The organism is Streptomyces harbinensis, from assembly GCF_900116145.1.
GTDB classification, from domain to species: Bacteria; Actinomycetota; Actinomycetes; order Streptomycetales; family Streptomycetaceae; genus Streptomyces; species Streptomyces carpaticus.
In genome coordinates this window covers 1-48,341 of sequence record NZ_FPAB01000015.1, presented here as the reverse complement: position 1 = coordinate 48,341, position 48,341 = coordinate 1, and the positions used below count along the sequence as shown (strand labels likewise).

The following is a 48,341-nucleotide window of genomic DNA, read 5'->3' as shown; positions in this document are numbered from 1 at the left end:
GGTGCCCCGGCCGATCGGCAGGCCCAGGACCACACCGGAAGTGGTCCTGGCCGACAAGGCGTATTCGTCCCGCGCGATCCGCAGCCACCTGCGGCAGCGTGGGATCCGGACGGTGATTCCCCAGCCAGCCGACCAGGCCGCGAACCGCAAACGGCGCGGCAGGCTGGGCGGCCGCCCGCCGGCCCTCGACCGCGAGGCATACAAGCAGCGGAACACGGTCGAACGCTGCATCAACAAGCTCAAGCAATGGCGCGGCCTGGCCACCCGCTACGACAAGACCGCAACCAGCTACCTCGCCGGACTCCACCTCGCCGCCATCTTCATCTGGTCGGCGAGATGATCCGGAAGAAACGCCCTAGCCGACGGGCGCGGGCCCGGGCGCGGAGGCGGCTCCCTGCGCGGGTGCGGAAGCGGCCCCGGGCGCCGGGGCCGGCTCGGCCCAGGCGAGGGCGCGGGCGTGCTCCTCGGCCGACAGGGCGCTGCCGGCCGCGATGACGCGCGGGCGCAGTTCGGGGGCGGTGGTGCGGGCGCGGAAGAGGAAGGACACCGTCACCTCGTGGTCGGGGCGGTGCAGCACCTGCACCGGGTCCCCGGCCCGTACGCTGCCGGGCCGCAGCACCCGGAAGTACGCGCCCGGGGCGGCGTCCTGGGTGAAGCGCTTGACCCAGCCGCGCTCGCCGAGCCAGTCGGCGAAGGTGCGGCACGGGATGCGGGGCGCGGTCGCCTCCAGTACGAGGTCGTCGCCGATCCGCCAGCGCTCCCCGATGAGGGTGCCGCTGACGTCGATGCCGCTGGTGGTCAGGTTCTCGCCGAAGACGCCGGGGGACAGTGCGCGGCCCAGCACGCTCTCCCAGCGGTCCAGGTCCTCGCGGGCGAAGACGTACACCGCCTGGTCGTCGCCGCCGTGGTGCCGCAGGTCGCACACGTCGTCGCCGGCCAGGCCGCTGCCGCCGGCGCCGCGCGGGCCCGGGGCGGCCACCGCGACCGGGCCGGCCACCGGGCGCTTGTCGATGCCGGTGAGGCCGCCGGCCGTGTCGGTGTAGGGAACGACGCGGGCCCGGCCGGTGTTGACGGACAGCAGCTTCATGGCTGCCAGCCTACGGCCCGGCCGGGCCATGCGCGCCGGTCGTGCGTCAGTCCTCCGTCATCAGGCCGTTGCGCAGCCTGCGCAGGGTCCTGGCGAGCAGCCGGGAGACGTGCATCTGGGAGATGCCCAGTTCCTCGCCGATCTCGGACTGCGTCATGTTGGCGACGAACCGCAGCGAGAGGATCTTGCGGTCGCGGGGCGACAGTTCGGCGATCAGCGGCTTCAGGGACTCGACGTACTCGATGCCCTCCAGGCCGTTGTCCTCGTAGCCGATCCGGTCGGCCAGCGCGCCCTCGGCGTCGTCCTCCTCGGGCTGGGCGTCCAGCGAGCTGGCGGTGTAGGCGTTGGAGGCCGCCATGCCCTCCACGACCTCGTCCTCGCTGATCTTCAGCCGCTCGGCGAGTTCGGCGACGGTCGGGGAGCGGTCCAGCTGCTGCGCCAGCTCGTCGCCGGCCTTCGCCAGGTCGAGCCGCAGTTCCTGGAGCCGTCGCGGCACCCGTACCGACCAGGAGGTGTCGCGGAAGAAACGCTTGATCTCACCGATGATGGTGGGCATCGCGAACGTGGGGAATTCCACGCCGCGGTCCGCCTCGAATCGGTCGATCGCCTTGATAAGTCCAATGGTGCCGACTTGGACGATGTCCTCCATCGGCTCGCTGCGGGAGCGGAATCGCGAGGCGGCGAACTTCACCAGCGCGAGATTCAGCTCGACCAGGGTGTTGCGGACGTACGCGTACTCGTGTGTTCCTTCTTCGAGGACCTTCAGCCTGGCGAAGAGGTCCTTGGAGAGCGCCCGCGCGTCCATCGGGGCGATCTCGTCGAAACGCTGGGGTTCGGGAATCTCCGGAAGCAGCTGGTGCGGGTTCTCCGGGACAGGCGGGGGGACCTCGGAGCGTGAAGCCACCGTGTGCTGCTCGGGAGCGGTCTGCGGTTCTTCGGTCCGGTCTGCTGTCCGGGGGGCGGGTGACATGTGGTGTCCTCCGTAGTTTTTCGGCATATGGCTGCCGAGGCCGTGACGTGCACTGCGAGGTGCGGCGCCTCCAAAGCCGGCGTGGACTGCTGTTGCTTATCTAGCCCTACCCGTCTTCCCGCGGACATAGCAAGTCCGCTATGTCTGAATTGATGGCTATGTCGCTCCTGTTCGGGTGTTGAGCCGCGTCGCAACGGGCTAAGGTTCGGAGTCACCCAGGAAGCCCATTCCAATTGAAGGGGGCTGCATGGACCGCGCGATGCCGGACAGCGGAAACCGGCGCCAGTTGACGGTCGATGTGCGGCGTATCGGCGCCGGGGCGGTCGTCTCGCCCGCCGGTGAACTCGACCATCATTCCGCCGGAATGTTGCGTGAGTCACTCGACGGCTGCGTCGCGGACGGATGTTCCCGAATCGTTATCGACTGTTCGGCTCTCGAGTTCTGCGACTCCACCGGGCTCAATGTGCTCCTCACCACCCGCATCGACGCCGAGGCCGCGGGCGGCGGCGTGCATCTGGCCGCGATGCGCCCCGTGGTGGCCCGCGTTTTCGAGATCACCGGCGCCGGCGCGGTGTTCACCGTCCACAGCAGCCTGGACGACGCTCTCGCCGCTCTCCCCGGCAGCTGAAGCGCGCCGCGATCCCGCCGTTCCCGCAGGTAGGACCCGCTGTACGGGAGGGCTTCCGGCAGGTCACACTATTCCCCGGATCGGGCGGGTGTTCTCCCCGCCCTTCCGGGCAGGAGACCCGCTACGCCGGACGATCGTGATGCATCCGGCGGCCGGCCGGGGAACCGGCCGGCAGGTCAGGGCGACATGTCACAACGACAAGTCATGGCGATGTGTCCGTGCGGCTCAGGTGAGGCGGCACGCGGTGATGCGGCGAGGGAGGCGTGCAGTGAGTACGACCCATCCGTATCCGGCGGACGAGCACGGCGGGAACGGCGCGGGATCCGGGACGGAGCGCTCCGCGCAGATCGAACCGCTGACGCAGATCCGCCGGCTGCGGCTCGTCGGCACCTCCGGCGTGGTCCCGCGGGCCAGGGAGTTCGCCCGGGTGGCGCTGCACGACTGGGGCTGGCTGCCCGCCGCCACCCCCGAGGCGCAGGCCGCCGCCGAGGACGCCCTGCTGGTCGTCTCCGAACTGGTCACCAACGCGTGTCTGCACGCCGGCGGCCCCGACGAGCTGCGGCTGGGCTGCGGCCCCAAGATCCTGCGCGTCGAGGTCAGCGACGGCGGCAGCGGACTGCCCGCCCCCGATCTCGCCCGGCGCGCCGGGCGGCCCGGCGGGCACGGCATGTTCATCGTGCAGCGGCTCAGCCTGGACTGGGGCGTGGTCCGCGACCCCGCCCCCGCCCCCGGCCACGGCGGCCCGGCGGGCAAGACGGTGTGGGCGGAGCTGGCGGCCCCCACCGCCCCCTGAGTGCTCACCGGCACCGACCTGGACCGTCCCACGGGGCGCGGCGCCCCGGGCGGTCTACCATCGGCCCCATGACCCGAGTACTGCTCGCCGAGGACGACGCCTCCATCTCCGAACCGCTGGCCCGCGCCCTGCGCCGCGAGGGGTACGAGGTGGAGGTGCGCGAGGACGGGCCGGGCGCGCTGCGGGCCGGGCTGCGCGGTGACGTCGATCTCGTCGTGCTCGACCTCGGGCTGCCGGGCATGGACGGCCTGGAGGTCTGCCGCCGGCTGCGCACCGAGGGCTTCGGCCTGCCCGTCCTGGTGCTGACCGCCCGCGCGGACGAGGTGGACACCGTCGTCGGCCTGGACGCCGGTGCCGACGACTACGTGACCAAGCCGTTCCGGCTCGCCGAGCTGCTGGCCCGGGTGCGGGCGCTGCTGCGGCGCGGCGCGGCCGAGAACGTACCGGCCCCGGCCGTGCACGGCATCCGCATCGACGTGGAGTCGCACCGTGCCTGGATGGGCGAGGAGGAGCTGCATCTGACCGCGAAGGAGTTCGATCTGCTGCGGGTCCTGGTCCGGGACGCCGGCCGGGTGGTCACCCGGGAGCAGCTGATGCGCGAGGTGTGGGACACCACCTGGTGGTCCTCGACCAAGACCCTCGACATGCACATTTCCTGGCTGCGCAAGAAGCTGGGCGACGACGCCGCCAACCCGCGTTACATCGCCACCGTCCGGGGCGTCGGCTTCCGTTTCGAGAAGAGCTGATCCCCGCCCCGTGCGCCGCCGTCTGATCAATTCCACCCTCGCCGTCGTCCTGGTCGTCATCGCGGTCTTCGGTGTCTCGCTGTTCTTCGTGGAGGCCCGTTCCATCGAGTCCACCGCCCGGGATCGGCTCCAGTCGGAGGCGGCCCGGCTGGTGGCGGTCGTGGAGAGCCGGATCGCGGCGGGTGAGCAGGTCACCGCCGCGAAGATGGCCTCCTTCGTGCCCGAGGACCGGCATGTGCGCATCGAGCAGCCCGGCAGATCGCCCATCGCGCTGGGCCTGCCGGCCGAGGACGACGCGCTGACCGCCGAGGAGAGCGGGGTCAACGGGGAGACCGTCACCGTGCAGCAGCCGCGCGGCATCGTGGACGACGAGATCACCCGCATTCTGATGATCATCCTGGTGGTGTCGTTGCTGGCGGTGGCCGCCGCCGCGCTGCTCGCCGTGCGGCAGGCCGCCCGGGTCTCCGCCCCGCTGACCGATCTCGCCGAGACGGCCGAACGCCTCGGCTCGGGCGATCCGCGCCCCCGCCACCGCCGCTACGGGGTGGCCGAGCTGGACCGGGTGGCGGACGTGCTGGACGGCAGCGCCGAGCGGATCGCCCGGATGCTCACCGCCGAGCGCCGGCTGGCCGCCGACGCCTCCCACCAGCTGCGCACCCCGCTGACCGCGCTGTCGATGCGGCTGGAGGAGATCATCGCCACCGCCGACGACCGCGACACCGTGCAGGAGGAGGCGGCGATCGCGCTCACCCAGGTGGAACGGCTCACGGACGTCGTGCAGCGGCTGCTGACGAACTCCCGGGACGTCCGCTCCAGCTCGGCGGTCGGCTTCGACATCGACGAGGTGGTGCTCCAGCAGATCGAGGAGTGGAAGCCCGCCTACCGGGGCTCGGGGCGGGCCCTGGTGCACTCGGGGAAGGCCGGGCTGCGCGCGGTGGGCACCCCCGGGGCGGTGGCCCAGGTGCTGGCCACCCTGATCGAGAACTCGCTGATGCACGGTGCGGGCACGGTGGCGCTGCGCACCCGTACCACCGGCAATCAGGTGGTGATCGAGGTGACGGACGAGGGCCGGGGGGTGCCGGTGGAGCTGGGCTCCCGGGTCTTCGAGCGGACCGTCTCCGGCCGGAACTCGACCGGGCTCGGGCTCGCGGTGGCCCGTGATCTCGCGGAGGCGGACGGCGGGCGGCTGGAGCTGCTCCAGCAGCGGCCCCCGGTGTTCGCGCTGTTCCTGAGCCGGGAAGCCGTTCAGAGCGCGTCGGCGGGGGAGTGAGCGGGGCGGGCGCGCTCCGGCTCGTGCTCCTTGAAGACCCAGGTGCGGTAGGACCAGAAGCGGAACGCCGAGGCGATGCCGAGCCCGATCACGTTCTTGGCGAGGTTGTCCGCGAGGGCGGAGGTGAAGCCCAGGCCGTAGTGGGAGACGGCCAGCGCGGCGTTCTCCAGCACCAGGCCGGCGCAGGAGAACAGCGCGAACAGCGCCGCCTCGCGCCGCTGCCGGCCCTTGTCGCGGTCACGGTAGGTCCAGTGCCGGTTGCCGAAGTAGTTGGCCGTGATGGCGGTGCCGGTGGCGAGCACCCCGGAGAGCAGCGGTTCGACGCCGAGCAGCTGGGCACAGAGATTGAAGACCGCGACGTTGACCAGGAACCCGAAGGCGCCGACCGTGCCGAACTTCGCCGCCTCGCGGGCGAGCGGGGGCGGCAGCGGGAGCCTGGGGCGCATCGGAGCCTTTCAAAGTCGTACAGAACATCACATAAGCCTGCGATCATGCTAACCAGCTACCCGGGTCGGGCGCCCGGTGAAGCGGCGAACGGACCGTGCCCGGGCCGACGCGCACCCGGCGCCCCGCGGTTCCGGTACCGCCCCCGCCGGGCTCCCGGCACCCGGCCGATACCCTGGGGACCGTGACATTCCCGGTAGTCGGCATGGTGGGCGGCGGGCAGCTCGCCCGGATGACCCACGAGGCGGGCATCCCGCTCGGCATCAATTTCAAGATCCTCAGCGACACCCCGCAGGATTCGGCGGCCAAGGTCGTACGGGAGGTCGTGGTCGGCGACTACCGCGATCTGGACACCCTGCGGGCCTTCGCCCAGGGCTGTGACGTGATCACCTTCGATCACGAACACGTCCCGACCGAACATCTGCGCGCCCTGGAGGCGGACGGCATCCCGGTCCGCCCCGGCCCCGCGGCCCTGGTGCACGCCCAGGACAAGGGCGTCATGCGCGCCCGGCTCAGCGCCCTCGGCATCCCCTGCCCCCGGCACCGGATCGTCACCGATCCGGCCGACGTGGCGCGCTTCGCCCACGAGGAGGGCGGCGGCTTCCCGGTCGTGCTCAAGACGGTGCGCGGCGGCTACGACGGCAAGGGCGTGTGGGTCATCGACTCCGCCGAGGACCCGGCCGCCGCCGAGCCGTTCCGCGCCGGGGTGCCGGTGCTCGCCGAGGAGAAGGTCGACTACACCCGCGAGCTGGCCGCCAACGTGGTGCGCTCCCCGCACGGCCAGGCCGTCGCCTACCCCGTCGTCGAATCCATCCAGGTGCGCGGCGTGTGCGACACCGTCATCGCGCCCGCCCCCGGCCTGCCGGACGAGCTGGGCGCCGCCGCCCAGCAGCTCGCGCTGCGGATCGCCGCCGAGCTGGACGTCACCGGCCACCTGGCGGTCGAACTGTTCGAGACGACGGACGGCCGCGTCCTCGTCAACGAGCTGGCGATGCGCCCGCACAACTCCGGGCACTGGACCCAGGACGGCGCCGTCACCTCCCAGTTCGCCAACCATCTGCGGGCCGTCCTCGACCTGCCGCTCGGCGACCCCCGGCCGCGCGCCCCGTGGACCGTGATGGTCAACGTCCTCGGCGGCGACTACCCCGACATGTACCCGGCGTACCTGCACTGCATGGCCCGCGACCCGGGGCTGAAGATCCACATGTACGGCAAGGACGTGAAGCCCGGCCGCAAGGTCGGCCACGTCACCACCTTCGGCGACGACCTGGCCGAGGTGCGCGAACGCGCCCGGCACGCCGCCGACTACCTGCGGGGAACGATCGACGAATGAGTACGCGCAACGTGCCGCCGGTCATCGGCCTGGTCATGGGCTCCGACTCCGACTGGCCGGTGATGCAGGCCGCGGCCCAGGCGCTCGACGAGTTCGAGGTGCCCTACGAGGCGGATGTGGTCTCCGCGCACCGCATGCCGCGCGAGATGGTCGCCTACGGCGAGGGCGCCGCCGGGCGCGGGCTGAAGGCGATCATCGCGGGCGCGGGCGGCGCCGCCCACCTGCCCGGCATGCTGGCCTCCCTGACCCCGCTGCCGGTCATCGGCGTGCCGGTGCCGCTCAAGCACCTGGACGGCATGGACTCGCTGCTGTCCATCGTGCAGATGCCCGCCGGGGTGCCGGTCGCCACCGTCTCGGTGGGCGGCGCCCGCAACGCCGGACTGCTCGCGGTCCGTCTCCTCGCGGCCCACGACGAGCGGCTGCGCGCCCGGATGCAGGACTTCCAGCGCGTCCTCAACGCCCAGGCCGGCGAGAAGGGCCGCAAGCTGCGGGCCACAGTCGCCAAGGAGGCCGGCAAGTGAGCGACCTCCTCGCCCGGGCCCGCGCCCTGCTCGCCGAACACCCCGTGGTGGACGGCCACAACGACCTGCCGTGGGCGCTGCGGGTGCAGGTGGGCTACGACCTCGACCGCCGCGACATCGCCACCGACCAGAGCGCCCACCTGAACACCGACCTGCCCCGGCTGCGGGCCGGCGGCGTCGGCGCGCAGTTCTGGTCGGTCTACACCCGCTCCGACTTCGCCGGCGACGAAGCGGTCAGCTCCACGCTGGAACAGATCGACGCGGTACGGCAGCTGCTCGACCGTTACCCCGCCGACCTCGCCCCCGCCACCACGGCGGACGACATGGAGCGGGCCAGGGCCGAGGGGCGGATCGCCTCGCTGATGGGCGCCGAGGGCGGGCACTCCATCAACAACTCGCTGGCCACGCTGCGCGCCCTGTACGCACTCGGCGTGCGCTACATGACGCTCACCCACAACGACACCATCGACTGGGCGGACTCGGCGACGGACGAGCCCCGGCACCAGGGCCTGAGCGCGTTCGGCGAGGAGGTGGTCCGGGAGATGAACCGGATCGGCATGCTCGTCGATCTGTCGCACGTCTCGCCCGACACCATGCGGGACGCGCTGCGCGTCAGCGAGGCGCCGGTGATTTTCTCGCACTCCTCGGCGCGCGCCGTGTGCGACCACCCGCGCAACATCCCCGACGACGTGCTGGCCGCGCTGCCGGCCAACGGCGGGGTGGCGATGGCGACCTTCGTGCCCAACTTCGTGCTGCCGGAGGCCGTGGAGTGGGCCCGCCGCGCCGACGCGAACATGAACGCCCATGGACTGCACCGGCTGGACACCACCGAGGCCGGGCTGCGGGTCCAGCACGCCTTCGCCGAGGCGCATCCCCGCCCGCTGGCCACCTGTGCGACCGTCGCCGACCATCTGGACCACATGCGCGAGGTCGCCGGCGTGGACCACATCGGCCTCGGCGGCGACTTCGACGGGACGACGTTCTTCCCCGAGGGCCTGGACTCGGTGGCCGGCTACCCCCACCTGATCGCCGAACTGCTGGGCCGTGGCTGGTCGGACGCCGATGTGGCCAAGCTGACCTGGCACAACGCGGTCCGGGTACTGCGTGAGGCGGAGGCGGTGGCGGCGAAGCTGTCCGCCACCCGTGGCCCGTCGATCGCGACGATCGCCACGCTGGACGGCTGAGGAGCACCGGGCACCGGGCACCGGTCATCCCGGCCGGGGCGAATAGGGCATTGCGAACAATGGGTGCTAAAGCTCCTCTTGGGCGGAGACCCGTGACCGACCTCACTTTCCGGCCGGTCCGGGCCCCCGCCGTACTCCGCCGGCCCCGTTCCGATGTCCGTTAAGTAGGAAAAGCCCAGCTGAAGTTGGTGGCCGTACGGTCCGGTGCGCCCCCCGGCGCGCCGGACCGTTTCCCTTCCGTGATCACGACGGCGCCGCCCGGCGCTGGTTGTCCTGTCCGAATTAACGGGATTACGGTGCTTCCGCGTCGCACCCGCGACGATCCGAGACCGGACGCCGAATCCTGTCACCGGTCACGGAAACGCAGTCCTTCCCCATGACAGGAGCGGGGGACCCACTTCCCGCCGGACCGCTCACCCGCGGACCGGCTCGGGGTGAAGCCGCCGCCGTACGGCTCGTCCGCACGGCAGTGGCCGGGCTACTTCTCCGGCCCGAACCCGACAGCTCACCTCGCAGGCGATGAGAGGAGCCCCCGTATGTCCGGACGCGGTCGTCACCGCGCCTCGCGCGCCCCCCGCTTCACCCGTATCACCCGTACCTCCGTCCTGCTGGCCGCCTCCGGCGCCGCGATCGCCGTGCCGCTGGCCACCGCCGGCGCCGCGCACGCCGCCGACGAGCCGGCGGTCACCGCCACGTACACCGTCAAGGCCGGTGACAGCCTGAGCAAGATCGCCCGCGAACTGAACCTCGACGGCGGCTGGAAGGCCCTGTACGAGGAGAACAAGGCGGCCGTCGGCGCCGACGCCGGTCTGATCAAGCCCGGTCTGAAGCTCCAGCTGTCCTCCTACGCCGGCACCAAGACGGCCGCCGCCGAAGCCGCGGACGACGCCGAGGCCGCCGAGGCCACCCCGGCCCCCGCCACCGGCAGCTGGGTCTCCCCGATCGCGGACGGCTCGCTCGCCACCGGCTACATGGTGGCCGGCTCCATGTGGGCCAGTGGCTACCACACCGGCATCGACTTCCCGGCCGCCACCGGCACCCCGGTGCTGGCCGTGGGCGACGGCGAGGTCGTCTCGGCCGGTGACGGCGGCAGCTACGGCAACCAGGTGATCGTCAAGCACGCCGACGGCCACTACAGCCAGTACGCCCACCTGTCCTCGCTCTCCGTGTCCGCCGGCCAGTCGGTGTCCGCCGGCGACCAGCTCGGCGGCGTCGGCAGCACCGGCAACAGCACGGGCCCGCACCTGCACTTCGAGATCAGGACCGGCCCGGACTACGGTTCGGACATCGACCCGCTGGCCTTCCTGCGGTCCCAGGGCGTCACTCTCTGACCCCGGTGATCCACCGGGCCCGCTGAGTCACCGGACCCCCGTGCGCCCCGCCGTTCCCCCCGGACGGCGGGGCGCACGCCGCTGGGCGGCGCTCCTCAGCGGCTGAGCCGCTGGTACCGGCGCACCGCCAGCGGCGCGAACACCGCCACCAGGACGAGTGGCCAGGCGATCGCCAGCGCCACCGCGTTCTCCGCCGGCCAGCTGGTGCTCCCGCCCGCCAGTCCCGGGTTGCCGAACAGCTCCCGCATCGCCGCCACCGTCGCCGACAGCGGGTTCCACTCCGAGATGGTGCCGAGCCACCCGGGCATCAGCTCCGGGGCCACGAACACATTCGAGACCGCCGTCAGCGGGAAGGCCAGCGGGAAGATGATGGTGCCGACGGTGTCCGGGTTGGGCACCAGCAGCCCCACGTAGATCCCGATCCAGGTCATCGCCATCCGCAGCGCCAGCAGCAGCGCCACCGCCAGCAGGGCGTAGCCGGCGCCCCGGTGCCAGGTCCAGCCCACCAGCAGTCCGCAGACCAGCAGGACGGTCATCTCCAGCAGCGCGCGGAACAGATCCGCCACGCTGCGCCCGGTCAGCAGCGCCGAGCGGGCGATCGGCAGCGAACGGAACCGGTCCACCACCCCGCGCTGCGCGTCGTGCGCCACCGAGGTCGCGGTGGCCCCCATCCCGTACAGCATGGTCATCGCGAACACGCCGGGCAGCAGGAACTCGCGGTAGTTGCCGCCGTCCGGCACCTGCATGCCGCTGCCGAAGACGTAGCCGAAGACCAGCACGAAGGTGATCGGCAGCATGAAGTAGATGCCGATCTCCTCGGGCGAGCGCACCACGTGCGCCATGTTGCGGCCGGTCATCACCCAGCTGTCGGCCGCCGCCAGTCGCAGCTTCCTCATGCCGCCACCTCCGTCTTCCCCGTCCGGTCCGCCGTGAGCCGCAGGAACGCCTCGTCGAGCGTGGGCCGCCGGGTGCCGATGTCCTCCACGGTCAGCCCGGCGGCGTGCAGCGCCCGGACGACCTCGGTCAGCGCCGCCACCCGGTCGGTGACCGGCGCGCCCACCCGCCGGGTGTCCGGGTCGGTGACGGCGGCGGTACCGGTGATCCGTTCCAGCAGTCCGGCCACCGCCACCAGGTCGGCGGCGCGCCGGGTGACGATCTCGATCCGGTCGCCGCCGATGCGCGCCTTGAGTTCGTCGGCGGTGCCCTCGGCGATGACCCGGCCGGCGTCGACGACGGATATCCGGTCGGCCAGCTGGTCGGCCTCCTCCAGATACTGCGTGGTGAGCAGCACGGTGGTGCCCGCGGCGAGCAGGTCGCGTACCGCGTCCCACACCTCGTTGCGGCTGCGCGGGTCGAGTCCGGTGGTGGGCTCGTCCAGGAACAGCACCCGGGGGGTGCGGATGATGCTGGCCGCCAGGTCGAGGCGGCGGCGCATCCCGCCCGAGTACTGTCCGGCCGACTTGCCGGCCGCCTCGGTGAGGCCGAACCGCTCCAGCAGTGCGTCGGCGCGCCGCCCGGCCGCCCGCTTGGACATCCGGTGCAGCCGCCCGAACAGCACCAGGTTCTGCCGCCCGCTCAGGGTCTCGTCCACGGCGGCGTACTGGCCGGTGAGCCCGATGGCGCCGCGCACCCGGTGCGGCTCGCGCGCCACGTCGTAGCCGCAGACGGTGGCGCGTCCGGCGTCGTACCGCAGCAGGGTGGCCAGCGACCGCACGGCGGTGGTCTTGCCGGCGCCGTTCGGGCCGAGCACCCCGTGCAGGGTGCCGGCCGCGACGGTGAGGTCGAATCCGTCGAGGGCGTAGGTGTCGCCGTACCGCTTGCGCAGCCCCTCCGCCACGATCGCGTGTTCCGCCATGGGTGGTGCCTTCCTGTCCCCGAAAGTGTGTATGTCATACACTACTGTCTACACGATACACAGTTCTAGGATGGCGTCAAACGACGAGCGGTGACCGAAGGGAGTGAGGGAGCGGCATGGCGCGGCGCGACCTGGAGCGGACGGCCGATCTGCTGTGGCGGCGGCAGCGGCCCGGCAGCAGGGGGCCGCGCGGCTCACTGACGGTCGATCAGATCGTCGGTACGGCGGTGGAGCTGGCCGACGCCGAAGGCATGGCCGGTGTGACGATGGGCAAGGTCGCCAAACGGCTCGGGGTGACCACCATGTCGCTCTACCGGTACATCCCCGGCAAGGACGATCTCGTCGATCTGATGATGGACATGGCGACGGGGCAGCCCGACACCACGGAGTGGCCCGCCCCCTGGCGCCCCCGGATCCGCGCCTTCTCCCGCGCCCAGTACGAGACCCTGATCGGCCGCCCCTGGCTGCTGGAGATCCCCATCGGCACCCCGCCGATGGGCCCCAACAACATCACCTGGCTGGAAGCGGGCCTGGCCGCGATGGAGGGCACTCCGCTCACCCCGGAGGACCGGATGGGCGTGGTCAGCGTCGTCTCCGGCTACGCCCTCACCGAGGCCCGGCAGACCCAGGTGATCCGCCGCGCCGAGCCCGCCACCGGCGTCAGCTACGGCGATTGGGGCTCCGTCTACCACAAGGTGCTGGCCCGGGTGGTCGCCGAGGGCGAGTATCCGGCGCTCAGCCGCATCGTGGCCGAGGGGGTGTTCGAGGACGACCGGAGCACGCCGGAGGAGGAGTTCGCCTACGGCCTCGACTTCCTCCTCGACGGCGTCGAGGCCCTGATGGAGAAGCGCCGGGCACAGCCGTGAGCGGCTCCGCGCCCGGCGCGGAGCCGCTCACCCGGGGCCGGCCGGCCCGTTACGGCAGATTGCGCGCCATCACCACGCGCTGGATCTGGTTGGTGCCCTCGTAGATCTGGGTGATCTTGGCGTCCCGCATCATCCGCTCCACCGGGTAGTCCCGGGTGTAGCCGTAGCCGCCGAGCAACTGCACCGCGTCCGTGGTGATCTCCATCGCCGCGTCCGACGCGTAGCACTTGGCCGCCGCCCCGAAGAACGTCAGGTCCGCGTCACCGCGCTCGGAACGCGCCGCCGCCGCGTACGTCAGCTGGCGGGCCGCCTCCAGCTTCATCGCCATGTCGGCCAGCATGAACTGGACGCCCTGGAAGTCACCCACCGGACGCCCGAACTGCTTGCGCTCGGCGACATACCCCTTGGCGTAGTCCAGCGCCCCCTGCGCGATGCCCAGCGCCTGCGCCGCGATCGTGATCCGGGTGTGGTCCAGGGTGCGCATCGCGGTCGCGAAGCCGGTGCCCTCCTCGCCGATCAGCCGGTCGCCGGGGATGCGGACGTTGTCCAGGTACACCTCGCGGGTCGGCGACCCCTTGATGCCCAGCTTCTTCTCCGGGGCGCCGAACGACACGCCCTCGTCGCCCTTCTCCACCACGAACGCCGAGATCCCGCCCCGGGTGCGCTTGTCCGGATCGGTGACCGCCATCACCGTGTAGTACTCCGAGACCCCGGCGTTGGTGATCCAGCGCTTCACCCCGTTGAGGACCCAGCCGTCCCCGTCCCGGACCGCCCGGGTCTTCATGCCGCCCGCGTCCGAGCCCGCGTCCGGCTCCGACAGCGCGTAGGAGAACATCGCCTCGCCCCGCGCCAGCGGCGCCAGGTAGCGGGCCTTCAGCTCTTCCGAGCCGGAGAGCAGCACCGGCATCGAGCCCAGCTTGTTCACCGCCGGGATGAGCGAGGAAGAGGCGCACACCCGCGCCACCTCCTCGATGACGATCACCGTCGCCAGCGCGTCCGCCCCGCCGCCGCCGTAGCTCTCGGGGACGTGCACGGCGTGCAGGTCGCTGGCCACCAGGGCGTCCAGCGCCTCCTGCGGGAACCGGCCCTGCTCGTCCACCTCCGCCGCGTGCGGCGCGATCTTCGCCTCGGCGAGGGCGCGGACGGACTCCCGGAGCAGCTCGTGCTCCTCGGCCGGCCGGTAGAGATCGAAGTCCGCTGCTCCTGCCACCGCTCTCACTCCTGTGTGACGCGCCAGATGCTAATGACTGTTAAGTAACTTCAGCCTAGATCCTGGAGACCTCCCCCCGCCAGACGGGGACTATGCTCGCTTCATGCCCTCGCTCAAGATCACCGTCATCGGCACCGGCTATCTCGGCGCGACGCATGCCGCCGCCATGGCCGAACTGGGCTTCGAGGTGCTGGGCCTCGACATCGCCGAGGAGAAGATCGACCTGCTCAGAGCGGGTCGCGCCCCGATGTACGAGCCCGGTCTCGAAGATCTGCTGCGCCGTCACGTGGCCGGTATCGAGGGCTCCACCGGGCGGCTGCGCTTCACCACCTCCTACCCGGAGGCCGCCGAGTTCGGCGACGTCCACTTCATCTGCGTCACCACCCCGCAGAAGGCGGGCGAGTACGCCTGCGACATGAGCTACGTGGACGCCGCCGTCGCCTCGCTCGCCCCCCATCTGTCCCGGCCCGCGCTGGTCGTCGGCAAATCCACCGTCCCGGTCGGCTCCGCCGCCCGGCTCGGCCAGGTCATCGCCGGACTCGCCCCGGCAGGCCCCGACGTCGAACTCGCCTGGAACCCGGAGTTCCTGCGCGAGGGCTTCGCCGTGCAGGACACCCTCCGCCCCGACCGGATCGTCGCCGGCGTCACCAGCGAGCGCGCCGAGAGCCTGCTGCGCGAGGTGTACGCGACCCCCATCGCCGAGGGCTCGCCGTTCCTGGCCACCGACCTGCCGACGGCCGAACTCGTCAAGACCGCCGCCAACGCCTTCCTCTCCACCAAGATCTCCTTCATCAACGCGATGGCCGAGATCTGCGAGGCCGCCGACGGCGACGTGGTGCGGCTGGCCGAGGCACTGGGCTACGACGACCGGATCGGCCACAAGTTCCTGCGGGCCGGCATCGGCTTCGGCGGCGGCTGCCTGCCCAAGGACATCCGCGCCTTCATGGCCCGCGCGGGCGAACTCGGCGTGGACCAGGCGCTCACCTTCCTGCGCGAGGTCGACTCCATCAACATGCGGCGCCGCGCCCACATGATCGAGCTGACCCGGGAAGCGCTCGGCGGCTCCGTGCTCGGCCGCCGGATCGCCATCCTCGGCGCCACCTTCAAGCCCGACTCCGACGACGTGCGCGACTCCCCGGCGCTCAATGTCGCCGGCCAGCTGCACCTCCAGGGCGCCCAGGTCACCGTCTACGACCCCAAGGGCACCGAGAACGCCCGCGCCGTCTTCCCCACCCTGCGCTACGCCGACACGGCGCTGGCGGCGGCGGTCGGCGCGGACGCCGTCCTGCATCTGACGGAGTGGCGGGAGTTCGGCGAGCTGGACCCGGCCGCGCTGGGCGAGGTGGTCACCGAGCGCCGCATCCTGGACGGCCGCAACACCCTGGACCCGGCGGTGTGGCGCAAGGCCGGCTGGACGTACCGCGCGATGGGCCGCCCCACCGCGTAACCCGCGCACCCGTACGGACGACACCGCCCCGCCGCGGGGAACGCGGCGGGGCGGGTGTGCGTGCGCGGCGGCGCGACCGGGACGGGGCGAGGCGGGACGTCAGTCCCGCACCCCGACCGTCACCTTCTCGTCGTTGATGATCTGGCTCATCAGCAACTCGGTCTGCTCCATGTCCCACAGCACCGCCGACCCCTTGTCGGTGGCGTAGCCGGGGTTGGCGACCGGGATGTTCATCTGGTGCGCGCCGCGCATCGCCAGGAACATCTGCCCCAGCCCCCACAGGCTCAGATCCTGGTCCACGATCAGCGCGTCCGTGGTGGCGCTCAGCGTCGGGTACAGCCGGAACGGGTTGAGCACCGTGGCCGGCGAGCCCGCCTGGCTGGAGATGGCGCCCAGGAACTTCTGCTGGTTCTTGGTGCGGCCCAGATCGCCCTCGGCCTCCTGGTACCGCTGCCGGTTGAACGCCAGCGACTCCGAGCCGTTCAGCGTGTGGCAGCCCTCGGCGAAGTCGGCGCCGCTCTTCTCGTCCTTGATCGCCTGGTCGAAGCACATCTCGACACCGCCCAGGGCGTCCACCACATTGGCGAACCCGCCGAAACCGATCTCCACGTAGTGGTCGATGCGCACGCCGGTGTTGTACTCCACCGTGCGCACGAGCAGCTCCGGGCCCTCGATGGCGAACGCGGCGTTCAGCTTCTGCTGCTGCGCCGGGATGCGGTTGCCGGAGACCGAGCCGGTGAACTCCGGGATCGTCACCCACGAGTCACGGGGCAGCGAGACCATCGTGGAGCCGTTGTCGCCGACGTGCAGGAGGATCATGGTGTCGGTGCGCTTGCCCTCGGCCGAGCCGGTCGACAGGTCCTGCTTCTGCTCGTCGGACAGCCCCTCGCGGCTGTCCGAGCCCACGATCAGATAGTTGGTGCCCTTGCCGCTCTCCGGCCGGTCCTCCACGGAGGCCAGGTCCACCTCGCGGTTGAGGTTGCTGTTCGCCCAGAAGTACGTGCCGGTCGCGATCACCACCAGCGCCAGTACCAGTGCGAGGACCGAATAGCCTATCCGCCGCCCCCAGCGCTTGGGCGGGCGCGGACCGTCGTCCCCGTCGTACGGCCCCCGGCCGGGCGGCGGCGGCCCGGGGCGGTGCGGCGGCGGGGCCTGGCCGGAGCCCCGGTAGATCTGCCCCTCGTTGTACCCGTCCCGGTACGCGTCGTGTCCGCCGCCTCTCGGCTGCGGCGGCCCCTGGGGTGCCCCGGACGCCGGCCGGCGCACATGCGGCATCACCCGCGCGCCCTCGGGGCTCGCGCTGCCGCTGCCCCGCCCGTACCGGTCACCGCGCGGCTGATCGTCGTCCGTCCATCCCTGGGGCCAGTCGCTCATAACACAGCAGTGTCCCCCGGGGCCGTGATCGTTGGGGAGTGGTGCCGGTCACTTGTGGCAGAGCTGATGCACAAGGATTCCCCGTCTTACGCTGGTCTTATGACAGATCCCGTCATTTCCCGCCCGGAGAACGATCTTCCCGGCAAGCCCACCGCCGCGTCGCGCACCACCCTGTCGCACATCATGACGCAGAACGACACCAACCTCATGGGAACGGTGCACGGCGGCGTCATCATGAAGCTCGTCGACGACGCCGCGGGCGCCGTCGCCGGCCGGCACTCGGGCGGTCCCGCCGTCACCGCCTCGATGGACGAGATGGTCTTTCTGGAGCCCGTCAAGGTCGGCGACTTGGTGCATGTCCATGCCCAGTGCAACTGGACCGGGCGCTCCTCCATGGAGATCGGCGTCAAGGTGATGGCCGAGCGCTGGAACGAATCCACCCCCGCCACCCGCGTCGGCACCGCCTACCTCGTCTTCGCCGCCGTCGACGACAACGGCAAGCCCCGCCCCGTACCCCCGGTCCTGCCGCAGAACGACGAGGACCGCCGCCGGCACCAGGAGGCGCGCATCCGCCGCAGCCACCGGCTGGCCAGGCGCCGCGCCATCAAGGAGTCACGCGGCCTCGGCTGACCCGTGTGACCTTTCCCACGGTCCTCCCTGGGGCCTTCCGCCGGCCCCGCCGCCTCACAGCCTGGCGATCCGCGCATGCCGCTGGCGCGGAGCACGCCGGGCCGGGGCGATCCCCGACAGCAGGATCAGCCGCGCCGCCCGGTACCGCTGCCCCGCGTACGGCTCCAGCAGCTCCAGCATCCGCGCGTCGTCCGAGCCCCGGACCCCGGTGAGCGCGTAGCCGATCAGGCCCGGCAGATGCAGATCCCCGACCGTCACCGCGTCCGCGGCGCCGTTGCTGCGCTGGAGCGTCTCGGCCGCCGTCCACGGCCCGATGCCGTCCACCGCGCACAGCCGCGCGATCGCCGCCGGCAGCTCCATCGCCGCCGCCTCCTCCATCCGCCGCGCCACCCGCGCCGCGCGCACGATCGCCGCCGACCGCTTGCCGTCCACCCCCGCCCGGTGCCACTCCCACGACGGGACGCGCACCAGCGCGCGCGCCCCCGGCGGTACGTACAGCTCCGGCGCCCCCGGGGCCGGCTCGCCGAACCGGCGCACCAGCAGCCGCCACGAACGGTGCGCGTCCTCCGTGGTCACCCGCTGCTCCAGCACGCACGGCACCAGCGTCTCCAGGACCTGCCCGGTGCGCACCAGCCGCAGCCCCCGGTGCCGGCGCCACGCCTCGGCCACCACCCGGTGCCGGGGTACGAACGCCGACGGATCGTCCGCGCCGCCCAGCAGCTCCGGCAGCCGTTCCAGTACCCACCCGGCGCCCGGCCCCCAGCACACGGCGCGCACCGTACCGTCCGCGCCCTGCCGCAGCCGCAGCGTGGCCGGCCCGTCCGGAGTGCGCGTCGCCCGCCACAGCGAGCCGTCCGCGTCCGCGCGGAACGCCGGATCGTACGGCCCGCGCCGCAGCACTCCCAGGCTGCGGCGCAGGTCGTACGGCTGGTCCCCGGGCGGGGTCCAGTGCTCTTCGAGGGGGCGCTCCGTCATGGCCCGGCCAGGCTAGCCGGTGACCGGGCCCATGCCGCTCAGCGCCCCTGGAGCTTCGCCGCGGTGGAGCGCACGGTGGGCAGCTGGGCGTACAGCTTCTCGCCCGGGCACTCGGTGGCGAAGCCGTCCCGGTGGCCGGAGACGTTGTCCATCTTCACCGTGACGCCCTTCGCGTACAGCCCGCCGCCCATCGAGGTCCGGTTGCGCGAGCCCTTGGGGTTGAGGTTGTACAGGCCGAGCTTCCACGCGGTCAGCTGGGCGACCGCGTCCACCGCCTGGGCGGGCGGCGCGGTGTCGCCGTAGCTGCCGAGCAGGGCCACGCCCATGCTGTTGTGGTTGAAACCGGCGGTGTGCGCGCCCTGCACCGGCTTGTCCACGCCGCCGGCCCGGCCCTCGTAGATGGTGCCGCACTTGTCGACGAAGAAGTTGTAGCCGACGTCCCGCCAGCCCTGGGACACCACGTGGTAGCGGTAGATGCCCCGGATGAGGGCGGGCGCCTCGGAGCAGGCGTAGTTGTTGCCGCCCGCCGTGTGGTGCACGAACACCGTCTTCACCATGTCGGTGTAGGCGAACGCGCTCTCGCGCAGGCTCTCGTCGGCGCCCCAGCCGGCCCGGGTGGTGATGGGCGGGCGCGGCCCCGGGTAGGACGAGGAGGCGGCGGCGGACTGCGAGCCGATGTCCGCGGCCTGCGCGTCGCCGCCGGTGGCCGGGGCGGCGGACCCGGTGGACCCGGCGCGCGCCACCTCGATCCCGACCCCGGTGTCCGGGTCGATCAGCTCCAGGCTCAGCCCCTCGGGCAGCCCGTCCGCCGGCACCTCGCCGCTCTCCGGCCACACCCGCACCTGGACGCCGTCCGAGGCCCCCACCCACAGCGGGGCGGTGCCACCGCGCACCTCGCCGCCGTCCGCCTCCGCCGAACCGGCGTCGGGGGCGTGGTCGGTGTGGGTGTCCAGCGGCTGCCACCCCGACCAGGTACCGGACTCCGCGTCCCGGGTCCGCACCTCGACTCCGCCGTGCAACTCCGCGTCCGGATCGGTCCAGACGACGCCGAGGAGCGAGAACGGGTCGGTCTCCCGGGCCGGCAGCCCCACCTCCCCGCCCCCGGAGGAGCGGACGGAGGTGGCGAGCGGTGCGAGCGCCAGCGACTGAACACCGGTCACCTCCGCCGGTGCGGTGGCCGTTCGGGGGACGGGCGCGGCGACGGCCCCGCCGGTGCCCAGCGGCACGACGAGCGGGACGGCGAGGGCGGCGGCGCAGGTGACTCCGACGGTGGAAGCAATGAATGCACGCATGACAATGATCGTGGACATAGTGGTTCAAATCTGTCCATTTGTAAGCTGACGCTCCGTAAGCAAGAAGCCGCGCCGCCCGGTGCCCCGGGGCGCTGTGCCCACAACCCGCCCGGCGTACTGTGGCGGTGATGAACTCTTCCGAACACACCCCCGCCGACCTGCTGCGTTCCGCCCTGGCCGGCGACCCCGGCCGCCCCCTGGTGACGTACTACGACGACACCACCGGTGAGCGCGTGGAACTCTCCGCGACGACCCTCGCCAATTGGGTGGCGAAGACCGGCAACCTCCTCCAGGACGAACTCGGCGCCGAACGCGGCAGCCGGCTCGCCCTGCTGCTCCCCGCCCACTGGCAGACCGCCGTGTGGGTGCTGGCCTGCGCCGCCACCGGCGTCGTCACCGACATCGGCGGCGACCCGGCCGAGGCCGAGATCGTGGTCACCGGCCCCGGCACGCTGGAGGAGGCGCGCGCCTGCCTCGGCGAGCGCATCGCCCTCGGCCTGCGCCCGCTCGGCGCCCGGTTCCCGCAGGGGCCGCCGGCCGGCTTCACCGACTACGCGGTGGCGGTGCCGGGACAGGGCGACGCCTTCACCGCCTACGACCCGCCGGAGCCGGCCGACCCGGCGCTGACGATCGGCGGCCGGACGTTCAGCGGCGCGGCCCTGCTGGAGCGGGCCCGCGCGGACGCCGCCGGGCTCGGTCTTTCCGCCGGCGACCGGCTGCTGTCCCTGCGCGGCTGGGACACCTGGGACGGCCTGTCCGCCGGCCTCTTCGCGCCGCTGGCCGCCGGGGCGTCGGTGGTGCTGTGCCCGAACGCGGCACAGGGGCCCGGCCGGCTGGACGAGGCGGCGCTCGCCGCCCGCCGGACGAGCGAGGGCGTCACCCACTTCGCCGACTGACGGTGGCCGCCCGGTCGGCGGCACCGCAGGATCGGCTGCATGAGGCTGCCCCGACAGGCCACCCGCCCCCGGCCGTACGAGGAAGACACCCCCGCCGTCCGTCCGCAGCCGTCCACCGCCCGCTGGGCGCGGCGGCTCGCGGTGACGGTGGCGGCCGTCGTCCTGGCGGTCGCCGGCACCGGGTACGCGGTGCACCACGGCTTGATCTACGCGTCCTCGCCGCCGACGAAGGCACCGAAAAACGGAACTATCTGAACAAGAGATCCCACCGTCCCGGGTGGAATACGTCACCGCGGTGCGGGGGCCCGGAACCGTGCGACTAGTGTGTGCCGTCTGACTTCGCAGTCGGCTCACGGAGGGCGCACGGTTACGTGGACGCGCAGGGACGTGGAGGCGCGGGCGACATCGATCCCGCGGACCAGTGGGTGTTGAACCCGGAGACCGGTAACTACGAACTGAGACTGCCCGGTGACAGCACCGACGGGCCCGCCGGACCGCGCACCGGCGCGCGCTCCCCGGCGCCCGACGGCACAACTACCCCACGCCGCACTCCGCCACACCAGCGTCGCGCCCCGTCCTCGCCTCGGGAGAACACCAGCCGGGGCACCGGCGGCGGCACCGGCGCCGGGGAGCGGACGGCCGGGCGGGCGGCGGAGCGCACGGGAGAGCGGACCGTACCGGCCCAGCGCGGCTCGCGCCGGGCCGCCGCGTCCGACACCGCCGCGACGGCCGCCGCGTCCGGCGGCAGCCGGGCGGACCGGCGCAAGGCCCAGGCCAAGAAGAAAAGCAAGGGCAAGAAAGCCCTGATGTGGATAGGCGGGGGCCTGGCGCTGCTGCTCGTCGTGGGCTGCGCCACCGCCCTGTACGCCTACAACCGCCTCAACAACAACATCGACAAGGTCGATGTGGTGGGCCGGGACAACCCGTTCCAGAAGGGCGAGCCGGTCAATGTGCTGTTCATCGGCACCGACAAGCGCACCGGCGCCGGGAACGAGGACTACGGCAACAGCGGCGACGAGGGCCGCGCCGACACCGTCATACTCCTGCACTTCTCCAAGGACCGCACCCACGCCACCGGGCTGAGCATCCCCCGGGACCTCATCACCGACATCCCGGAGTGCGAGGTCAAGCAGGACGGGCGGACGGTCACCATCCCCGGCACCGCGCAGACCCGCTTCAACTACAGCCTCGGCGTGGACGGCCGCGACCCGGGCTGTGTGTGGCGCACGGTCGAGGAGATCACCGGCGTCGAGATCAACCACTTCATGATGGCCGACTTCAACGCCGTCAAGGACCTGTCCACGGCGGTCGGCGGCGTCGAGGTCTGCCTCGCCAAGGACATCAGCGACGACAAGTCGCACTTCCACATGGAGGCCGGCACCCACCGCCTCCAGGGCGAGGACGCGCTGGCGTTCGTCCGCACCCGGTACGGCGTCGGGCAGAGCAGCGACCTGAGCCGGATCAAGCTCCAGCAGCAGTTCCTCGGCTCGCTCGCCCGCGAGATGGTCGGCACCCTCAGCGAGCCCACCAAGCTGTGGGGCCTGGCCGACACCGCCACCAAGGCGCTGACCGTGGACACCGGTATCGGCACCATCCAGAAGCTCAACGACATCGCCCAGGAACTGGGCAAGGTCCCGGTCAAGGACATCAGCTTCGTCACCCTCCCGGTCGTGGACAACCCGGACGAGCCCGAGGACGCCAAGGCCACCGTCGTCCTCGACGACGCCAAGGCCCAGCCGCTGTTCCGGATGCTCCAGGAGGACCTGTCGCTCACCGACTCCGGTGACGACAAGAAGGACGAGGGCCAGGACGAGGAGAAGGTCGAGCCGGCTCCGGCCGGTGAGGTCCGGGTGGACGTCTACAACGGCGGCCAGGTCATCGGCGCCGCGCAGGACACCGTCAACTGGCTCCAGAACACCCACGGCGTGCTGCTGTCGACCAACGCCTCCAACGCCGACGCGCAGGAGACCACCACCCTGGAGTACGGCCCCGACCAGGCCGGCCAGGCCGCGACCCTCGCCGACCTGATGGGCCTGCCGAAGAAGGCGCTCAAGGAGGGCTCGGCGGACGCGGGGGACACCCCGATGGTGCTGACCCTCGGCGACGACTTCCGGGGCGTGGGCATCCCGATCGAGGTCAAGGCCGAGAAGCCGGCCGACGTGGACACCATCACCGCCGACGACGAGAGCATCTGTGCCTCCTGAACCCGAACCCGAGTCCGCGGCCGGTCCCGACGCCGCCGCGGACGCAGCACGGCCGGCCGACGAGGAACCGGGCGAGATACCCGCTCCCGCCGCCGGCCCCGACCCGGGGACGGACGGCGACGCCGACGGCGGGGATGCGGGTACGGACGCCGCCGCTGTCGCCGACCCGGCCCCCGACACCACCGCCACTGCGACCACCACCACCGCCGCCACGGAACCGGAGGCCGCGCCCCCCGCCCCCCGCCCGCGCCGCCGCCGCTGGGTGCGGGTGCTGCGCTGGACGGCGGGCGGCCTGGCCGTCGCCCTCCTGGGCACGGCGGGCGCCGGCTACCTCTACATCCGGCACCTCAACAGCAACCTCACCAAGGAGGAGCTGAACCTGGGCAGCAAGCCGCCGCTGCCCCGCTCCACCCCGGACGCGGAGGGCCGTACCCCGCTCAACATCCTGCTGCTCGGCTCGGACAGCCGCGGCTCCGAGGCCAACGCCGCACTGGGCGGCGCCCGCGACAACGCCGACCGCCCGGGCCTGGCCGACACCCAGATGCTCATCCACGTCTCGGCCGACCGCGAGCACATCTCGGCGCTGAGCATCCCGCGTGACACCCGCGTCACCATCCCCGAGTGCACCGACCCCAAGGACGGCACCGTCTACCCGGAGACCGAGCGCACCATCAACACCTCCATCCAGCACGGCGGTCCCGGCTGCACCGTGGCCACCTGGGAGGAGCTGACGGGCATTCCGATCGACCACTTCATGATGGTGGAGTTCGCCGGGGCGGTCTCCCTGGCCGACGCGGTGGGCGGCGTCCCGGTGTGCGTGACGGACAACGTGTACGACAAGGACTCCAAGCTGCGGCTGGAGGCCGGCGTCACCGAGGTCAAGGGCGAGCAGGCGCTCCAGTGGCTGCGCACCCGGCACGGCTTCGAGGACGGCAGCGACATCGGCCGGACCAAGGCGCAGCAGATGTACTTCACGGCGATGGCGGCCCAGTTGCAGGAGGGCACCAAGCTGACGGACCCGGTGCAGCTGATGGATCTGGCCGAGGCCGCCACCGACGCGCTCACCGTGGACCCGGGGCTCGGCAGCGTGAACCGGCTGTACGACCTGGGGGAGGACGTACGGGACGTACCGAGCGACGCCATGACCATGGTCACCATGCCGTGGCTGCCCGATCCGCTGCGGCCCCAGGCCCATGTCATCCCGGACACCGAGCGCGCCGAGCGGATCTTCTCCGCGATCCGCAACGACGTGGCGCTCGACGACCCGGAGGGTCTGCGGGAGGCGGAGGAGGCGGAGGCCGCCCGCGCGGCGGCCGAGGCGCCCGACCCGGCGCCGGCCGAGGAGATCGCGGTGGCGGTGCGCAACGGCACCGGTACGGCCGTGATCGGCCCGGTCACCGGCCGGGCCGCCGAGGTCGCGGGCGCGCTGTACGGGCTGGGCTTCACCGCCGCGTACGCGGACGACACCCGCGCCACCCAGGACGTCACGACGCTCGGCTACCCGGAGGGCGATCCGCAGCAGCTGGCGGACGCGCGGGCGGTGGCGCAGGCGCTCGGCCTGCCGGACAGCGCGCTGCGCGGAATGGCCGGCATCACCGTGCCGGTGCTGACGATCGGAGCGGACTGGCGCGAGGGCACCGCGTACCCGGAGCCCGACCAGCCGGAGGCGCCGCAGGACACGGACGCCCCGGATGCCCCGGCTGACGGGGAGTCCGAGGCGTCCGAGGAGTCCGGGGCGTCCGGTGACGACGCCCCCGAGGACATCCTGCGGGAGGACGAGGCGGTGACCGGCAAGGATCAGGACGCCTGCATGACGGTCAACCCGCGCTACATCTGGTGACGGTCGGCCGCCGCCGGCCGCGCCACGCTGCTGGCCCGCACCCGGCGGGCCAGCTTGCGCGGGCTGGTGAGGAAGCCCCAGCCCCACGACATGTGCATGGTGGCCAGCGCGACCGGGATGCGCACCCGTACCCCGGCCGAGGTGCCCTTGCCGGCGGGCAGTGAGCCGAAGGTGATGGCCGCCAGGTAACCGGCCGGGACGACGAAGCCCCACGGGGTCAGTACGGCGCCGGTCACCAGGCCCGCGGCGATGGCGACGAGCGCGGTGGGCGGCGCGAGGTAGCGGGGGTTGATGGACCCGGCGTGGTAGCGGGCCACCACGTGCCGCCAGCGTCCGTAGTGCAGATACTGCTTGGCGAGCGCCCGCACCGAGGGGCGGGGCCGGTAGGAGACCAGCAGCTCGGGGGAGAACCAGATCAGCCCGCCGTCCTGCCGGATGCGGAAGTTCAGCTCCCAGTCCTGGGCGCGGATGAACTCCTCGTTGTAGCCGCCCTGCGCCTCCAGCACCTCGCGCCGGAAGACCCCCAGATAGACGGTCTCGGCCTCGCCGGCCGTGCCGCCGGTGTGGAAGGCGGCGTTGCCGACGCCGATCTTCGAGGTCATGGCGCAGGCGACGGCCCGCTCCCAGTCGTTCTCGCCCTCGGCGTGCATGATGCCGCCGACGTTGGCGGCGCCGGTCTCCTCCAGGAGGCGGACGGCGGTGGCGATGTAGCCGGGCGAGAGCATCCCGTGGCCGTCGACGCGTACCACGACGGGGTGCCGGGAGGCCTTGATGGCGGCGTTGAGCCCGGCGGGGGTGCGGCCGGTGGGGTTCGGCACGGTCCGCACCCGCGGGTCCTCGGCGGTGAGCTCGGCGGCGATCCGGTCGGTGTCGTCGCTGCTCGGGCCGAGGGCGATGACGACCTCCAGGTCACCGGCGTACTCCTGGCCCAGGATGTGCTGGACGGAGTTGCGCAGATGCCGTTCCTCGTTGAGGACCGGCATGATGACGGACACGGCGGGGGGCGGAGTGCTGGTCACCCGGCTCACGTTACCGCGAACGGGGGACACCCGAGCGCGCCGCCCCGGTATGTAGATCATCTGGAAATACCTTTGGCGACCATGTCTGTGAGGTTCCGGATCGCCGTCGTACTCTCCGCCCTGCTGCTGGCCACCAGCGGAGTGGGACACGTCGTGGTCAGCAAGGTGGAGCACGGCGTCGAACGCGTCGACCCCTTCGCCGGCCTCCGCGACCGCCCCGACGGCGACCCGGGACTGAACCTGCTGGTCGTCGGCACCGACACCCGCGACGGCCTCACCGAGGAGGAACGCCGCGCCCACCACCTCGGCGGCGAGGGCTGCCACTGCGCGGACACCATCATGCTCGTCCACCTCTCCGCCGCCGGCGACCACGCCTCGATCGTCAGCCTCCCCCGCGACACCCTCACCACCGACCCCGAACCGGCCAAGCTCAACGCCGCGCTCTCCCGGGGCGGCCCCGAAGCCATGGTGAGCACCGTCGAACACCTCACCGACCTGCGCGTCGACCACTACCTGGAGGTGAACTTCGTCAGCTTCATGCGCGCGGTGGACGCCGTCGGCGGCGTCGAGGTCTGCACCCCCCGCCCGCTGCGGGACGAGAAGTCCGGCCTCGACCTCCCCGCCGGCACCTCCACCCTGACCGGCGGCGAAGCCCTCCAGTACGCCCGCGCCCGCTCCGTCGACGCCACCGCCGACTTCGGCCGCATGCAGCGCCAGCAACGCCTCCTGACCGCACTCGCCGCCAAGGCCCTCGCCACCCCCGCCGCCCTCCCGGCGGCGGCCGACGCCCTGCTGACCTCCGTCCGCGCGGACCGCGGCTTCGGCGCCGAGGAGATGCTGCGGCTGGCCGAGGTCCTGACCCGGATGACGGCGGCGGACATCACCTACGCCTCGGTCCCGGTCGCCGACCGCGACCACACCCACCCCGAGGCCGGCTCCACGGTCCTGTGGGACGAACGGGGCGCGGCGGCCCTCTTCACCGCCCTCAAGGAGGACCGCCCCCTCACCCCGCAGAAACGCCCCACGACGGCCACGGCGGCTCAGCCGGACGGCGCGGACTCCTCACTCTGCGCCTGAAACCGCCGCCCGGCCGGAGTGGACCGCAACCAGACGGTCACCCACGAGCCGTCCCCGAACCCCAGCTCCACCCGCCGCCCCCGCAACCGCCGCAGCACACACCGCTGGGACAGCTCGCGCACCCCCGGCTCGTACTCCTCCACCCGGACGCCCACGCCGCCCGCCCCCGGCTCCAGCACCAGCCGGTCCCGCCCCCAGCGCACCTCCACCAGAAACCGCCCGGCCTCGCTCTTCCAGCCCCCGCTCCACACCTGCCCGCGCACCGGGCGCCACAGCAGCTTCGCCAGCCGCACGAGCCCGCGCCACACCCACTCGACGATGAACTCCGCGAGATCGAAGAAGGCGAGGAACCACCCGATCAGGAGCCCGGCCTCCCGTTTCCGCAACGGCTTCCGGGGCGGCAGCACACGCGCGGGCGGACGCGGTACGAGCCCGTCCACATGACACCGGAACTCCCGCTCCCCGATCACCGCGCCTGCCCACCGATGAGCCGCACCAGGGACCAGACACCGGTCGCCGGGTTGACCTCGTACTCCCGCCCGGCCGGCGCGAGAGCGCGCGCCCGGTCCACCGCCTCCTCCCAGGTGGGCGCGAAATCACGGAGGAAGTTGATCCGGGCCTTGTCGTAGCCCGGCACGTGCTTGCCGAGGAGACCGGCGAGCTGCCGGTAGCCCGTGCTGTGGGCGGTGTGCGGGGTGTGGTGCAGCAACAGCCACAGTTCGAAGCACGGATTGGAGACGGCCAGTTCGATACCCAGCCGGTGGGCACTGCGCACTGCCCGGTGGATGTCCGGGTAGTCGTCGACATCGAAGACGCACCAGACCCGGTCGAAGTCTTCGGAAGCGCTGTCCCGGAAGTCCGCGGCGTAGGCCACCAACTGGGAGGGCGAGCACGGCTTGTTCCTGATCTTCACGGTGACGGCCGGGTTCGCGACATGGTTCACCAGAGCGCGCAGATAGTCCCGCTCGGTGGCGTCGGAGTCGCAGAACACCAGAATCCGTTCCCTGGGCTGCCTGCCACGGCTCGTCCTGCGCAGATCCGATTCGAACCGCGGCCCCCGCCGAGGGCTACCGCCGGGCCTCCTCGCCATCCACCCTCCCCCTGGCGGCGATCGCCGCCTCGAACCGCTCGTCGCTCAGAAACGGAATGGCACCATAGCTGCCCCCGAGATAGCGGCGCTCCCGGTTCTCGTCCTGGCGGGGCTTGAAGTCCGACAGAGGGAAGAGCGTCGACTCGCCGTACTCGTTCTTCTCGACGAACCAGATCTGGTCCCGTTTCAGGATCTCCTCCCCGCCACTACGGCCGAGCAGGCTGGCGTCGTGGGTGGTGAGGACGAGCTGCGCACCGCGTGGATTGGTCTGCGGTTCCTGGAACAGCTTGATGAGGTGAGCCGTCAGGCTCGGGTGGAGACTGGAGTCCACCTCGTCGATGACCAGCAGGCCGCCGCTGTCCAGGGCATCGAGCACCGGCCCCGAATAGGAGAGCAGCATCCGGGTGCCCTCCGACTGCTCCCGGAGACTCAGACGGACGGTACCGCTGCGGCCTCGCTGAGCGACCCACACCGTTTTCCAAGGGTCTACCAACGTCACGGAGGGACGTTGACCGGAGGAGCCGCTGTCCACGCGCAGCGCCCAGGTCATTCGATCGTAAGCACTGCCGCCTGATGGCGGACGGGTGTATTCCTCGGTGACGCCCGCGTCCTCGATGCCGAGATCCGCTGCTCGCAGCAGCGACACCACGGCGGCAGACCGTTCGGGGTCGGCCAGCAGCTCGGCCCCCGCCGGAGAGGTGCTCCAGAGCGGTCGCTGACGGGTCCTGATATTCACCGCCTGTGAGAACCACTGGTACACCGGCAGCACCGACTCCTGCCGGGACCGGGCGGCGACGGAGAGGAACAGGGCGTTCGGCTCGGTGATGCGTTCGACCAGACGCAGTTCCTTCTCCGGTACCGCGTCCCCGAAGGTCGTCTCCGACTCCGAGCGCTGGAAGATCTTGCGCCGGCGTCCGTGCGGATAGCTGTAGAGCCACTCGTCCAGCACCTGCTCGCTGTCGATGCTGAAGCCGTAGGTGTGGCGCACGCCCTCCAACTGCAGATCCACCACGTACCAGGAGGCGGACTCACCGCCTTCGGGGGCCAGCGCGAAGGGCGCCCGCTCGATACCGCCGCCGGGTTCAGCCTCCCGGTGGGACTGGGTGACCATGCGCTTCATGAACCGCAGCGCGTCCACCACGTTCGACTTGCCGGCCGCGTTCGCACCGAAGACCGCCGCCACGGGAACGGCTTCCCAGGCGGTTCCCTCCGGGCGATCCGCCTCGTACACGGGGGTGAGGTTCAGCTGCTGTTCCTCCCAGAGCGAGCGATGGTTCCCCACTCTGAAGCTCAGCAGCATCCCGATCCCTCCTTACGCGGATTACAGAGCCTTCTCTGTGAGTAAACTGCACGATCCCCGGCCGGGCAACGCCTGGCCAGGGATCCGGCCTCACCGGGTGACGACGAAGTCGTCCGCCTCCCTCGGGGGGCGGGGTTTCGCCGGGGTGGCCGGGTGGCCGATGGCCACCGTGCCCATGGGGGACCAGTCGGCGGGGAGGTCGAGGGCCGCCCGGGTGGTGTCGCGGCAGAACATCGTCGAGGAGATCCATGCCGAGCCCAGGCCCTCGGCCGTCAGGGCGACCAGCAGGTTCTGGACCGCGGCGCCCATCGCGACGGTGAACATCTCCGCCTCGGCGCCCGAGCGGCGCGGGTCCGGGTAGGGGTGGGCCCACTCGGTGGTGGTCAGGCAGGGGACCACCAGGTACGGCGCGTTGCGCAGGACGTCGCCGCGGCGGAGGCGTTTGGTGATGGACTCCTCCGTCTTGCCGTCCGCCCGCAGGTCGGTGATCCACTGCTCGCGCATCGCGTCCAGCAGCTTCCGGCGGCTCTCCGGGGTCTCCAGCAGGACGAAGCGCCACGGCGTCGAGTGGTGCGGGGCCGGGGCGGTGATCGCCGCCGCCACCGCGCGGCGGACCGCCGCCGGGTCCACCGGTTCGGTGGTGAACTCCCGCACCGTGCGGCGCTGGGTGACGGCCTCCCGGATGGCCTCGGAGGTGCCGAGGCGGAACATGTCGAGCGACGGGTCGCGGAGCAGGGCCCGGGCGGTCTGCGGGGTGTCGGGGTCGGTGCGGTGGGCGAGGCCGCGGAGCACGGCCACCGGCAGGCCGGCGGTCTTGCCCTTGACCAGGTCGCCGGCGGCGGCGAGTTCGTCGGCGAGGGCGGTGATCGTCATGCCCAGCGGGTTGCCGTGGGTGTCGGTGCCGCCGCGCAGGTCGTCCAGGACCGCGACGCCCGAGGCGCCGATCGCCACATCGGTGACGCCCTCGCGCCACGGCCGGCCGAAGGTGTCGGTGATGACGACGCCGACGTCGACGGACAGCAGTTCGCGCAGCTCGCGGCGGAGCCGGGCCGCCGAGGCGTCCGGGTCCTCGGGGAGCAGCAGGACGGTGCCCTTGGGCGTGTTGGAGGCGTCCACACCGGCCGCCGCCATGACGAAGCCGTGCCGGGACTCCACGATGCGGGTCGTGCCGCGCCGGGCGATGACGCGGACGGTCTCGGCGTCGATCGCCGCTTCCCGGTCGTCGGCCTCCAGGATCCGGCCCTCGGCCTTGCTGACGATCTTGGAGGTGACGACGAGGATGTCGCCGTCCGCGAGGGCGGGGACGCCGCCGGTGCCGGCGGCGCCGGCGATCAGCGCGGCGAGGGAGTCGCCGGGCCGTACCTCCGGGATGCCGGGCAGGGGCCACAGGTGGATGCTCATGCCGCCGTCAACTCCCTCGCCAGGGTGAGTGCTTCGGCCGCCATGGCGGTCGTCGCCGCCGCGTCGGTCATCAGCAGCGGGACGGCGCGGCAGCGGATGCCGGCGGCCTCCACCGCCGCGACGGCGGCGGTGTCGGCGGTGTCGACCAGCCAGCCGTCGAGCAGTCCGGAGCCGTAGTGCCGGGCGACGGCGGCGGCGGTGGCCTCGACGCCGATGGCGGCCAGGACCTTGTCGGCCATGCCGCGCACCGGCGCGTCGCCGATGATCGGGGACAGGCCCACGACGGGGACGCCGGCGTCCGCGATGGCCTCCCGGACGCCGGGCACGGCGAGGATGGTGCCGATGGAGACCACCGGGTTGGACGGCGGGAAGACGATGGCGTCGGCGGCGGCGATGGCCTCCAGGACGCCGGGGGCCGGGGTGGACTGTTCGGCGCCGACGGGGACGACAGCGTGCGCGGGGACGGCGGCCCGCAGCCGTACCCAGTACTCCTGGAAGTGGATGGCTTTGCGGCTGCCGTCCTCGGCGTCGGTCAGGACGTGCGTCTCGACCCGGTCGTCGGTCATCGGCAGCAGGGTGACGCCCGGCTGCCAGCGCCGGCAGAGCGCCTCGGTGACGGCGCTGAGCGGGTAGCCGGCGGCCAGCATCTGGGTCCGCACGATGTGGGTGGCGAAGTCCCGGTCGCCGAGGCCGAACCACTCGGGTCCGACCCCGTAGGCGGCCAGTTCCTCCTTGACGGCGAAGGTCTCCGCCGCCCGGCCCCAGCCCTGTTCCTCGTGGATGCCGCCGCCGAGGGTGTACATCACGGTGTCGAGGTCGGGGCAGACCTTGAGGCCGAACAGATGGATGTCGTCGCCGGTGTTGCCGATGACGGTGATGTCCGCGTCCGGCGCGGCCCCTTTGAGGCCGCGCAGGAAGCGGGCGCCGCCGATGCCGCCGGACAGAACCACGATGCGTCGCATGCGGCCAGTCTGTCAGCAGGCCACCTGCGGCTGCGTCCGGGCCCGTTGGGGGTGCATGGGCATGGCGGTCAGGCCGGGGAAGTAGATGTGCAGGCTGACGGCCGGTTCGAGGGAGTCGTTGACCATCTCGTGGACGAATCCCGGCGCGAAGACCCGCAGCGGGCCCGGTGTGATCCGGTGGCCCGGGCCGTCCCCGGTGCGCTCGGTCAGCGCCCCTTCCAGGACGGTGTACACGCCGCTGGACGCGCCGTGGTCGTGGCGTCCGCTGCCCTGGCCCGGTACCCAGCTCAGCAGCCAGACCTCGTAGCCGGGGCCGGTGCGCAGCCGGTGGTACCAGCGGGTGGTCTCGTCGTACCGCACCAGGGGGGCCCAACACTCACGATCACCCGCGAGAGCGGTGGCCATCCCGGCGAACTGCGCGACGGTGGATGGGTGCTCGGCGACGGGCTGGAGAAGATGCGGCACGGAGAAGGGATCTCCGGCGATCTCGTTGTCGTTGTTCATGAGTGAGGTGGTCTCAGAGCTTCCGGAAGGTGAGGTGGGAGCAAAGATGTGTGCGAGGCGATTGATTCGGAAGGGTGGCCCGGTTGTCAACTCGGTACCACTCCTTGGCGCATTCTTTCACCACATCCGGGCGCGCCCGCTGCGGAAAGGTTTATGCGCGGTGCGAAGCGGTCAGGAGCAGGCCACAGTCACGCATGTCACCCACAGGAGATGGTCAAGGGTTGTACCGCATCAGTAGCTGCTTTCATCCGAAATGAAGATCGGATAAAGCAAGTGTGAGGGCGGCGTGAGCATAGTTTGTGGCGATTTGAACACTTTCCGTATGGCTGTGGTGCCAGAGGGTGAATCATCGGGTGAATGGCAGATCGTGGCTTGACTGCCCCGGAGTGTCACACCTGTAATTTCACTCGTGTCGTTCGACATGCAATCGAGAGCCGAGCGACGGCATGCACGGGGAAGCAAAGAGGACGACGAGGGGCGCGCACATGACCGAGCTGTTCCACCAACTGCTGGTCAACGAAGCGGACGAAGAGATGGGCTGGCAGGAGCGCGCACTGTGCGCCCAGACCGACCCGGAGTCGTTCTTCCCCGAGAAGGGCGGCTCCACTCGCGAAGCCAAGAAAGTATGCCTGGCCTGCGAGGTGCGCTCCGAATGCCTGGAGTACGCACTCGCCAACGACGAACGTTTCGGCATCTGGGGCGGACTGTCCGAACGTGAGCGCCGCCGGCTGAAGAAAGCCGCCGTATAACCGCGGCCCGGCCGCCATCCCGCCCACACAAACGCTCAATTCCCGGCACCCGTCTCCCCGGTGGGCCCCGGACAGTCGTCCGGCACGCGGAGCGCCGTCACCCCCAGCCGCTAGGGTGGTGCGCTGTCCCCGACGCACTCGCCGCTGCCGCAGGGCGCGCGCGTCCCCAAGCCCACCGAGCGAACCGGGGTCCGCACCTCGATGTCCGTGCACAGCCAGCCGACGGCGCACCAGTCCGCCGCCACCCCAGCCTTTCCGCAGCATGTGGTCACCGCCGTGCTCGTCTCGCACGACGGCGAACGCTGGCTCCCGGACGTCCTCACCGGACTGCTGGGCCAGGACCGTCCCGTCCAGGACGTCATCGCCGCCGACACCGGCAGCGCCGACAACTCCGCCGCCCTCGTCACCGAAGCCTTCGGAGCCGACCGGGTGCTGCACCTCGCCCGCCGCACCGGCTTCGGCACCGCCGTCGCCGAGGCCGCCCGCAGCGCACCCGTGCTCACCCCCGACGACCTCCCGTACCTCAAACGCCCCGAAGCCTGGGACCCGGTCACCAGGACGTGGAACAACGACGTCTACGACCTGCCCGAATTCCCGCACGGCGAACCCGTCCACTGGCTCTGGCTGCTCCACGACGACTCCGCGCCCGAACCCGAAGCACTCGCCGAACTCCTGCGGCAGGCCGACGCCAGCCCCTCCGCCGCCGTCATCGGCGCCAAACTGCGCGGCTGGTACGACCGCCGCCAACTCCTCGAAGCCGGCGTCACCATCGCCAACAGCGGACGCCGCTGGACCGGCCTCGACCGCCGCGAACAGGACCAGGGCCAGCACGACCAGGTACGCGCCGTCCTGTCCGTCTCCACCGCCGGCATGCTCATCCGCCGCGACGTCTTCGAGGAACTCGGCGGCTTCGACCGCCGCCTGCCCCTCATGCGCGACGACATCGACCTGTGCTGGCGCGCCCACGCCGCCGGACACACCGTCCTCGTCGCCCCCGGCGCCGTCCTGCGGCACGCCGAGGCCGCCGCCCGCGAACGCCGCACCATCGACTGCGCCGGCCGCACCGCCGTGAACCCGCACCGTGTCGACAAGGCCGCCGCCACCTACGCCCTGCTCACCGGCGTCCGCGCCCGCGCCCTGCCCTGGGTGCTGCTGCGCATCGTCCTGGGCACCCTGCTGCGCGTTCTCGGCTACCTCGTCGGCAAACTCCCCGGCCGCGCCCTCGACGAGGCCGCCGGACTGCTCGCCACCCTGCTGCGCCCCGAACGCATCCTGGCCGCCCGCAAACGCCGGCCCAAAGCCGTCCCGGCGGCCGAACTGAGACCGCTGTTCCCGCCCGCGGGCGCCACCCTCCGGGTCACCGTCGAGCAGATCATCGGCTCGCTCTCCGCCCGCTCCGAATCCGCCGCCGCCACCGGCGGAGGCGGACGGCACGGCGGCGCCGTCGAATCCGGACCCACCGACGACGACGCCGAATCCCTCCAGGTCGAACAGTTCGCCCGGCTCAAGCGGCTCGCCCGCAAACCCGGCCTCGTCCTGTTCGCGGCCCTGCTCGTCATCGCCGCCATCGCCACCCGCGACCTCATCGGCGGCGGCGCCCTGGCCGGCGGCGCCCTGCTGCCCGCCCCCGCCGACGTCGCCACCTGGTGGGACCGCGTCTGGGACACCTGGCAGCCCGTCGGCACCGGCGGCAGCGAGAACGCGCCCCCCTACCTCGGCGCCCTCGCCCTGCTGGCCTCCGCCCTGCTCGGCAACCCCGGCGTCGCCATGACCGCCATCCTGGTCTGCTCCGTCCCGCTCGCCGGAGCCAGCGCCTACCTCACCTCCAAGCCGCTGGTCACCTCCCGGCTGCTGCGCGCCTGGGCCGCCATCGCCTACGCCTTCCTGCCCGCCGTCACCGGCGCGCTGGCCGCCGGACGCATCGGCACCGCCGTCCTCGCCGTCGCCCTGCCGCCGCTCGCCCGCTGCGCCGTCGCCGCCGCGGGACACACCCGCGAGGACGGCAAGGGACCCTGGCGCGCCGCCTGGGCCGCCGCGCTGCTGCTCACCGTCATCACCGCCTTCACCCCCGTGGTGTGGCCGCTGGCCGTCCTGCTCGCCGTGGTCTCGCTCGCCCTGCCGCTGCGCCTGGAGGGCGCGCTGCGCCTCGCCAAGGCCGCGCGCTTCGCCGCGATCGTCCTCACCCCGCTGCTGCTCCTCGCCCCCTGGTCCTTCTCGGTGCTGCTCAGCCCCGAGGAGTTCCGCCACGAGGCCGGGCTGCGCTTCGACACCGGCGCCGCCACCGCCACCCAGCTCCTCAACGCCAACCCCGGCGGCCCCGGCACCCCCGGCAGCTGGCTGCTCATCGGCGTGCTCCTCGCCGCCCTCGCCGCCCTGCTGCGCCAGGACCGGCGGCTGGCCATCGGCACCGCCTGGACGAGCGCGCTCATCGCGCTGCTCTACGCCGTCTGGGTCAACGACACGGCCTGGAGCGGCCCCGCCACCCTGCTGTACGGGCTCGCCCTGCTCTCCGCCGCCGTCCTCGGCGCCGACGGGGCGCGCGGCCGGGTCGCCGCCCAGAGCTTCGGCTGGCGGCAGCCGGTCGCCGTGGCGGTGGCCGCCGCTGCCGCCGCCGGGCCGCTGCTGGTGGCCGCCGGCTGGATGCTCAGCGGCGCCGACGGCCCGCTCCAGCGCCGCGACCCCGTCCAGGTGCCGGCCTTCGTCGCCGAGGAGTCCTCCTCCCGCGAGCAGGCCCGCACCCTGGTGCTGGCCGGCGAGAGCGACGCCGCCGACGGCCTGACCCAGCGCGTCACCTACACCCTGGTCCGCGGCTCCGGCGCCCGGCTCGGCGACGCCGACCTGGCCCGGCTGCTCGGCGAGGACACCGCGCTGACCCGCGCGGTCGGCGACCTGGTGGCCGGCTCGGGCGCCGACCAGACCGAGGCGCTCGCCGCGTACGCGGTGCGCTACGTGCTGGTGCAGGACGGCTCACCCGACGCCCTGCGCCGGGTCCTGGACACCACCCCCGGCCTCAAGCGGCTCAGCCAGGAGGACGGCGGCGCGCTGTGGCGGGTGGAGAGCCCGGTCGGCCGGGTCATGGTGCTGCCGGCCGAGGGGTCGGGCGAGGCACCGCAGGCGCTGCCCGCCGGGCCGGTCGAGGTGCACACCGACCTGCCGGAGGGCGAGGCCGGGCGCGTGCTGCGGCTGGCGGACACCGCCGACGAGGCGTGGACCGCCACCCTGGACGGCACCCCGCTCACCCCGGTGACCGTCGGCGGCTGGGCCCAGGGCTTCGAACTGCCCGAGGGCGGCGGCAAGCTGGCCATCACCTACGACACGCCCACCACCCACACCCTGTGGGTGTGGACGCAGGGCTTCCTGCTGCTGGTGGTCGCGGTGCTCGCGCTGCCCGGGCGGCGCCGCGAGCTGGACGACGACCTGCCGGAGGAGGGCGAGCCGGCCGCCGCCGTACCGTCCCAGGGCCGCGGCGCGCGCCGCCGGGCCGCGGCCGAGGCGGCGGAAGCCGCGGCGGCCGGGACGGACCGCGACGCTCCCGAGCCCCCGGCGGACCCCGACCCCGACCGCGACCAGGAGCCGGACCCGCAGGCGCAGCCGCAGCCGGCGGCGGACACCGGGCCGCAGCCCGGGCCCGCCTACATCCCGGGCCAGCAGGGCTACTACCCGGACCAGCAGCAGCAGCAACAGCAGCAGGACTGGTCCGGCTACTACGACCAGCAACAGCAACAGCAGTACGGCGGCTGGGACGGCACGTACCCCCAGCCGGACCAGCCGCCGCAGCACCCGCAGAACTACCAGGCGCCGTACGACTATCCGGCCGATTACGGCGACGGGAGCAGCCAGCGATGAACCGCACCACCATCTCCCTGCTGGCCACGGTGACCGCGCTCGTCGCGGTCACCGGCGTGGCCTCCCTCGGCTCCGGCGAGCAGAGCACCGCCCCCGCCGGCCAGGCCCGCGACATGCCGGTGGAACGCACCGCCCTCACCTGCCCCCGCCCCACCGGCGCCGAACTCGCCACCACCGAGTACACCGCCTACACCCCCGGCGGCGACGGGAACGGCGACGGCGCGGACGGCCAGGAGGAGGGGGAGGAGGGGCACGCCTACCTGTTGCCCGCCCCCGAGTACGTGGCCGGCTTCGGCACCGGCGACGAGGACGAGGACGGCGACGAGGACGCGGACCAGGACCCGGAGCCGCTGGTCGCCCTCCAGGAGCCGGGCGTCCCGGTCTCCGCGAGCGTCGACACCTACGGCGCCCCCGCCCTCACCGGCACCGCCGAGCAGCGGCTGGCCCCCGGCTGGACCGTGCAACAGACCACCTCGGTGCGCTCCGGCGCCGGGCAGGGCCTGCTGGGCACCTCCTGCCAGACGCCGGACAGCGAGTTCTGGTTCGCCGGCGCCAGCACCGCCGAGGCCCGCAACGACTACGTCCACCTCACCAACCCCGACGCGGGCCCCACCGTGGTCGACATCCAGCTGTACGGACCCGAGGGCCGGCTGGAGTCCGGACTCGGCGGCGAGGGCGTCACCGTCCCCGGCGGCACCTCCGTCGCGGTACGGCTGTCCACCCTCACCGACGAACCGCTGGCGGACCTCGCCGTCCAGGTCACCGCGCGCACCGGCCGGATCGGCGCCCAGATCGAGGCGTCCGACGCCCAGCTCGGCGTCGACTGGCTGACCCCGGTCTCCGCCACCACCGGCCCGCTGGTGCTCCCCGGCATCCCCGCCGACGCCCGTACCCTGCGGCTGGTCGCCTACGCGCCGGGCGACGAGGACGTGGCCCTGGACGTCAGCCTCTCCGGCCCCACCGGCTCCTTCACCCCGGCCGGCAACGAGTCGATCACCCTGCGCTCGCGCACCCTCACCGCCATCGACCTGGAGGACCTGACCCAGGGCGAGCCCGGCTCGCTGATCCTCACCCCCGCCACCGGCTCCGGGGCCGGCGCGGTGGTGGTCGGCCTGCGGGTGACCCAGGGCGAGGACGACGAGCGGGAGATGGCGTTCATCCCGGCCACCGCGCCCATAGAGCAGCGCGCCAGCGTCGCCGGCAACACCGCCAAGGGCACCACGCTCTCGCTGGTCGCGCCGGAGGAGGCCGTCGAGGTACGGGTCACGCTCTCCGGCGGCAGCAACGGCGGCGAGGCACCCGAGCCGGAGACGTACACGGTGGAGGCCAGGAGCACCCTGGCCATCGCGCCCGAACTGCCCGACGGCACCAAGGGCCGCTACGCCATCACCGTCGAACGCCTCGACGGCGGCACGCTGTACGCCTCGCGCACCCTGGTGAAGAAGGAGGACGACATGGTCACCTTCACCGTCCAGACCCTCCCCGACGACCGCTCCCGGGTGTCGGTGCCGCAGACCGGTGAGGACCTGTCCGTCCTCACCGACTGAGCCCGATCACCGGCCCGTTCACTCCTGGCCGTACCGCGGGTCCACCGACTCCGGGGCCAGGCCGAGGAGTTCGGCGGCCTGTTCCACGACGACCTCGTGGACCAGGTGCGCCCGCTCCTCGCGGTCCCGGCTGCGCAGTTCCACCGGACGGCGGTAGACGACGATGAGATCGCGGGCGGCCGGCGTCCTGGCCCGGATCACCCCGCCCAGCGGCACGGTGATGTCGTCGTCCCCGGGCGGCAGCGGGGGCACGTCCCGTACGCCGAAGTCCACCCCGTCCAGCTGCGGCAGCCGCCGCCGCAGCCGATCGGCCGATTCGTGCACCAGGGCGTCGAAGGTGTCGGAACGGGACAGGGCGAGCGGCACCTGCGGCGGCGCCACCGGGCCGCGCATGCCGCGGCCGTGCCGGTCCCTGCGCCGCGGACGGCGGCCGGCGGGACCTGGCGGACCTGGGGGGACGCTGCGATTGTCCATCGTCTCCGACCTTAGAGGACGATGGCAGGCTGTACCGGTTCGATACCGGTTCCTCCAGCGTTTCCGTCCGTCAGTGAGCACAAACCGTACGTCCTGGAACGAATCCGGTCGCAAATCGGCCATCGCCCGGCGACACGGGCGGGTGACGCCGGGGTGAGTCGTCGCGGCCCGCTCAGGAGTGCGGTACGGTCCAACATCGTGAGCCCCGTACGTCGCTGTTCGCGCACCGCGTGCGGCCGTCCCGCCGTGGCGACGCTGACGTATGTCTACGCGGACTCCACGGCCGTCCTCGGTCCCCTCGCCACCTATGCCGAGCCGCACTGCTACGACCTGTGCGCCGAGCATTCCGAGCGGCTGACCGCCCCCCGCGGCTGGGAGGTGGTCCGGCTCGCCATCGACACCTCCGCGTCGCGCCCCAGCGGCGACGACCTCGAAGCGCTCGCCGACGCCGTGCGCGAGGCCGCCCGCACCCCACCGCCGTCCGACGAACCCGTCGAACCGGCGGGCCGGCCGGTCCGGGACGCGACGAGCGCCATGGAAGTCGCCCGCCGCGGCCACCTGCGGATTCTCCGCTCGCCCGAACAGTAGGCCCGCACCAATCAACGACAAGGGGTGGACTGTGCCCGCACCGGACCTGTCACAGCTCGTCAAGGCTTACGACGTACGCGGAGTGGTCCCCGACCAGTGGGACGAACACCTCGCCGGCCTCTTCGGCGCCGCCTTCGTCGAGATCGCCCTCGGCGACAGCACCGGCATCGTCATCGGCCACGACATGCGGCCCTCCTCGCCCGGCCTCGCCCACGCCTTCGCGCGCGGCGCCGCCGACCGCGGCGCGGACGTCACCGAGATCGGGCTGTGCTCCACCGACCAGCTGTACTACGCCAGCGGCGCGCTCGACCTGCCCGGCGCCATGTTCACCGCCAGCCACAACCCCGCCCAGTACAACGGCATCAAGATGTGCCGCGCCGGCGCCAAGCCCGTCGGCCAGGACAGCGGGCTCGCCGACATCCGCGCCCTCGTCGAGCGGTGGATGACCGAAGGCGCCCCCGAGCCCGTCGCCACCCCCGGCACCATCTCCCGGCGCGACACCCTCGACGACTACGCCGGCCACCTGCGCGGCCTCGTCGACCTCACCGCCATCCGCCCGCTCAAGGTCGTCATCGACGCGGGCAACGGCATGGGCGGCCACACCGCCCCCACCGTCTTCGCCGGGCTGCCCATCGAGGTCGACCCGATGTACTTCGAACTCGACGGCACCTTCCCCCACCACGAGGCCAACCCGCTCGACCCGGCCAACATCGTGGACCTCCAGGCCCGCGTCCGCGCCACCGGCGCCGACGTCGGCCTCGCCTTCGACGGCGACGCCGACCGCTGCTTCGTCGTGGACGAGCGCGGCGAACCCGTCTCCCCGTCCGCCATCACCGCCCTGGTCGCCGCCCGCGAACTCGCCAAGGCCCCCGGCTCCGCCATCATCCACAACCTCATCACCTCCTGGTCGGTGGCCGAGGTCGTCGAGGAGAACGGCGGCACCCCCGTCCGCACCCGCGTCGGCCACTCCTTCATCAAGGGCGAAATGGCGAAAACCGGCGCCATCTTCGGCGGCGAGCACTCCGCGCACTACTACTTCCGCGACTTCTGGAACGCCGACACCGGCATGCTCGCCGCCCTGCACGTCCTCGCCGCCCTCGGCGGACAGGACGGGCCGCTCTCCCAGCTGGTCGCCGCCTACGACCGGTACCCCGCCTCCGGTGAGATCAACACCGAGGTCGCCGACCAGGCCGGCCGCACCGCCGCCGTCCGCGCCGCCTACGCCGACCGGCCCGGCACCGAACTCGACACCCTCGACGGCCTCACCGTCACCACCGCCGACTGGTGGTTCAACCTGCGCCCCTCCAACACCGAGCCGCTGCTGCGCCTCAACGTCGAGGCCAGGGACGCCGACACCGTCGCCCGCGTCCGCGACGAGGTGCTGGCCATCATCACCGCGTAGCGGGGGCCTGGGGGTACCCCCGGCCGGAGGCTGGGGGAGGGCGGACGGCGGTACGCTGAGAGGCCCGATCACCGTGATCACCGTCCGCCTCCCGAAGGGACGCCGCCCATGCCGCTCGTCGAAGCCGCGCTGCTGGACATCCTCGCCTGCCCGGCGTGCCACGCCCCGCTCCGGGAGGACGAGAGCGGCGGTGACGGCGGCGAACTCGTCTGCACCGACGAGGGCTGCGGCCTCGCCTACCCGGTCCGGGACGGCGTCCCCGTCCTGCTGGAGGACGAGGCGCGCAGGCCCTCCCGGTGATCGACGAGACCCTGCTGGAGGACCCCGCCCGGCTCGCCCGCGCCGACCCGCGCGGCCTGCTGCGCGGGGTCGCCGCCGCCGGGGCCCAGGTCCGCACCGCCGCCCGCGCCGCGACCGAGGCCGGCATCGACGACCTGCGCCCCGAGGGCCGCCCCGGCACCGTCCTGATCGCCGGCACCGGGCCCGAAGTCCCGCTCGCCGCCGACCTGCTGACCGCGCTCGCCGGGGGCACCGTCCCCGTCACCGTGCTGGAGGCCACCGGCCCGCTCGCCGCCCCCGGCGCGCTCCAGTGGCCGCTGCCCCGCTGGGCCGGCCCCATGGACCTGCTGCTCCTCACCTCCGCCGAGGGCAGCGAGGCCGGACTGAGCCTCCTGGTGGACGCCGCCTACCGGCGCGGCTGCTCCATCGTCTCCGTCAGCCCGGCCGGCAGCCCGCTCGCCGAGGCCACCGCGTACCGCCGCAACCTCGCCGTCGCGCTCACCCGCCCCGCCCACCTGGAGCCCGCCGGGCATCCTCCCCCAGCCTCCGGCCGGGGGTACCCCCAGGCCCCCGGTCCGTACTGGGCGCTGCTCACCCCGCTGCTGCTGCTCGGCGAACGGCTCGGCCTGTACGGGGACGGCGGCGCCGCCGCACAGCCCGCCGTGGCCGCCCTCGCCGACCGGCTCGACGCCCTCGCCGAACGCTGCGGCCCCGCCGCCGGCACCGGGGGCACCTCCGGGCCGGACGCCGGGGGCGGCAATCCCGCCAAGATCCTGGCCACCGACTGCGGCGCGGCCCTGCCGCTGCTGTGGAGCGAGGGCCCCCTCGCCGGCGCCGCCGCCCGGCACGCCGCCGCAACCCTCACCGCGCTCGCCGGCCTCCCCGCGCTGCCCGCCGCGCTCCCCGGCGCCCTCACCGCCCACGGGGCGCTGCTCGCCGGCGCCTCCCGCACCGCCGAGGACGACTTCTTCCGCGACCGCGTCGAGGAGCCCGAGGCGCCGCGCCCCCGCGTCCTGCTGCTGCGCGGCGCGACCGCCGCCGGTGCCGTCACCGCCGCCCGCGACCTCGCCCTGGAGCACAACGTCCCGCTCGCTGAACTCGCCCCGGCCGAGGACGCCGAAGGGCCGCTGGCCGCCCTCGCCGACCTGCTCGTTCCCCTCGATTTCGCCGCCGTTTACCTGGCGCTCGCCCAGGCCCCGGACTCCTGAGGTCCCATGGAGGTCCTATGGACAGCCTCGACAACACCGTCCGCCCCTACGCCTGGGGCTCGCACACCGCCATCCCCGCGCTGCTGGGCACCGCACCCACCGGCACCCCGCAGGCCGAACTCTGGATGGGCGCCCACCCCGGCGCCCCCTCCCGGCTGGACCGCGGCGCCGGGACGGTGACCCTCACCGAGATCATCCGCGCCGACCCGCAGGCCGAACTCGGCCCCGAGACGGTGGCCGCCTTCGGGCCCCGGCTGCCGTTCCTCCTCAAGCTGCTCGCCGCCGACGCGCCGCTCTCCCTCCAGGTCCACCCGTCCCGCTCCCAGGCGCAGACGGGCTTCGCGGACGAGGAACGGCGGGGCGTCCCGCTCGACGCCCCGCACCGCAACTACAAGGACGCCAACCACAAGCCCGAACTCCTGTGCGCCCTCACCCCGTTCGAGGGGCTGTGCGGCTTCCGCCCGGCCGCCGAGGCCGCCGCCCTCCTGGAGGGACTGGGCATCGACGACCTCAAGCCGTACGTCCTCGCCCTCCGCGACCGGCAGGCCGCCGACGCCTCCCCGAGCTCGTTGGGCAGGGGACACCCCATGCGCGAGGTCCTCACCGCCCTCCTCGGCGCCGACCGCGCCGCCCTCGCCCCCACCGTGGACCGCGCCGCAGAAGCCGCCGCCCGCCTCGGCGGCCCGTACGCCCCGTACGCCGGCATCGCGCGGCACCACCCCGGCGACCCCGGCGTCCTCGCCGCCCTGCTGCTCCACCACGTCAGCCTGCGGCCCGGCGAAGCGCTCTACCTCGGCGCCGGCGTCCCGCACGCCTACCTCAGCGGCCTGGGCGTGGAGATCATGGCCAACTCCGACAACGTGCTGCGCTGCGGGCTCACCCCCAAGCACGTGGACGTGCCCGAACTGCTGCGCGTGGTCCGCTTCGAGCCGACCGAGCCGGGCCTGCTGCGGCCCGAGCCACGGCCCGGCGGCGAGGAGGTGTACCCGGCCCCGATCGACGAGTTCCGGCTCTCCCGGTACGTGCTCGGCACCGGCGGCACGGGCGGCACCGGGTCCGAGGACGGCAGCACCGGACGGGCCGTCCTCCCGGCCGGCGGACCGCAGATCCTGCTGTGCACGGACGGCACCGTCACCCTGCGCACGCAGCACGCCGAACTCACCCTGGCCCGCGGCCGTTCCGCCTACGTCCCGGCGTCCGAAACCGTCACCGCCACCGGCCCCGGCACTCTCTTCCGTGCCACCGTGGCCCTGTGACCGCACGGCCCGGGCGTGTAGATTTGGGCGCGGAGTAGGAGTAGACGTCGCTGCTGATGGCAGTCGGGGGGCCGCGCGGCCCAGCCCGGCCGAGGGGTAAGAAGGCCCTCCGACGGATGCGAATCCCGGGCCGGCGCATGCCCGACGCCACGCGCGACGCGTGCGCAGCCGGTCCGGCAACAGCATTCTGTCCGTCAGCCAGCCCTCCCAGGAGGAACAGCAGTCATGTCCCAGGACTTCAAGGTCGCCGATCTCTCCCTCGCGGCGTTCGGCCGCAAGGAGATCACCCTCGCCGAGCACGAGATGCCCGGCCTGATGGCGATCCGCGAAGAGTACGCCGCCGCCCAGCCGCTGGCCGGCGCCCGCATCACCGGCTCCCTGCACATGACCGTGCAGACCGCCGTCCTCATCGAGACCCTGGTCGCGCTCGGCGCCCGCGTGCGCTGGGCGTCCTGCAACATCTTCTCCACCCAGGACCACGCCGCCGCGGCCATCGCCGAGGCCGGCATCCCCGTCTTCGCCTGGAAGGGCGAGACGCTCGAAGAGTACTGGTGGTGCACCGAGCAGGCGCTGACCTGGGCCGACTCCCCGACCGGCGGCCCCAACATGATCCTGGACGACGGCGGCGACGCCACCCTTCTCGTCCACAAGGGCGTCGAGTACGAGAAGGCCGGCGCCGTCCCCGACCCGGCCACCGCCGCCGAGAGCGACGAGCACCGCGTCATCCTCGAACTCCTCACCCGCACCCTCGGCGAGGACGGGCAGAAGTGGACCCGGGCCGCCGCCGAGATCCAGGGCGTCACCGAGGAGACCACCACCGGCGTCCACCGCCTGTACGAGATGTTCCGGGACGGCGACCTGCTCTTCCCGGCCATCAACGTCAACGACTCGGTCACCAAGTCCAAGTTCGACAACAAGTACGGCTGCCGCCACTCCCTCATCGACGGCATCAACCGCGCCACCGACGTCCTCATCGGCGGCAAGGTCGCCGTCGTCTGCGGTTACGGCGACGTCGGCAAGGGCTGCGCCGAGTCGCTGCGCGGCCAGGGCGCGCGCGTCATCATCACCGAGATCGACCCCATCTGCGCGCTCCAGGCCGCCATGGACGGCTACCAGGTCGCCCGCCTCGACGACGTCGTCGAAACCGCCGACATCTTCGTCACCGCCACCGGCAACCGCGACGTCATCATGGCCGACCAGATGGCGCGCATGAAGCACCAGGCGATCGTCGGCAACATCGGCCACTTCGACAACGAGATCGACATGGCCGGCCTCGCCGCCATCCCCGGCGTCGTGCGCGACGAGGTCAAGCCCCAGGTGCACACCTGGACCTTCGCCGACGGCCACACCATCATCGTGCTCTCCGAGGGCCGCCTGCTGAACCTGGGCAACGCCACCGGCCACCCCTCGTTCGTCATGTCCAACAGCTTCGCCAACCAGACGATCGCCCAGATCGAGCTGTTCACGAAGCCCGACGCGTACCCCGTGGGCGTCTACACCCTGCCCAAGCACCTCGACGAGAAGGTCGCCCGGCTCCACCTGGACGCCCTCGGCGCCCGGCTCACCGAGCTGACCAAGGACCAGGCCGACTACATCGGCGTCCCGGTCGAGGGCCCCTACAAGACGGACCACTACCGCTACTGAGCGGCCCGCCGGCCGCCGGCCCGGTACCTGACAGGCGCCGGGCCGGCACCGCGTGGCATGCGGGCGGCCCCGTACGCTGCCCCCATGCCACGCGGCCGGTACAGCCTCCACGACCCCTACGACGGAACGCCGCTGGGCGAGGAGCGCTTCCAGTGCGCGCCCGGCCCGCACGGCTGGCGCTACGTCTCCCGCACCACCGCCCCCGACGGCGCCGAGGCCGGCTCACTGGACCTCACCCTGGACGATCTCGGCCGCCCGCTGCGGCTGGAACTCCACGCCGGCGCCTGGCAGGTACGCGGCGCCGCGCTCTCCGGAGTCACCTGGGTCCGTACCGACCCCACCGGCGAACACGCCCAGGAGGGCAACGCCCCCGCCCACGCCTTCACCGGCCGCTCCCCGGCCCATCTGCTGGCCGTCGCCCAGCTGCTGCGCCCGGCGCCGGGGGCGGGCGGCGTCCGGGTGCGGCTGGTGGAGTTCACCGAGCCGCATCTGGCGCCGCGCACCCGTGACGAGGTGTGGACGCTGCTGCGCAGCGAGACGCACCCGGCGGACGGCGACGGGGGCGGGGTGCTGACGGTGCACGCCTATCGCGTGGACGATCAGGAGACCGGGCAGGCGCACACCGTCCACCTGGCGGGCGATGTGGTGCTGTCGGCGCCCGGCGTGGAGCTGGAGGAGCTGGATTCCCCGCCCTCCGCGATCACGACGGTGGGGTGAGACCCCCGGCGGTGCCGGACGGCGGGGCGGGAGCCGCCGGTACGTACGGGGCGCCGCCGGCCGGTGGCGTGCCGGGGGCGGCCGGGCGGCCGAAGACCCGCTCGCTGTCCCGGCGCCGCCGCTCGGCGGCCACGGCCGTCAGATAGCCGGCCGGGTGCAGTCCGGGCGGGATGGGGGCGCCGGTCCTGGCCGCCACGTCCCCGGCCAGCCGCTCGCCCAGCGACCAGGCGGCGTTCCGCTCCATCTTCGCCATCCGGGTCAGGTACTGGCGCACGGCCAGCCACAGCCCGTCCGGCACCTGGGAGAGGTCGAGCTGCGCGAACCGGCCGGCCAGCTCCGGCGGGGGCGGCGGGAGAGCCAGGGCACGGCGGCCGGGCAGCCGTTCGCGGACCACCAGGGTGCCGGCGAAGACGTCGCCGAGCCGCCGTCCCTGGGGCGAGACGAGCGAAGCGATGAGCGCGACGGTGCCGCCGGTCAGCAGGATCTCCACGAAGCCGATCACCCCGCGGACGAGCGCGTGCCGGAACCGCACCGGGCCGCCGTCCGTCCGCACGACGCGCAGGCCGAGCGCCAGCTTGCCGAGCGACCGGCCCTGGGTCAGGGTCTCCACGGCGATCGGCACCCCGACCAGGACGAGGATCAGCAGCGCCACCTGCACCGCCTGCGCGGTGGCGGCGCCCAGCGGGAGGACGGCGCTCAGGAGCACCATGCTGAGCAGCAGATAGCCGGTGAGGATGACGACGCCGTCGATGGCGATCGCCAGCGCCCGAGTCGGCACCCGCGCGGGCTGGAGCCCGAGTACTACCGCATCACCCGTGACGAGTTGACTCATCTGTCCAGTCTCCCATTGTCATCTGGGAAGCTTTCCGTATGGATCTCGATGTCTTCATGGCCGCGCACGGGGCGGAGTGGGACCGGCTGGACGAGCTGTTGCGGCGGCGCCGGCGGCTGAGCGGGGCGGAGACGGACGAGCTGGTGGTGCTGTACCAGCGGACGTCGACGCAGCTGTCGCAGATCCAGTCCTCCTCACCCGATCCGGTTCTGGTCAACCGGCTGACGACGCTGGTGGCGCGGGCACGGGCGACGGTGGTCGGGACGCGGAAGGCGACCTGGCGGGACGCGGCGCACTTCTTCACCGCCGGCTTCCCGGCGGCGCTGTACCGGACCCGTCGGTGGTGGGTGCCGGTGGCGGTGCTGTTCACGCTGGCGGTGGCGGGCATCGGCTGGTGGATCGCGGCCAACCCGGCGGTGCAGTCGTCGCTGGCGGCGCCGGAGGCGTTGCGGGAGATGACCCGGCCGGGCGGCCAGTACGAGACGTACTACTCCAGTAGTCCGGCGGCGGCGTTCTCGGCGCAGGTGTGGACGAACAACGCGCAGGTGGCGGGGATGTCGCTGGCGTTCGGGGCGCTGCTCGGTATTCCGGTGCTGTGGGTGCTGTTCCAGAACGCGCTGAACGTGGCGACCGGGGTCGGGCTGATGGCCTCGGTCGACCGGCTGGATGTGTTCCTCGGGCTGATCCTGCCGCACGGGCTGCTGGAGCTGACGGCGGTGTTCGTGGCGGCGGGGGTGGGCCTGCGGCTGGGCTGGACGGTGCTGGACCCGGGCCCGCGCCGCCGGCTGACGGCGCTGGCGGAGGAGGGGCGCGCGGCGATCGGGATGGCGCTGGGGCTGGCCGTGGTGCTGCTGATCTCCGGGCTGATCGAGGGCTTCGTGACCCCGTCCGGGCTGCCGACGTGGGCGCGGATCGCGATCGGGGTGGCGGCGGAGGCGGCGTTCCTGGCCTATGTGTTCGTGCTGGGCAAGCGCGCGGCGGAGGCCGGGGAGACGGGCGACATGGCGGAGGCGGACCGGCCGGCGGAGGTACCGGTGGCCGCGTGAGCGGGGCCGCCGTGCCTCCTGAGCAGCCCTGACCAGTTGATTTGACGCTGGGGAGGGCGATGCGTAATGTTCTCCGAGCTGTCCACCCCCGGGGGTTTCCACGGAGGCGGACCGTACGTCTCGCCGCCGATGATCAACTGATCGTCCGGACGGCACCCACTCGTAAGAGATCGAACCCGTGAGGGGCCTTATTCGGCATGTCCGAATTCGGTTCCGAACCCCGGATTTTGAATCCGGCGGGGGAATCCCCTAAAGTGGTGGACACGCCGGAGGGCGCAAAACTCAAAGGCTTAACTCCCCCCAGCGGGGGCCAAGTTCGAGAAATCGGATGTGGTAAGCTGGGAAACATGAAGGGAAAGCCCGGAGGGGCCCGAGAGGGAACCAAAGGAAGCATCCGTTCCTTGAGAACTCAACAGCGTGCCAAATAGTCAATGCCAGATTATTTACTGAGTCTGCATCTCGACCTCGTCTGAGGTGCAGCATTTAAGCGAGGATTTTCCTTGC

The 48,341-nt window shown here is 72.7% G+C and carries 46 protein-coding genes and 1 riboswitch; of the genes, 28 read left to right on the top strand and 18 right to left on the bottom strand.

What is annotated here, in order from left to right:
• Positions 1-340: transposase (locus BM385_RS25540; protein ID WP_139275236.1), on the top strand; the 340-nt coding region annotated here is incomplete at its 5' end.
• A 15-nt stretch (positions 341-355) separates the two neighbouring features.
• Here the strand turns inward: BM385_RS25540 and BM385_RS25535 are convergent.
• Together BM385_RS25535 and BM385_RS25530 are read right to left on the bottom strand one after the other, a co-directional pair.
• Complete coding sequence (locus tag BM385_RS25535; RefSeq protein ID WP_019435347.1) at positions 356-1,087, bottom strand: MOSC domain-containing protein; 732 nt, start codon at positions 1,085-1,087, stop codon at positions 356-358.
• A gap of 46 nt (positions 1,088-1,133) precedes the next feature.
• Positions 1,134-2,057: an RNA polymerase sigma factor SigF gene (locus BM385_RS25530; RefSeq protein WP_019435348.1), complete on the bottom strand. Its 924-nt coding sequence runs from the start codon at positions 2,055-2,057 to the stop codon at positions 1,134-1,136.
• A gap of 247 nt (positions 2,058-2,304) precedes the next feature.
• Between BM385_RS25530 and BM385_RS25525 the strand changes: the two genes are divergently transcribed.
• The 4 genes from BM385_RS25525 to BM385_RS25510 all read left to right on the top strand — a co-directional run bounded on the left by BM385_RS25525 (position 2,305) and on the right by BM385_RS25510 (position 5,494).
• Positions 2,305-2,685 carry an STAS domain-containing protein gene (locus BM385_RS25525; protein ID WP_019435349.1) on the top strand — a complete coding sequence of 127 codons (381 nt, stop codon included), beginning with the start codon at positions 2,305-2,307 and terminating at the stop codon, positions 2,683-2,685.
• 268 nt (positions 2,686-2,953) lie between these two features.
• On the top strand, positions 2,954-3,478 hold the full coding sequence (locus BM385_RS25520; RefSeq protein WP_093844484.1) for an ATP-binding protein: 525 nt from the start codon (positions 2,954-2,956) through the stop codon (positions 3,476-3,478).
• Positions 3,479-3,546: 68 nt separating this feature from the next.
• Entirely contained in the window at positions 3,547-4,224 is a 678-nt protein-coding gene (locus BM385_RS25515) for a response regulator transcription factor (protein WP_093844483.1), read from the top strand.
• A 10-nt stretch (positions 4,225-4,234) separates the two neighbouring features.
• Positions 4,235-5,494: a sensor histidine kinase gene (locus BM385_RS25510; RefSeq protein ID WP_019435352.1), complete on the top strand. Its 1,260-nt coding sequence runs from the start codon at positions 4,235-4,237 to the stop codon at positions 5,492-5,494.
• Here the strand turns inward: BM385_RS25510 and BM385_RS25505 are convergent.
• Positions 5,470-5,940 carry a GtrA family protein gene (locus BM385_RS25505; protein WP_093844482.1) on the bottom strand — a complete coding sequence of 157 codons (471 nt, stop codon included), beginning with the start codon at positions 5,938-5,940 and terminating at the stop codon, positions 5,470-5,472. The two genes, BM385_RS25510 and BM385_RS25505, sit on opposite strands and share 25 nt — an antisense overlap.
• A gap of 182 nt (positions 5,941-6,122) precedes the next feature.
• Between BM385_RS25505 and BM385_RS25500 the strand changes: the two genes are divergently transcribed.
• The 4 genes from BM385_RS25500 (at position 6,123) to BM385_RS25485 (ending at position 10,307) form a co-directional block, all read left to right on the top strand.
• Positions 6,123-7,271, top strand: a complete 1,149-nt coding sequence (locus BM385_RS25500) for a 5-(carboxyamino)imidazole ribonucleotide synthase (RefSeq protein ID WP_078576343.1) — start codon at positions 6,123-6,125, stop codon at positions 7,269-7,271.
• Positions 7,268-7,792, top strand: coding sequence for a 5-(carboxyamino)imidazole ribonucleotide mutase (gene purE / locus BM385_RS25495; RefSeq protein ID WP_019435355.1), 525 nt, complete (start codon positions 7,268-7,270; stop codon positions 7,790-7,792). The genes BM385_RS25500 and purE overlap by 4 nt, the downstream gene beginning before the upstream one ends.
• The gene (locus BM385_RS25490) at positions 7,789-8,976 is read left to right on the top strand and encodes a dipeptidase (protein WP_019435356.1); all 1,188 of its coding nucleotides are present in this window, start codon (positions 7,789-7,791) and stop codon (positions 8,974-8,976) included. Before purE ends, BM385_RS25490 begins: the two co-directional genes overlap by 4 nt.
• Positions 8,977-9,328: 352 nt before the next feature.
• Positions 9,329-9,507: riboswitch (cyclic di-AMP (ydaO/yuaA leader) on the top strand.
• 5 nt (positions 9,508-9,512) lie between these two features.
• The gene (locus BM385_RS25485; protein ID WP_019435357.1) at positions 9,513-10,307 is read left to right on the top strand and encodes a M23 family metallopeptidase; all 795 of its coding nucleotides are present in this window, start codon (positions 9,513-9,515) and stop codon (positions 10,305-10,307) included.
• A gap of 95 nt (positions 10,308-10,402) precedes the next feature.
• On the opposite strand, the gene BM385_RS25480 is transcribed toward BM385_RS25485, so the two are convergent.
• Both BM385_RS25480 and BM385_RS25475 read right to left on the bottom strand, forming a co-directional pair.
• A complete protein-coding gene (locus tag BM385_RS25480; RefSeq protein WP_019435358.1) occupies positions 10,403-11,203 on the bottom strand; it encodes an ABC transporter permease in 801 nt (266 codons plus the stop codon).
• Complete coding sequence (locus BM385_RS25475; protein ID WP_019435359.1) at positions 11,200-12,162, bottom strand: daunorubicin resistance protein DrrA family ABC transporter ATP-binding protein; 963 nt, start codon at positions 12,160-12,162, stop codon at positions 11,200-11,202. Before BM385_RS25475 ends, BM385_RS25480 begins: the two co-directional genes overlap by 4 nt.
• Positions 12,163-12,278: 116 nt before the next feature.
• On the opposite strand from BM385_RS25475, the gene BM385_RS25470 reads away from it, so the two are divergent.
• Complete coding sequence (locus tag BM385_RS25470; RefSeq protein ID WP_019435360.1) at positions 12,279-13,028, top strand: TetR/AcrR family transcriptional regulator; 750 nt, start codon at positions 12,279-12,281, stop codon at positions 13,026-13,028.
• A 49-nt stretch (positions 13,029-13,077) separates the two neighbouring features.
• On the opposite strand, the gene BM385_RS25465 is transcribed toward BM385_RS25470, so the two are convergent.
• Positions 13,078-14,238 carry an acyl-CoA dehydrogenase family protein gene (locus BM385_RS25465; protein ID WP_019435361.1) on the bottom strand — a complete coding sequence of 387 codons (1,161 nt, stop codon included), beginning with the start codon at positions 14,236-14,238 and terminating at the stop codon, positions 13,078-13,080.
• A 103-nt stretch (positions 14,239-14,341) separates the two neighbouring features.
• On the opposite strand from BM385_RS25465, the gene BM385_RS25460 reads away from it, so the two are divergent.
• Positions 14,342-15,685, top strand: coding sequence for a UDP-glucose dehydrogenase family protein (locus tag BM385_RS25460; protein ID WP_019435362.1), 1,344 nt, complete (start codon positions 14,342-14,344; stop codon positions 15,683-15,685).
• 99 nt (positions 15,686-15,784) lie between these two features.
• Here BM385_RS25460 and BM385_RS25455 read toward each other — a convergent pair whose 3' ends face one another.
• Positions 15,785-17,059, bottom strand: coding sequence for an LCP family protein (locus BM385_RS25455; RefSeq protein WP_093844481.1), 1,275 nt, complete (start codon positions 17,057-17,059; stop codon positions 15,785-15,787).
• A 99-nt stretch (positions 17,060-17,158) separates the two neighbouring features.
• On the opposite strand from BM385_RS25455, the gene BM385_RS25450 reads away from it, so the two are divergent.
• On the top strand, positions 17,159-17,689 hold the full coding sequence (locus BM385_RS25450; RefSeq protein ID WP_019435364.1) for an acyl-CoA thioesterase: 531 nt from the start codon (positions 17,159-17,161) through the stop codon (positions 17,687-17,689).
• 54 nt (positions 17,690-17,743) lie between these two features.
• Here the strand turns inward: BM385_RS25450 and BM385_RS25445 are convergent, their stop codons facing one another.
• Together BM385_RS25445 and BM385_RS25440 are read right to left on the bottom strand one after the other, a co-directional pair.
• Positions 17,744-18,664: a DNA-3-methyladenine glycosylase family protein gene (locus BM385_RS25445; RefSeq protein ID WP_093844480.1), complete on the bottom strand. Its 921-nt coding sequence runs from the start codon at positions 18,662-18,664 to the stop codon at positions 17,744-17,746.
• A gap of 38 nt (positions 18,665-18,702) precedes the next feature.
• The gene (locus BM385_RS25440; RefSeq protein WP_026047711.1) at positions 18,703-19,956 is read right to left on the bottom strand and encodes a peptidoglycan recognition protein family protein; all 1,254 of its coding nucleotides are present in this window, start codon (positions 19,954-19,956) and stop codon (positions 18,703-18,705) included.
• A 128-nt stretch (positions 19,957-20,084) separates the two neighbouring features.
• Here BM385_RS25440 and BM385_RS25435 point away from each other — a divergent pair, with 128 nt between their 5' ends.
• From BM385_RS25435 to BM385_RS25420, 4 genes are all read left to right on the top strand, one after another.
• A complete protein-coding gene (locus BM385_RS25435) occupies positions 20,085-20,852 on the top strand; it encodes a TIGR03089 family protein (RefSeq protein WP_093844479.1) in 768 nt (255 codons plus the stop codon).
• Between the two features lie 39 nt (positions 20,853-20,891).
• Positions 20,892-21,107 carry a hypothetical protein gene (locus BM385_RS25430; RefSeq protein WP_093844478.1) on the top strand — a complete coding sequence of 72 codons (216 nt, stop codon included), beginning with the start codon at positions 20,892-20,894 and terminating at the stop codon, positions 21,105-21,107.
• 116 nt (positions 21,108-21,223) lie between these two features.
• Positions 21,224-23,056 carry an LCP family protein gene (locus BM385_RS25425; RefSeq protein ID WP_093844477.1) on the top strand — a complete coding sequence of 611 codons (1,833 nt, stop codon included), beginning with the start codon at positions 21,224-21,226 and terminating at the stop codon, positions 23,054-23,056.
• A complete protein-coding gene (locus tag BM385_RS25420; RefSeq protein ID WP_139275235.1) occupies positions 23,046-24,896 on the top strand; it encodes an LCP family protein in 1,851 nt (616 codons plus the stop codon). Before BM385_RS25425 ends, BM385_RS25420 begins: the two co-directional genes overlap by 11 nt.
• Here BM385_RS25420 and BM385_RS25415 read toward each other — a convergent pair.
• Positions 24,884-25,915 (bottom strand): glycosyltransferase family 2 protein, encoded by a 1,032-nt coding sequence (locus BM385_RS25415; protein WP_259453689.1) that lies wholly within the window; start codon positions 25,913-25,915, stop codon positions 24,884-24,886. The two genes, BM385_RS25420 and BM385_RS25415, sit on opposite strands and share 13 nt — an antisense overlap.
• A gap of 81 nt (positions 25,916-25,996) precedes the next feature.
• On the opposite strand from BM385_RS25415, the gene BM385_RS25410 reads away from it, so the two are divergent.
• A complete protein-coding gene (locus BM385_RS25410; protein ID WP_175543106.1) occupies positions 25,997-26,992 on the top strand; it encodes an LCP family protein in 996 nt (331 codons plus the stop codon).
• Here the strand turns inward: BM385_RS25410 and BM385_RS25405 are convergent.
• The 6 genes from BM385_RS25405 to BM385_RS25380 form a co-directional block, all read right to left on the bottom strand.
• Positions 26,956-27,399, bottom strand: a complete 444-nt coding sequence (locus BM385_RS25405) for a hypothetical protein (protein WP_139275234.1) — start codon at positions 27,397-27,399, stop codon at positions 26,956-26,958. The genes BM385_RS25410 and BM385_RS25405 overlap by 37 nt on opposite strands.
• Positions 27,400-27,458: 59 nt before the next feature.
• Positions 27,459-27,983 (bottom strand): RloB family protein, encoded by a 525-nt coding sequence (locus BM385_RS25400; RefSeq protein ID WP_019435374.1) that lies wholly within the window; start codon positions 27,981-27,983, stop codon positions 27,459-27,461.
• A gap of 76 nt (positions 27,984-28,059) precedes the next feature.
• Positions 28,060-29,382, bottom strand: a complete 1,323-nt coding sequence (locus BM385_RS25395) for an AAA family ATPase (protein WP_093844474.1) — start codon at positions 29,380-29,382, stop codon at positions 28,060-28,062.
• Between the two features lie 90 nt (positions 29,383-29,472).
• Positions 29,473-30,783 (bottom strand): coenzyme F420-0:L-glutamate ligase, encoded by a 1,311-nt coding sequence (locus BM385_RS25390; protein WP_019435376.1) that lies wholly within the window; start codon positions 30,781-30,783, stop codon positions 29,473-29,475.
• Positions 30,780-31,745 carry a 2-phospho-L-lactate transferase gene (cofD, locus tag BM385_RS25385; RefSeq protein ID WP_019435377.1) on the bottom strand — a complete coding sequence of 322 codons (966 nt, stop codon included), beginning with the start codon at positions 31,743-31,745 and terminating at the stop codon, positions 30,780-30,782. The genes BM385_RS25390 and cofD overlap by 4 nt, the downstream gene beginning before the upstream one ends.
• Before the next feature lie 12 nt (positions 31,746-31,757).
• Positions 31,758-32,249 carry a cysteine dioxygenase gene (locus tag BM385_RS25380; protein WP_019435378.1) on the bottom strand — a complete coding sequence of 164 codons (492 nt, stop codon included), beginning with the start codon at positions 32,247-32,249 and terminating at the stop codon, positions 31,758-31,760.
• 485 nt (positions 32,250-32,734) lie between these two features.
• Here BM385_RS25380 and BM385_RS25375 point away from each other — a divergent pair, with 485 nt between their 5' ends.
• The 3 genes from BM385_RS25375 to BM385_RS25365 all read left to right on the top strand — a co-directional run bounded on the left by BM385_RS25375 (position 32,735) and on the right by BM385_RS25365 (position 38,391).
• Entirely contained in the window at positions 32,735-32,998 is a 264-nt protein-coding gene (locus BM385_RS25375) for a WhiB family transcriptional regulator (protein ID WP_019435379.1), read from the top strand.
• A gap of 201 nt (positions 32,999-33,199) precedes the next feature.
• Positions 33,200-36,844: a glycosyltransferase family 2 protein gene (locus BM385_RS25370; RefSeq protein WP_093844473.1), complete on the top strand. Its 3,645-nt coding sequence runs from the start codon at positions 33,200-33,202 to the stop codon at positions 36,842-36,844.
• Complete coding sequence (locus tag BM385_RS25365; RefSeq protein ID WP_019435381.1) at positions 36,841-38,391, top strand: DUF5719 family protein; 1,551 nt, start codon at positions 36,841-36,843, stop codon at positions 38,389-38,391. Before BM385_RS25370 ends, BM385_RS25365 begins: the two co-directional genes overlap by 4 nt.
• An 18-nt stretch (positions 38,392-38,409) precedes the next feature.
• Here the strand turns inward: BM385_RS25365 and BM385_RS25360 are convergent, their stop codons facing one another.
• A complete protein-coding gene (locus BM385_RS25360; protein ID WP_078576339.1) occupies positions 38,410-38,865 on the bottom strand; it encodes a metallopeptidase family protein in 456 nt (151 codons plus the stop codon).
• Positions 38,866-39,018: 153 nt separating this feature from the next.
• Here BM385_RS25360 and BM385_RS25355 point away from each other — a divergent pair, with 153 nt between their 5' ends.
• The 7 genes from BM385_RS25355 (at position 39,019) to BM385_RS25325 (ending at position 45,959) form a co-directional block, all read left to right on the top strand.
• On the top strand, positions 39,019-39,453 hold the full coding sequence (locus BM385_RS25355) for a DUF3499 domain-containing protein (protein ID WP_093844472.1): 435 nt from the start codon (positions 39,019-39,021) through the stop codon (positions 39,451-39,453).
• A gap of 31 nt (positions 39,454-39,484) precedes the next feature.
• Positions 39,485-40,855: a phosphomannomutase/phosphoglucomutase gene (locus tag BM385_RS25350; protein ID WP_037756425.1), complete on the top strand. Its 1,371-nt coding sequence runs from the start codon at positions 39,485-39,487 to the stop codon at positions 40,853-40,855.
• 108 nt (positions 40,856-40,963) lie between these two features.
• Positions 40,964-41,155, top strand: coding sequence for a Trm112 family protein (locus BM385_RS25345; protein WP_093844471.1), 192 nt, complete (start codon positions 40,964-40,966; stop codon positions 41,153-41,155).
• Positions 41,152-42,342, top strand: coding sequence for an SIS domain-containing protein (locus BM385_RS25340; protein WP_093844470.1), 1,191 nt, complete (start codon positions 41,152-41,154; stop codon positions 42,340-42,342). The genes BM385_RS25345 and BM385_RS25340 overlap by 4 nt, the downstream gene beginning before the upstream one ends.
• 17 nt (positions 42,343-42,359) lie before the next feature.
• Positions 42,360-43,598 carry a mannose-6-phosphate isomerase, class I gene (gene manA / locus BM385_RS25335; protein ID WP_019435387.1) on the top strand — a complete coding sequence of 413 codons (1,239 nt, stop codon included), beginning with the start codon at positions 42,360-42,362 and terminating at the stop codon, positions 43,596-43,598.
• A 225-nt stretch (positions 43,599-43,823) separates the two neighbouring features.
• The gene (gene ahcY / locus BM385_RS25330; RefSeq protein WP_019435388.1) at positions 43,824-45,242 is read left to right on the top strand and encodes an adenosylhomocysteinase; all 1,419 of its coding nucleotides are present in this window, start codon (positions 43,824-43,826) and stop codon (positions 45,240-45,242) included.
• Positions 45,243-45,326: 84 nt separating this feature from the next.
• Positions 45,327-45,959 (top strand): hypothetical protein, encoded by a 633-nt coding sequence (locus tag BM385_RS25325; RefSeq protein WP_093844485.1) that lies wholly within the window; start codon positions 45,327-45,329, stop codon positions 45,957-45,959.
• Here the strand turns inward: BM385_RS25325 and BM385_RS25320 are convergent.
• Positions 45,943-46,791, bottom strand: coding sequence for an RDD family protein (locus BM385_RS25320; RefSeq protein ID WP_078576342.1), 849 nt, complete (start codon positions 46,789-46,791; stop codon positions 45,943-45,945). The two genes, BM385_RS25325 and BM385_RS25320, sit on opposite strands and share 17 nt — an antisense overlap.
• A 38-nt stretch (positions 46,792-46,829) precedes the next feature.
• On the opposite strand from BM385_RS25320, the gene BM385_RS25315 reads away from it, so the two are divergent.
• The gene (locus tag BM385_RS25315; protein WP_093844469.1) at positions 46,830-47,837 is read left to right on the top strand and encodes a stage II sporulation protein M; all 1,008 of its coding nucleotides are present in this window, start codon (positions 46,830-46,832) and stop codon (positions 47,835-47,837) included.
• Positions 47,838-48,341 lie beyond the last annotated feature (504 nt).

Coding starts and splice junctions, on each gene's coding strand:
- BM385_RS25320 (WP_078576342.1), bottom strand. CDS start 46,791: ATGAGTCAACTCGTCACGGGTGATGCGGTAGTACTCGGGCTCCAGCCC.
- BM385_RS25375 (WP_019435379.1), top strand. CDS start 32,735: ATGACCGAGCTGTTCCACCAACTGCTGGTCAACGAAGCGGACGAAGAG.
- BM385_RS25345 (WP_093844471.1), top strand. CDS start 40,964: ATGCCGCTCGTCGAAGCCGCGCTGCTGGACATCCTCGCCTGCCCGGCG.
- BM385_RS25450 (WP_019435364.1), top strand. CDS start 17,159: ATGACAGATCCCGTCATTTCCCGCCCGGAGAACGATCTTCCCGGCAAG.
- BM385_RS25430 (WP_093844478.1), top strand. CDS start 20,892: ATGAGGCTGCCCCGACAGGCCACCCGCCCCCGGCCGTACGAGGAAGAC.
- BM385_RS25410 (WP_175543106.1), top strand. CDS start 25,997: ATGTCTGTGAGGTTCCGGATCGCCGTCGTACTCTCCGCCCTGCTGCTG.
- BM385_RS25475 (WP_019435359.1), bottom strand. CDS start 12,162: ATGGCGGAACACGCGATCGTGGCGGAGGGGCTGCGCAAGCGGTACGGC.
- cofD (WP_019435377.1), bottom strand. CDS start 31,745: ATGCGACGCATCGTGGTTCTGTCCGGCGGCATCGGCGGCGCCCGCTTC.
- BM385_RS25525 (WP_019435349.1), top strand. CDS start 2,305: ATGGACCGCGCGATGCCGGACAGCGGAAACCGGCGCCAGTTGACGGTC.
- BM385_RS25485 (WP_019435357.1), top strand. CDS start 9,513: ATGTCCGGACGCGGTCGTCACCGCGCCTCGCGCGCCCCCCGCTTCACC.
- purE (WP_019435355.1), top strand. CDS start 7,268: ATGAGTACGCGCAACGTGCCGCCGGTCATCGGCCTGGTCATGGGCTCC.
- BM385_RS25515 (WP_093844483.1), top strand. CDS start 3,547: ATGACCCGAGTACTGCTCGCCGAGGACGACGCCTCCATCTCCGAACCG.
- BM385_RS25315 (WP_093844469.1), top strand. CDS start 46,830: ATGGATCTCGATGTCTTCATGGCCGCGCACGGGGCGGAGTGGGACCGG.
- BM385_RS25530 (WP_019435348.1), bottom strand. CDS start 2,057: ATGTCACCCGCCCCCCGGACAGCAGACCGGACCGAAGAACCGCAGACC.
- BM385_RS25460 (WP_019435362.1), top strand. CDS start 14,342: ATGCCCTCGCTCAAGATCACCGTCATCGGCACCGGCTATCTCGGCGCG.
- BM385_RS25480 (WP_019435358.1), bottom strand. CDS start 11,203: ATGAGGAAGCTGCGACTGGCGGCGGCCGACAGCTGGGTGATGACCGGC.
- BM385_RS25380 (WP_019435378.1), bottom strand. CDS start 32,249: ATGAACAACGACAACGAGATCGCCGGAGATCCCTTCTCCGTGCCGCAT.
- ahcY (WP_019435388.1), top strand. CDS start 43,824: ATGTCCCAGGACTTCAAGGTCGCCGATCTCTCCCTCGCGGCGTTCGGC.
- BM385_RS25390 (WP_019435376.1), bottom strand. CDS start 30,783: ATGAGCATCCACCTGTGGCCCCTGCCCGGCATCCCGGAGGTACGGCCC.
- BM385_RS25325 (WP_093844485.1), top strand. CDS start 45,327: ATGCCACGCGGCCGGTACAGCCTCCACGACCCCTACGACGGAACGCCG.
- BM385_RS25395 (WP_093844474.1), bottom strand. CDS start 29,382: ATGCTGCTGAGCTTCAGAGTGGGGAACCATCGCTCGCTCTGGGAGGAA.
- BM385_RS25445 (WP_093844480.1), bottom strand. CDS start 18,664: ATGACGGAGCGCCCCCTCGAAGAGCACTGGACCCCGCCCGGGGACCAG.
- manA (WP_019435387.1), top strand. CDS start 42,360: ATGGACAGCCTCGACAACACCGTCCGCCCCTACGCCTGGGGCTCGCAC.
- BM385_RS25435 (WP_093844479.1), top strand. CDS start 20,085: ATGAACTCTTCCGAACACACCCCCGCCGACCTGCTGCGTTCCGCCCTG.
- BM385_RS25440 (WP_026047711.1), bottom strand. CDS start 19,956: ATGCGTGCATTCATTGCTTCCACCGTCGGAGTCACCTGCGCCGCCGCC.
- BM385_RS25365 (WP_019435381.1), top strand. CDS start 36,841: ATGAACCGCACCACCATCTCCCTGCTGGCCACGGTGACCGCGCTCGTC.
- BM385_RS25470 (WP_019435360.1), top strand. CDS start 12,279: ATGGCGCGGCGCGACCTGGAGCGGACGGCCGATCTGCTGTGGCGGCGG.
- BM385_RS25370 (WP_093844473.1), top strand. CDS start 33,200: ATGTCCGTGCACAGCCAGCCGACGGCGCACCAGTCCGCCGCCACCCCA.
- BM385_RS25455 (WP_093844481.1), bottom strand. CDS start 17,059: ATGAGCGACTGGCCCCAGGGATGGACGGACGACGATCAGCCGCGCGGT.
- BM385_RS25505 (WP_093844482.1), bottom strand. CDS start 5,940: ATGCGCCCCAGGCTCCCGCTGCCGCCCCCGCTCGCCCGCGAGGCGGCG.
- BM385_RS25535 (WP_019435347.1), bottom strand. CDS start 1,087: ATGAAGCTGCTGTCCGTCAACACCGGCCGGGCCCGCGTCGTTCCCTAC.
- BM385_RS25360 (WP_078576339.1), bottom strand. CDS start 38,865: ATGGACAATCGCAGCGTCCCCCCAGGTCCGCCAGGTCCCGCCGGCCGC.